The sequence below is a fragment of the Arsenicicoccus sp. oral taxon 190 genome (genome assembly GCF_001189535.1).
Taxonomy (GTDB): Bacteria; Actinomycetota; Actinomycetes; order Actinomycetales; family Dermatophilaceae; genus Arsenicicoccus.
In genome coordinates this window covers 1399263-1456310 of record NZ_CP012070.1, presented here as the reverse complement: position 1 = coordinate 1456310, position 57048 = coordinate 1399263, and the positions used below count along the sequence as shown (strand labels likewise).

Genomic DNA, 57048 nt, shown 5'->3' with positions numbered 1-57048 from the left:
GACGTGGGCGCCGAGGAAGGTCGTCTCCTCCACGCCCGCCTCGACGGCCAGCCGCAGCGCGCGGACCTCGTCCTCCACGGTCAGGCCGTATCCGGACTTCACCTCGACGGTGGTCGTGCCCTGGGCGCGCATCTCGGCGAGCCGGTAGATCAGCAGGTCCAGCAGCTCGTCGTCGGACGCGGCGCGGGTGGCGGCGACGGACACGGCGATCCCGCCGCCGTCGTAGGGCTGCCCGGTCATCCGCGCGGCGAACTCCGCGCCCCGGTCGCCCGCGAACATCAGATGGGCGTGGGAGTCCACGAATCCCGGCACCACGCATCGTCCTTCGACGGACAGCACGTGGTCGGCGGCAGGCGCCTGCGCCGCCGGCCCGACCCAGGCGACGCTGCCTCGCTGCGGCACCGCCTCGCCCTCGATCATCCGGTATGCCGACACCCCCGGCTCGGGCAGGTCGGTCACGACGATCGCCGCGTCGTGCAGGATCCCCAGCGCGGACTCGTCCCCCAGCGTGGGGTCGCAGGTGACGAGCTCGCCGATGTCGGTGACGAGGACGGAGGTCATGCCTCCTCCAGCAGGGAGTCCAGGGCGGTGCGCAGCATCAGCGCGACCGAGCCGAGCCGGTGCCGGCCGCCCTCGACGACGGGGCGGCCGCCCACGACGACGGTGTCGACGTCACCGGCGGTGGCGGCGAAGACGACCTGGGCGGGCTTGGCGCCGACGGTGCGGACGCTGTCGAGCCGGACCGTGCACAGGTCGGCGAGGGCGCCGACCTCGAGGCGTCCGCCGTCGTCCCACCCGAGGGCGGCGTAGCCGTTGCGGGCGCCGAAGGCGGCCAGCTCGCCGGGGTCGAAGCGACCCCGCTCGTTGGTCATCAGCCGCTCGTGCATCTCCAGGGAGCGCAGCTCGGCCCAGGGGTCGATGGAGACGTGCTGGTCGGTGCCGATGGACAGCGGCGCGCCGGCGCGGTGCAGGTCGTGGGCGGGGCCGATGCCGTCGGCGAGGTCCCGCTCGGTCAGGGGGCAGAAGCAGGCCCCGGTCCGGGTCTCGCCGAGCAGCCGGATGTCGTCGTCGGTCAGGTGGGTGGCGTGCACGGCGGTGGTCGTCGGGCCGAGGACCCCCTCCTCGTGCAGCAGCTGGGTGGGGGTCCGGCCGTAGCAGGCCACGGTGGCGGCGTTCTCGGCGAGCTGCTCGGACAGGTGGACGTGCAGCGGCACGGGGGCGCGGTGGACGCCGCAGCCCGAGCCGGCTGCCTGCGCGACCACCCCCAGCTGGTCGCGGGGCACGGCGCGCACGGAGTGGATCGCGGCGCCGACCCGGAACTCCGGGCCCTCGCGCAGCTGGCTCACGCGGGAGGCCCAGGCCTCGGCCGACCCGTCGTCGAACCTGCGCTGCGCCGGGTCGAGCGGCAGGTAGCCGGACCCGTCGAGGCCGCCGGTCAGGTAGCAGGTGTCGAGCAGCGTCAGCCGGACCCCGGCGTCGGCGGCGGCCTGCCTCAGCGCGTGACCCATCTCGTTGGGATCGGCATACGGCCGACCATCCGCCTGGTGGTGCACGTAGTGGAACTCGCCGACGGCCGTGAAGCCCGCGAGCGCCATCTCGGCGAAGGTGGCGCGGGCCAGGTCGAGGTAGGTGTCGGGCTGCAGCCGCGTCATCAGGGCGTACATCCGCTCGCGCCAGGTCCAGAAGTCGCCGTTGCCCGCGTGGGTGCGCCCGCGCAACCCCCGGTGGAAGGCGTGGGAGTGGGTGTTGGCCATCCCCGGGAAGGTGACCCCGTGGAGCTTGACGTCGTGCGGTCGCGGGTGGGTGCGCACGTCGATCGCCTTGATGCGGTCACCCGCGACGGCGATCCGCACCCCGCTGGTGATCCCGCCCGGCAGCTGGGCGTGCTCGGCCCAGTAGGTGGTCATCGTGACCCTTCCCCTCGTCGTGCCGACTCCTTCGTCGGGGACGGCGCCCCCACACTAACCCCGTGCCAGCTCGCGCACGACGGCGACGAGCGCGTCGACGCCGGCGTGGCAGTCCGCGACGGAGGCGTGCTCGTCGGGGGCGTGCGACACCCCGGTGGGGTTGCGCACGAAGAGCATCGCCGTGGGCACCCCTGCGTTGCTGAGGATCCCGGCGTCGTGCCCCGCGCCGGTGCCGAGCAGCGGCGCGTCGTCCAGCAGCCGGGACAGCCGCGCGGCCAGGTCCGCGTCGAAGCTCGTCTGCGGGGTCCAGGACTCGCACACCGGCTCCGCCGCCGGCCGTATGCCGCACTCCCGCGCCACCGCCTCGACCACACCGTGCACGTCCTCCGCGTCTGGGCCGCGGGCGTCGAGCCAGGCCGTGACCTGCGAGGGGATGGCGTTGACGCCCCCGGGGACGACGCGGGTCCGGCCGATGGTGGCGACGCAGCCGCGGTCGGCCGCCGCGGACCGGGCGGTGAGGATCGCGGCGGCGAGCCGCAGCATCGGGTCGTCGCGGTCCTCCAGCCGGGTGGTGCCGGCGTGGTTGGCCTGGCCGACCAGGTCCAGGCGCCACCGCCCGTGCGGCCAGATGGCGGTGCCGACGGCCACGGGGCGGTCGAGGTCGGCCAGCCCGCGCCCCTGCTCGACGTGCAGCTCGACGAAGGTCCCGACCCGCCGCAGCGTGTCGGGGTCCGGCCCGACCGTCGCGGGGTCGCGCCCCGCGGCCCGCAGCGCCTCGGCCATGGTCACGCCGTCCTGGTCGCGCAGCCCGAGGGCCCGCTCGGGGGTCATCGCGCCCGTGACGACGCGCGAGCCGATGCAGGCCACGCCGAACCTCGCACCCTCCTCGTCCGCGAAGCTCACCACCCCGACCGGCACCGTGGGCTGCACCCCGGTCGCCCGCAGCGCGTCCAGGGCCGCGAGGGCCGAGACGACGCCGAGGGGTCCGTCATACGCGCCGCCGTCGGGCACGGAGTCCAGGTGCGAGCCGATGACCACGCCGGGTCTCTGCGCGTCGGGGTCGCCCCACCAGGCCCACTGGTTGCCGAACCGGTCCTCGGTCAGGTCGAGCCCGCGGCGCGCGCACTCCCCGGCGAACCACTCCCGCAGCGTCGCGTCCTCCCGGGTCCACGCGAACCGGTTGTAGCCCCCCGACCTGCCGTCCCGCCCGACCGGCGCCAGCTCGGACCACATCCGGTCGAAGCCCAGCTGGCCCTGCCGGCTCTGCTGGTCGCCTCCGCCTTGCTGCTGCGACGTCGTCGTCATGCTCCCCAACCTACGCCGGGCGTCGATGACAGGTGTCACGCCAGAGCCCTGAGAGGTCCCGGATCCGAGACGCTCGCGGCGGCGGGAGGCTGAGGGCATGACAGCACCTGCGATCGAGATCCGCGGCCTGCGCAAGACCTTCCCCGTCAAGGGTGGGAGCGTCACGGCCGTCGACGGCCTGGACCTGACGGTGGAGCCGGGCGAGATCGTGGCCTTCCTCGGCCCCAACGGCGCCGGCAAGACCACCACCTTGGACATGGTCCTCGGGCTCACCACCCCGACGGCCGGGACGGTCAGGACGTATGGCGAGGACCCCCGCCGCGCCGTCGCCGACGGTCGAGTCTCCGCGGTGCTGCAGTCCGGCGGCCTGCTCGACGACCTGACGGTGGGCGAGACGGTCCGGCTGATCGCCTCGACCTACCGCCGGCACCAGCCGGTCGAGTCCGTGCTGCAGCAGGCCGGGATCACGCGGCTGCGCGACCGCCGCGTGCTCAAGTGCTCCGGCGGGGAGCAGCAGCGGCTGCGGTTCGCGCTGGCCCTGCTGCCCTCCCCCGACCTGCTGATCCTGGACGAGCCCACCGCGGGGATGGACGTCACCGCCCGGCAGGAGTTCTGGGCCACCATGCACGCCGACGCCGAGGTGGGACGCACAGTCGTCTTCGCGACGCACTACCTCGAGGAGGCCGAGGACTTCGCCCGGCGGATCTTCCTTGTCGCCGGGGGCAGGGTCGTCGCCGACGGCACCACCGCCGAGCTGCGGGCCCGCTCCTCCGCCCGGCTGGTCAGCGCCGACATCGACGAGAGCCGGGTCGCCGCGGTGCAGGACCTGGTGGGGCGGATCCTCGGCGTCCAGCACGTCGGGACGACGGGGACGTCGCGGACCGGCATACGGCTCGTGGCGCGGTGCACGGACTCCGACGAGGTGGCCCGGGCGCTGCTGACCGAGGGCGCCACCGAGCTGGAGGTCTCCCGGGGCTCGCTCGACCAGACCTTCCTCGACCTCACCCGCCAGGCCGAGGCCACCACGACCACCGGCACCCAGACAGCCGGCACCACGACCGCCGGCGACCCCGCCGCACCCGACCCCCGCGCCGCCGAGGAGGCCCTGCGATGAACCTCACCTACTACCGCCTCGAGCTGCGGCGCGAGCTGCGCGACCACGTCGGGCTGTTCTTCATCGTGGCCCTGCCGGCCTTCATGTTCGTCGTCTTCGGCGCCACCCAGAGCTACGGCAAGGCGGACGCCGGGCACGGCAACGTGGCCGCGCACATCATGATCTCGATGGCCGTCTACGGCGCGGTCACCGCCACCTGCGGCATCGGTGCGACCGCCGCGGTCGAGAAGATGCTCGGCTGGGGCCGTCAGCTCGGGCTCACCCCGCTGCGCGACTCCGGCTACGTGCTGGTCAAGGTCGCGGACGCGATCACCATCGCGCTGCTGCCGGTGGCCCTGATCTTCACGATCGGGGCGTTCACCGGGGCCCGCGCCGAGGCGCACGTGTGGTGGCAGTCCGGGCTGCTCGCGGTGCTCGGGGCGCTGCTCTTCTCGCTCTACGGGCTGGTCTTCGGGCTCGGGCTGCGCTCCCGGTCGGCCGCCAGCGCGGCCAGCGGCTCGGTGGTGATCCTGGCCTTCCTGGGCTCGATGTTCATGCCGCTGTCCGGCACGATGCTGCAGATCGGGCGGTTGACCCCGCTCTACGGCATCGTCCAGCTCGCGCGCTACCCGCTCACCGACGGCGCGGTCCTCACCAACGACGGGCTCGTCACCGAACCCCTCTGGATCCCCCTCGCTAATGTGGTGGCATGGCTGGTCATCCTGGGGACGCTGGCGACCTGGCTGGTGCGCCGCAGCCGCGGCCGCCAGTGACCGAGACCGGCGGCGCCCACCCGGTGCTGAGCAACCCCTGGCAGCACTACGGCTGGATGACCGCCGCGATCTGGCTCGTCTTCCTGGTCTACCCGGTGCTGTCCGTGCTGGGCAGCGGCAAGCCCCTGCTCGCCAAGGCCGTGACCGTGGGCATCGTCCTCGGGTTCGCCGTGATCTACGTCGCCGCCATGAACCGCTGCTGGATCTTCGGGCGGTCCCAGCGCCTGGACCGCACCGCGCTCGCGTGGTTCGGGGTGCTGGTGGCGCTCACCCTGGCCACGGTGCCCGTCATCGGCCTCGACGCGCTGGGGCTGACCCCCTACCTGACCAGCTTCGCCGTGTTCACGTTCCCGTGGCGGGGCGTGTGGGCCGTCGTCGCCGCCGCCGTCGCGAGCGTCCTCGGCGCGCCGCTGGCGCTCGGGCGGCTGTCGGAGTGGGGGTCCTTCCTGATCATCCTGGTGATCGTCCTGGTCTCCACCACGCTCACCCGCGTCGCCACCAGCAAGGACATCGAGTACACCGCCGCCAAGGACGCGCTGCGGATCGCCCAGGAGCGCGAACGCGTCGCCCGCGACGTGCACGACGTCCTCGGCCACTCGCTGACCGTCGTGTCGGTCAAGGCGGAGCTCGCCGAGCGCCTCCTCGACGTCGACGTGGACCGCGCCCGGGCCGAGCTCACCGAGATCCGCGCCCTCACCCGCACGGCGCTCGCGGAGATCCGGGAGACCGTCGGCGGCCTGCGCATCGCCTCCCTCGCCGACGAGATCGACGGCGCCCGTATGGCGCTCGCCGGGGCCGGCATCGACGCCGAGCTGCCCGAGGACCTCGGCGTCGTCGACCCCCGCCACCGCACCGTGGTGGCGTGGGTGCTGCGGGAGGCGGTGACCAACGTGGTGCGGCACTCCGGGGCGCGGCGCTGCGTGGTCCGGCTGTCGGCCGCGGGTCTCGACGTGCAGGACGACGGGCGAGGGCTGCGAGGACGCAAGGAGGGCAACGGGATCCGCGGGCTGCGCGAACGCCTCGCCGGCGCCGGGGGCACGCTCGTGCTCGGCGCGGGGCTCGACGGGCGGGGCACGAGGCTGCAGGCCGTGCTGGACGCGGACGGCGTGCCGCCCGGGGGCGGGCCGGAGCGGGAGGGGGCGTCGGCGTGGAGCGGTGCGTCCGGGGCTGGTACGTCCGGGGCTGGTGCGGCGGGGGCCGGTGCGGCCGGGGCTGGTGCGGCCGGGGCCGGGACCTCAGGTGGCGCCTCGGCGAAGGCCGGTGCGTCCGGGGCCGGTGCGGCCGGGGCCTCAGGTGGCGACGGGCGGGACGTGGCGGGACGGGGGCGGGCGGCATACGGACGGGCGCACCCGGTCCCGGACCCGCTCCGGACGGCGCGGGGAGAGGGGGGACGATGGGGATGATCCGGCTGCTGCTCGCCGACGACCAGGCGATGGTGCGCGGCGCGGTCGCGGCGCTGCTGGACCTGGAGCCCGACCTGCAGGTCGTCGCCCAGGTCGGCCGCGGCGACGAGGTGCTCGACGCCGTCCGGCAGGCTGCTCCCGACGTGTGCCTGCTGGACATCGAGATGCCGGGGGCGGACGGGATCGAGGTCACCCGCCGGCTCGCGCGCGAGGCGCCGGGCGTGCGGTCGCTCGTGGTGACGACGTTCGGCCGGCCGGGGTATGTGCGGCGCGCTCTCGAGGCCGGCGCATCCGGATTCGTGGTGAAGGACGCGCCGGCGGCCGAGCTCGCCGACGCGGTGCGGCGGGTGCACGCCGGGCTGCGGGTCGTGGACCCGGCGCTGGCCACGGAGTCGCTCTTCGGCGGGGCGTCGCCGCTGACCGCCCGCGAGGAGCAGGTGCTGCGGCTCGCCCTCGAGGGCCACCGCGCGCCGGCGATCGGGGCGACGTTGTTCCTGTCGGCGGGGACGGTGCGCAACCACCTGTCCTCCGCCATCACCAAGACGGGCACGACCTCAGCCGTCGAAGCGGCTCGCGAGGCACAGTCCCGCGGCTGGCTCTGAGCCGCCCGGATCGGGGCCCTTCCGGGGGTAGGGCCCAAGGTCTTGTTGATCCTTACCTCAACCTACGCTTGCCCTTGCCAGTCGGCTGTCGCGCACGGAAGGACCCGTGGATGCTACGTCGAATCGATCGGGAGCCTATTGCTGTGGTTCACCCAGGCGCGCCCCCTGCTCGAGCTCGGCGGCGAGACCTCCACCTGTCGCGGCTCGGGCGAGAGCGCGCCCCAGCAATGGTGCCTGCTTGAACAGATTGTGACCGGCCACGAACAGAACGGGACCCGCCTCCCACGCGGCCACGCCGTCCTCGCTCCATGGGAGGTCGGTCACCCAGCAGTGAAGGAAGTCGCGCGGCTCTGGGTGGAGACCGGGCAGCGCCCGTGTCACGTATTCGCGCGCGCGTTCGTCCAGCGATCGAATCGCTGCAGGGTCGATGAACGTTCCGTCGTCGCGGACGCCGACGGTTTCGCTGAGTCCGACCGAATAACTGCTGTTGCCCGGTAGCGGCGTCGCGTACACGCCGACTTCGCCGAAGACGCCGCTGCTGTCCTGCAGGCACGCGACTCGTGCCGGGGCGGCGGCTTTCACGGCGAAGGTCAGCCGGACGTGTGCGGCAAGGCGAACCGGCAGCGACAGGCCGACGCTGCGGGCCAGGCGGGCGGTTTCGCGGCCGGCGCACACGACCACCTTGGAGTAGACAGCCCGGTCGGTGACGCTGCGCACCTCGACCGTCCCATCGGCGCGGGGATCGATGGAGATGACCTCTGCGGTGGTGACGGCATCTGCGAGGGCACCCGCGAGTGCCGTGATCGCGGTGCGGGTGCGGATCGCGCCGCCCGACTCGTCGAGCACCGCTGGCCCCGAGTACCCAGCGAGCAGCGGCATTCGCTGGGCGAGCTCGGCCGCGTCGATCTCGCGTGCTTCCACGCCGCCGACCTGTTCGAGCACCCGCAGCCGCGCCAGGGCGCTGTCGCCGATCGCCACGACACCGTCTGATGAGACCAGCTCGACGTCGAAGTGTTCGGCCCACTCATCCCATACGCCGCGGCTTTCGCGCGCGAGCAACGAGTCGCGGGTCGTCGTGGGCATGCCGGAAGATCCGCGACTCGCCTGCGGACTGACCCGTTCCGGGCAGACCGGCCTCGTACAAGCGCACCGGCACGCCCTGCTCCCGCAGCGCGTACGCCGTCGACAGACCGACGATCCCGCCCCCGATCACTGCTACCTCGGGTGAACGCGTCGGGGCAACGTCGTCGTCAGTTCCTGCCATCGCGGTTCCTCGATCTGTTAGGGATGTGCGATAGGCCGCAGAGAAGGGGCCGCTGCCACGACGTCAGCGGGCTGCGTCAGCCCGAAGTCACCGCGTGCAGCGACCCCTCCTGTCTGGGCCAGTACTCCCGGTCTGTGGTGTCAGGCGGGGAGTTTGGAGCCCAGTACGTCGAGCTTCTCGATCGTCGGTTCGGAGAACAACGTGCCGGTCTGCTCGCCGAGAGCCACCGCAACAGGGCCGGACAAGTGGGCGTCACGTCCGGCATCATCGGGGAACACGTCGAAGATCCCGAACGAGGTCGGCCCGAGGCGGATCGCGAACCATGCGGTGGTCGCCTGCTCGTCCTCGACAAGCGCGCGGCCGCTGTCAAGGAACTGCTTCACGTCGTCCTCCTTGCCGGGCAACGCGTCAAACCTGACCAGCAATCCCTTGGTCACACTCATGACTTCTCCTCTTCCATTGTCGTGGTGCCCGCGAGTTGGGACACTATTGCCTCGGAGAACGCCGGCAGGTCCTCCGGCGAGCGGCTGGTGATGAGATTCATGTCGATCACCACGTCCTGGTTGACGACGTCGGCGCCGGCGTTGCGCAGGTCGGTGCGAATGCTCGGGTACGACGTCAGGGTGCGACCCGCGGCCACGCCGGCCTCGATCAACGTCCACGGCCCGTGACAGATCGCCGCCACCGGCTTGCCGCTCTCGACGAAGTCGCGGACGAAGGAAACGGCGCCCTCGTCGACCCGGAGCTGGTCGGGGTTCACCGTGCCGCCGGGTAGCAGCAGGGCGTCGTAGTCGCCCACCGAGGCGTCGGCGACCAGCCCGTCGACTGTGAACGTGCCCGCTTCATCCAGGTCGTTTTTACGGGCCTTGATCTCGCCGTCGTGAATCGAGAGGATCTCGGTCTGAGCGCCCGCGCGGTCCAGTACTTCTCGGGGTTGCTCGAGCTCAACGCGTTCGACGCCGTCGGCAGCGAGGATCGCGACCCTCTTGCCCTGAAGATCTGCTGCCGTATCAGTTTGCCTCCTTTCCGTTTCACATGCCGGGCTTGATGACGACCTTGGTCCAACCCTTGGACCTGGAGTCGAAGTTCCTGTAGGCGTCGGCAGCCTGATCCAGCGAGATCTCGTGGGAGACGATCCAGGACGGCTTCGCCTTGTCAGCCGCGATGAGGTCTCGCAGCCGGCGGTTGTACCTCTTGACCGGGCACTGACCGTTGCCCATGGTCTGTCCCTTGAACCAGTGGGTACCGAAGTCGATGGCCGCCTTGCCCTGCTTGGCCAACTCGCCCTTGGCCCCCGGGTCCTCGGGGACGAACACGCCGACGGTGCCGATCCCTCCGGTGAACCGGACCGAGTTGATGAGCATGTTCAAGGTGGCAGCCGGGTCTTCGTTGCCCTCAGGGTCGTGGGCCTGGTAGCCGACACACTCGCAGCCACGGTCGGCTCCGAGCCCCATGGTCTCGTCCAGCACAGCCTGCACGGGGTCGACCTTCGAGTCGTCGATGGCGATCGCTCCGATCTGCTCGGCCAGCGCGAGCCGGTCGGGGTGGCGATCGACCACCATCACCTTCGCGGCGCCCTTGATCGTCGCGGACAGGGCGGCCATCAGTCCCACGGGGCCGGCCCCGGCGATCACGACGCTGTCGCCCGGGATCACGCCGGCCATCTCGGTGGCGTGGTAGCCGGTGGGGAAGATGTCGGAGAGCATGACGTAGTCGTTCTCCTTGTCCTGCGCGTCTTCACCCAGGCGCAGGGCGTTGTGGTCGCCGAAGGGCACCCGGAGCAGTTCTGCCTGCCCGCCGCCGTATGGGCCCATTTCGGCGAAACCGTAGGCCGCACCGGCGGCCGACGGGTCAGGTTGCGTCGTCAGGCAGTAGTTCGTGAGCCCGCGCTCGCAGTTCTTGCAGAACCCGCACGAGATGTTGAAGGGCAGCACGACCCGGTCGCCCACCTTGATCTTCTCTACTCCCTTGCCGATCTCCACCACCTCTCCCATGTTTTCGTGGCCGAACGTCCGGCCCTTCTCGAAGGAGGTCCGCCCCTCGTACATGTGCAGGTCCGAGCCGCAGATGTTGGTCGTTGTGATCTTGACCAGCACATCGGTGGGCCGCTCGATCTCGGCGTCCGGGACGTCCGTGACCGCGACATCTTTGGGCCCCTGATAGACGACAGCCTTCATGGCGAATCTCCAATCGTTGTGTCGGTGGCTCCGACCAGTCCACACTCGTTGCCGACCACCAGGAAGTCATGGGCGCACCAGGCCAAAGTCCCGGGGCATGATTTGGTTCGAGTGCACAACTCCCCGCGGGTGGGTGCACTGGGCAAGGGGTACGATGAGCGCGACGCTGCCCCCGAGAGTTGATGAGGACCGATGAGCTCTCACGGACCCGGACTGGATCCCGGGATACATCCGTGCTGCATGCACCGAGGCGTCACCGCTCAGCGCGACGACCTGTGGGGTCCCTACGGCACAGGGGGATCCGGGGCGGGCCGGCCAGGGATCAGGAGATGACCGTCTGCGAGCCCGTCACAACCGGAGCCGTTGTGTCAACCGGCGAGCTGGATCTGCGGCGTGCCCTCACCGGCCTCGATGGGCTGCTGGTGATGTCCATGGCGATGATGCAGCGTCACGACGTGGACGAGGTCATCAACGTCCTGAAGCGTGAGGTCGAGTCGGTGACCGGCTGCCAGTTGGTTCACGTCACCTTCCAGCGGGACTGGGAGTGGATCACCCTGCCCCCGGGGAGCCAACGAAGCCGGCGGAACCGAGCCCCTCAACCGGTGAACGGGTATTCGTGCAGGACAACGGCGACTCCTGGACGTCGACGACGGCTGTGGCGGTCTTGAACGGCGCCCCGGGCCAACTGGTCCTTCGCAGCTTCGCCCGGCCCGACCCCGAACAACTGTTCGTCATCGAACGGTTGGGCGACCTCCTCGGGACGGCGCTCGCGGACGCGCAGGTGCACGAGCGCCACCGCCGACGCGCCCACGAACTCGATGCAGCCAATAACGAGATGGCGCGCACCGTCGCGGCGCTTCAGCACCGTGAGGGGGTGCTTGAGGAGTTCGCCCGACTATCCACGACCGGGACTGAGCTCGACGTGGCCACCTCACTCAGCCGGCTCACTGGCTCCGCTGTCGTGCTGCGGGACAGATTCGGGCACGAGACGACCCGGATCACGGTTACCAGCCGGTATCAACCGCTCCTCGAGCGAACCTCGCTCGAGGAGGTCATCGGCGGACGCCCCGAACTCGGCACGATCGAGTTGGAGGTGCCACCGGACAAAGACCGAGCCGACGCATCATTCGCTCTGCGGTACGCGGGCGTCGCACTGGGACTGCTGAGGGCGAAGGCCGCAGCGATGAATGAACTGGAGAACCGACTGAGTCGAGACCTCCTCGACGACCTTCTTGGAGGGCTCCCGGCCGACGTTGCCGTGGACCGGGCATCCGCTCAGGGCCACGACCTTGGCGTTCCGCACGACCTGATCGTGTGCGCGTGGTCCTCCGAGCGGGGTCACCGCGGGCACGACCGCGACGTCGATCACCTCCGGATGGCCATGGCTCGTCAGCGACTGCCCTGCTTGGTCATCCGGAACCGGGGACTGGTCGTCGCCCTCGCCCATCGAGGTGTCGACATGGCCCGCTTGTTCAACGACTTGTCGCGCGCCTACGGGGACACCGACGGTGTGATCGCCAAGGGGGAGCCGGCCACCTCGCCGGAACAGATCCCACGTGCGTATGAGCAAGCCCAACGAGCACTGAGGGCTCGTCAGCAGTCCCACAATCCGTATGGCTTTATCGCCTACGCCGACTTGGGAGTAGACCGGCTGCTCGCCCTCGACGGCAACGCTGAGGAAGTCGAGCGCCTCATCAGGGACTGGCTCGGCGACCTATTGAGCTACGACCGTCGCCACGGCACCCAGCTCGTCCCCACGCTAGCGGCCTACCTTGACCACGGGGGCAAGTACGCCGACGCGTCATCGACGCTCACCATCCACCGCAACACACTGCGCTACCGAATCAGCCGCATCACCGAGATCTCAGGCCACGACCTCACCGACGTCGAGGCACAACTCAACCTGCACCTGGCGACACGCGCGTGGCGACTGCGCCGTGCCTCCGTCGGCGAGCCCCTGCAAAACACCGTCCGGTGAGGTAGTCCCAAACCGTAGTTCGAGAGTCTGCGCGGCGATGGCACTGGACGATCAGGAGTCGTCGACCGGGCCGATTGCCGGGTGGTGCCAGAGTTCCCAGCTGGTGTGCAGCAAGCAGACGAGGTTAGCCCGGCGAGCGCCGACACAGCAGGCGCCACCACCGCGACCGGGATCAACGAAGCAGCCCCCACTGCGGCCACCAGGCGACCGGTGGCGAGCTGGTGGTGGTCGCGCCATCGGTAGGCGACGTCGCCGACGTAGAACATCGCGACGCCACCAGCAAGGGCGACCACCGGCAACAAGGGGAGTGGTTCCCCCGGTGCCGCGACTGCTTCGTGCACCCCGAGAGCGAAGAACACCACCCCGGCCACGAGCGGCAGATGCAGGTAGGTGTAGGAGTCGCGCGCGAGCCTTGACCGCTCCCGATCAGTGGTGCCGCGCAGCCGTCGTTCGGCACCGCCGCGCAGATGACCGAAGTAGGACCACCACAGACCGGCCGCGATCAGCACGGCGAGGAGGACGGCCGTCACAACACTCGGGCGCGGAAGAGCGGCTTCGGCGCCAGCGCCTACCCCGACGATCGCCTCACCCAGCGCGATGATGATGATCAGCCCGTGCCGCTCCACGAAGTAGCAGGTGTCACGCTCCCACCGGTGGTCCGACCAGGACAGGCCCCGACAGATCCATCACCGCGGCCACGATCCACAGCAACTCTCGTTCTGGCGTGTCGAAGAACGGCGGGTTCAAGCGGTTAGGGAAACACCTGCCTGTGATGGAGGTGTGTGATGAGGCCTCGGAAGCACCAGGGCGAGAGCCTGCGCGTCCTCGAGCACGGAGGTGGGCATCTGATGGCCGAACACCCCCCGGTGCGGGTGCGCGAGGCTCGCCAAGGTCGCGCGCGTCACCCCCAGCTCGCGAGCGCGCCGCCCCGTGAACCACGGGACAGCCTGCAGCTCCTGCGGAAGGCCTCGTTGCCGTCTCCTGAGCCCATCCTGGGCTACCGCAAACGAAGCCTCCGGCTTTATCCACAGCCCAGCTCGGCTGATCGTGGTTGTCCACAGGCAAAAGCACCCACGCCGTATGCCGCGAGCCGGGTCGCCGCCGTGCGGGGCCGGCGCGAGACCGACCACAACCACACCCCCGGGACACGTTGTGGTCGTCTACGGGCGCCATACCGACCACAACCACACCCCCGAGGCACCCCGTGGTCGCCCCGGGGGCTGGCCTCACGCGTCCAGCACGCCCTCCGGATAGACGGTGCGCTCCGGCGCGCGCCGCTGCGCCCGCGCCAGCGGGTAGTAGATGGCCGCCGTCACCAGCAGCCCGACGATCCACGAGATGTCGGCGCCGCCGAGCGCCTCGGTGGCGGGCCCGGTGTAGAGCGTCTGCGCGAGGAAGGGCACCTGCACGACGATCCCGAAGAGGTAGACGCCGAGCGCCATCGCGTTGACCGAGCCGTAGCGGCCGGCGGGGTCGTAGAGGGCGGGGATGTCCACGCGTTCGCGCGAGACCAGGTAGTAGTCGACGAGGTTGATGGCGCTCCACGGCGTGAAGACCATGAGCAGCAGCAGCACGAAGTTCTTGAAGTTGGCGAGGAAGTCGGCGCTCGCCAGCAGCGCCACGAGCACCGACACGGCGATGAACCCCGAGATGTAGAGCGCCCGCGCCAGCGTCGACACGCGAGCGGCGCGGCGGAAGGCCGACATGGTGGTGAGCATCGTCATCGAACCGCCATACGCGTTGAGGCAGTTGACGGTGAGCTTGCCGACCACGATGACCAGGTAGAACACGATGGCGATGGCGCCGCCGCCGGCCAGCTCACCGACGGCGCCGACCTGATTGGCGAGGAATCCCTTGCCGGTCGCGGCGGGCAGCGACGCGATGAGCGCCCCGAGCGTCATGGACCACTGGGACCCGATCACGCTGCCGGCCAGGGTCGCCCAGAAGGTCCGGCGCTCGGGGGTGCCGATGGGCAGGTAGCGCGAGTAGTCCGCGACGTAGGGCCCGTAGGTCAACTGCCACCCGGCGCCCAGCGAGACGGCCAGCAGGAAGGTGGCGAGCTCGAACGGCTTGCGCCCCAGCAGGGCCGGGATGTCGTATGCCGTGAACAACCGCACCGCGAGGTAGCTCCACGCGATGATGCCGACGACCGTCCCCACGCGACCGAGGGCGTGGATCCACCGGTAGCCGACGATGGCCACCACGGCGGACAGGACGCCGAAGACCACGATGCCGACGGTCGGGGTGTCCAGGCCCAGCGCGCGCGAGACCGCTTGTCCGGCAAGGACGGTCCCGGTGGAGGCGAACCCGAGGTACATCAGCACGACCAGCACCAGCGGGACCACCGCCCCGATGACCCCGAACTGCGCCCGGCTCGAGATCATCTGCGGCAGACCGAGCCTGGGGCCCTGGGCGCTGTGCAGGGCCATGACGACGCCGCCGAGGAGGTTGCCCACGAGGGTGCCGATGATCGCCCACAGCGCGTCGGCGCCGAAGACGACCGCCAGCGCGCCGTCGACGACAGCGGTGATCTGCATGTTGGCGCCGAACCAGAGGGTGAGCTGGTTGACGGGCGAGCCGTGGCGCTCGCTGACCGGGACGACGTCGATGCTGCGCCGCTCGATCCGACTGGTCTGTGTCATGGGCGCCATGATGGAGCCGGCGGCACCGCGTCGCCATACCGGGGGCCGCATGGACCCCCGGTCGTTACTCAGTCTTCACGCATCGGGATGCGCACCGAGCGCTCCTCGGCGACCTCCTCGGCCCGGTCGTAGCCCGCGTCGACGTGCCGGATGACGCCCATGCCGGGGTCGTTGCTGAGGACGCGCGCGAGCTTCTGCGACGCCAGGGCGGTCCCGTCGGCCACCGACACCTGACCGGCGTGGATCGACCGGCCGATGCCGACGCCGCCGCCGTGGTGGATGGACACCCAGGAGGCGCCGGAGGCGGTGTTGACGAGGGCGTTGAGCAGCGGCCAGTCGGCGATCGCGTCGGACCCGTCGGCCATCGCCTCGGTCTCGCGGTAGGGGGAGGCGACGGAGCCGCAGTCGAGGTGGTCGCGGCCGATGACGATGGGCGCCGACACCTCCCCGCAAGACACCATCTCGTTGAACCGCAACCCCGCCCGGTCCCTCTCGCCATACCCGAGCCAGCAGATGCGTGCCGGCAGCCCCTCGAAGTGGACCTTGTCGCGGGCGCCGCGGATCCACCGGTGCAGCCGGTCGTCGTCGGGGAAGAGGTCGAGCACGGCCTGGTCGGTGGCGTAGATGTCGGCCGGGTCCCCGGACAGCGCGGCCCAGCGGAACGGCCCCTTGCCCTCGCAGAAGAGCGGCCGGATGTACTTCGGCACGAATCCCTCGACGTCGAAGGCGCGCTGGTAGCCGCCCTGCCGCGCCTCGTCGCGGATGGAGTTGCCGTAGTCGAAGACCTCCATGCCGCGGTCCTGGAAGCCGACCATCGCCTCGACGTGCCGGGCCATGGACTCCTGGGCGCGGTCGGTGAACTCCTCGGGCTTCTTGGCGGCGTAGTCGGCCCACTCGTCGACGGTGACGCCGATCGGCAGGTAGGAGAGCGGGTCGTGCGCGGAGGTCTGGTCCGTGACGATGTCGATGTCGACCTCGCGGCGCAGCAGCTCGGGGAAGACCTCGGCGGCGTTGCCGACCACGCCCACGGACAGGGCCCGCCGCTCGGCCTTGGCCGCGAGCGCCTGCTCGACGGCGTCGTCGAGGTCGTCCGCGACGACGTCGAGGTAGCCGTGGTCGACCCGGCGCCGCAGCCGGCTCTCGTCGACGTCGACGATGAGGACCGCGCCGCCGTTGAGCGTCACCGCGAGGGGCTGGGCGCCGCCCATGCCGCCACAGCCGCCGGTCAGGGTCAGCGTCCCGGCGAGGGTGCCGCCGAACTTCCGCTCCCCGATCGCCGCGAAGCACTCGTAGGTCCCCTGCAGGATCCCCTGCGTCCCGATGTAGATCCACGACCCGGCCGTCATCTGGCCGTACATCGTGAGGCCCAGCTGCTCCAGCCGCCGGAACTCCGGCCACGTGGCCCAGTCGCCGACGAGGTTCGAGTTGGCGATCAGCACGCGCGGCGCCCACTCGTGGGTCTGCATGACCCCCACCGGCCGCCCGCTCTGGACCAGCATCGTCTCGTCCTCGCGCAACCCCTGCAGGGTGCGCACCATGGCGTCGAAGCTGCGCCAGTCCCGCGCCGCCCGACCGGTCCCGCCGTAGACCACCAGGTCGTCAGGGCGCTCGGCGACCTCCGGGTCGAGGTTGTTCATGAGCATCCGCAGCGGGGCCTCGGTCTGCCAGCTCCGCGCCGACAGGGTCGTGCCGCGCGGTGCGCGGACGGGGCGAGCACCTTCCATGGCTACCTCCATCGGGTCCAGGGCCGTATGCCGTCAGCCCGCGTCACCGCCCGGCCACATCACCGTGCGGGTCCCCCCATCGAACCGCGCCGGCGTCGTGGCGGCCAGCCCCGGCAGACCCCCAACTGTCCCGGATCCGAGACCCACCTCACCCAACCCATCCACTCACCCGCGATCGTGGCCCCCGCAGCCTGCCCCACCCACTCACCCACTCACCCACTCACCCACGATCGTGGTCTCTTTGCGCGCCCCAGCGACACAAACCGACCACGTTGGCGGGAGAACGCCGGGAACGTCAGTCCTGCTTCACCGGACCGACTCCTCGGCGCTCCGGGCCTCGCTCGTCCCTCGCTCGGGTCCTCGCGCCGTCGTCGTCAGTCCTGCTTCACCGGACCGACTCCTCGGCGCTCCGGGCCTCGCTCGTCCCTCGCTCGGGTCCTCGCGCCGTCGTCGTCAGTCCTCGACCCACCCGAAACCGCGGGCCATCGTCCCCAGCCGACCCCGCAGGTGCAGCACCTGCGCCGCCGTCAGCGTGGGCTCGGCGCGCAGCAGCAGCTCGGTCACCGTGGCCTCGAACTCGCGCGGCGACAGCACGTCGACCTCCCCCTCGGGGCGGTCCTCCCGACCCGGCAGCGGCTCCGCGACCCGCACCCGACCCGGGGCGCGACGGTCTTCGCTGTCGTCGCCGAGCGCCCGCACCTCCGAGGCCTTGGGACCCTTGGGACCCTCCTCGGGGACATACTCGACGATCACGCCCGGCCGCACCTGCGCCCGGTCGCCCACGATGTCGTTGACGTGCAGGAACACGTCGGGGCCGTCGTCCATCGGAGCGATGAAGCCGTAGCCCTTGACCGCGTCGAACGACAGCACCTCACCCTGGATCACATCCGCCATGTGACGCACCTTACCCCCCGGCCCGTGGCGCAGGTCCAGGGGCGAGCCGTCGGCGCCGGCTCGGGCCGGACGCCGCTAGGTTGGGGCCGTGGAGCTCCGCATCGCCCAGCTCGCCAACTTCGTCGGCCCGACCTCGGGCGGGATGAAGGTCGCCATCGACCAGCTGGGCAGCGGGTACGTCGCCGCGGGGGCCAGGCGCCTGCTCGTCATACCGGGCTCGACGCACGACTGGATCGAGACCGAGCTGGGATATGTGGTGACGGTCGCGGCGCGGCCGGTCAGCGGTGGGTACCGGATGATCCTCGACCCGCGGCCGGTGCTGCGGGCTCTGGAGGCGTTCGAGCCGACGTCGCTGGAGGTGTCCGACAAGTCCACGCTGCTCCCGGTGACGATGGCGGCCCGGCGCCGCGGGATCCCGACGGTGCTCTTCTCCCACGAACGCCTCGACGCGATGCTGTCGATGCGCATCGGCCTGCAGCGCGAGCTGCGCCACCCGGTGCGGATGTTCAACGGCGCGCTCGCCCGCGTCTTCGACCACGTCGTGGTGACCTCCGACTACGCGGCGGGCGAGTTCAGCGGGCTGGCGTCGGTGGACCGGGCCCGGCTGCACCAGGTGCCGCTCGGCGTGGACCTGCAGACCTTCCGGCCGCCGCCGACCCCACCGCCGCCATCCCCCACGCTGCGGCTGGTCCACGCCGGTCGCCTCTCCCGCGAGAAGGACCCGCACCTGGCCGTCCGCACCGCCGTGGCCCTGCACCGTCGTGGCGTCCCGGTGCGCCTGGACGTGTATGGCGAGGGCCCCCACCGCCCCGAGCTGGAGGCGATCGCGGCCGGGAGCCCGGTCGTCTTCCACGGGCACGTGGCCGGGCGCGGGGCGTTGGCCCGGCGGCTCGGCGAGGCCGACGTGGCCCTGAGCGTGTGCTCGGGGGAGACCTTCGGGCTGGCGGTACTCGAGGCCCTGGCCTGCGGCACCCCGGTCGTCACCGCCGACCGGGGCGGCGCCCGGGAGCTGGTCGACGAGGCGTCGGGAGCGTGGGGACGCGCCGACGAACCGGAGTCCCTGGCGCACGCGGTGCTGCGGGTGGCGGAGCGCCCCGCGGCCGAGCGGCGGGCGGCGGCCCGGGCCCGCGCCGAGCATTATCCCTGGTCGCGGACCGTGTCGGCGATGCTCTCGCTGCACCGCACCCTCGCCGCCTCGCCCGCCGCCCCCTCACCCTCTTCCCGCCCTTTTCGCCCCTCTCCCCCTTCCCTCTCTTCTCGTTGAGAGGCGACAGAGCGGGGTCATCCGCGGGTCATGACCCCGATCTGTCGCCTCTCAACGACGGGGGCGGGAGGCTCGACGTCGGCGGCGGCGGCGGCGGGCGAGGCCGGCTCGAGCGGCGTGGCCGGCGAGGACACCTCGCGCGTGTGCAGCAGCAGCGGCACCGCCACGGCCAGGACCATCGCGGTGGTCAGGACGATCGCCGGGACCATGCCTTCGAGGGAGGAGTCGAGCGGGGCGCTGATCCCGGCGACGACGCTGACGGCCAGCAGCACCCGGGTGGCCCGCACCCCGAGGGGCAGCGCGGCGACGAAGGGCACCACCCACAGGGCGTACCACGCGTGCACCACCGGCCCGAGCAGCAGCGTGGCCAGCATGATCACGGCGACGGCGCGCAGCGCGGCCGGCCGGTCGCCGGTGCGTCCCCCCAGCGCGAGCACCCCGGCGACGAGGACGGCGAGCGCCATACCGAGGGTGCGGGCCGTGGTGAGCGCCGACGCCCACAGCTCGGGCAGACCGACGTGGTTGACGACCCACCCGACGGCGCGCCCGGCGGTCGTCGACACCGAGAACGGCGTCAGCACCTCCCCGGGCACCGCCAGCGCCGAGACCCACCCGATGCCCAGGTGGTAGGGCAGGCCGCACAGCACCAGGGTGGCCAGGCTCTTCCCCGCCACGGCCGCCACGCGCCGCAGCCGGTCCTGCAGCGAGACCGCCGCGCCCAGGCTGACCAGCACCACCCCGACGCAGACCAGCCCGCCCGGCACCTTGACCGCGGCGGCAAGCCCCCCGAGCACGGCGCCCCAGCCCCAGCTGCCCCGGCCCGCGAGCGCCAGCCCCGCCGCCGCGAAGCCGGCCAGCAGCACGTCGTTGTGGAGCCCGCCGACGCCGTGGGCGACCATGAGCGGGCTGGCGGTGACCAGCGCGGTGACGCGACCGGCGTCGAGCCGGCACCACCGCGCGAGCTCGGGGAGCGCCCAGACCAGGAGGGCGAGGCCGAGCAGCGACGCCAGCCGCTCCAGGACGATCGCGACCGCCGGGTCGCGCGTCAGCGTGGTCGCGACGGCGCCCCAGACGAGCGGGACCGGGCCGTATGGCGTGATCGTGTCCATCCACCGGGGGTCGACCCGCTCGCTCCACGCCCCCGCCAGGGTCACCGGGGCATAGTCGTATGGCGTCAGCAGCCGTCTCGTGAGCTCACCCTGCGCCACGTAGCTGAAGCCGTCGCGGCTGAAGAGCGGCGGGGCCACCGTCAGCGGGATCGCCCAGGCCCACGTGGCGCGGCGGGCGAGGGCGAGGGAGGCGGACGGCATACGGCCGCGGGACCAGCGGGTGGAGGTGCGGACCAGGGAGAGCCAGGCCCAGGCCAGCAGGCCCAGCCCGACCACCTGGACCGCGAGGCCGAGCATGCGACCCGGCATGGTGGCGCCGACGGCGGCGAGCGGTTCGACGAGGTCCGCGACCACGGACCGCGGCAGCGGCGTCGTCACGAAACCACCCGCGAGGACCAGGAGCGCCCCGAGGACGCCGCGAAGGATCACCGTCCCGACGGTAGGCACGGCGGCCGCTGGTGCGCTGAACCCCGCGTGACGCGTCGGCGAACGCAGGGCGTCCACCGGTGGTCGGCTCGCCGGTCGCCCGGCTGAGACCAGCGGGCCGGTCGCCCGGCTCAGCGCAGCGGGCCGGTCACCTGCTCCACCGCGGCCAGCAGCCGCCCGGAGGCGAGCGCGTCGTGGGCGAGCGCGATGTCCGGCGCGAGGAACCGGTCGACCCCCGGCCCCTCCCAGCCGGCGTCGCGCAGCACCTGGATGGCGGCGCCGGTGGCCGCTGCCGGCTGCAGCGGGGCGCGCAGCGCGATGCCGCGGGCGGCCGTGAGCACCTCGATGGCCAGCACGCGCGTGAGGGCGTCGACCGAGCGGCGCAGCTTGCGGGCGGCGGACCAGCCCATCGAGACGTGGTCCTCCTGCATCGCGCTGGACGGGATGGAGTCGACGGACGCGGGGACGGCGAGGCGCTTCATCTCGGAGACGATCGCGGCCTGGGTGTACTGCGCGATCATGTGGCCGCTGTCGACGCCGGGGTCGTCCGCGAGGAAGGGGTTGAGCCCGTGGTTGCGCGCCTTGTCGAGGAGCCGGTCGGTGCGGCGCTCACTCATCGAGGCTACGTCGGCCGCCACGATCGCGAGGAAGTCGAGGACGTAGGCGACCGGCGCGCCGTGGAAGTTGCCGTTGGACTCGACGCGACCGTCCAGCGTCACGACGGGGTTGTCGACGGCCGCGGCCAGCTCGCGCGTCGCCACCAGCGTGGCGTGGGCGACGGTGTCGCGCGCTCCGCCGGCGACCTGGGGTGCGCACCGCAGCGAGTAGGCGTCCTGCACGCGCGTGCACGCCTCGGTGCGGTGGCTCTCGCGGATCGGGCTGCCCGCCAGGATGGTTCGCAGGTTGTAGGCCGAATCCCCCTGGCCCGGGTGAGGCCTCAGCTCGTGCAGGTCCGCGGCGAAGACGTTGTCCGTGCCGAGCAGGCCCTCGACGCTCATGGCGGCGCTGAGGTCCGCGACCTTCAGCAGCGCAGTGAGATCCGTGATGGCCAGGACGAGCATGCCGAGCATGCCGTCGGTGCCGTTGATGAGCGCCAGACCTTCCTTCTCCTCCAACGCGATCGGCGTGAGCCCGGCGTCGCGCAGTGCCTCACCGGCGTCGGCGAGCTCGCCGGAGGGCAGCCGCACCGGACCCTCCCCCATCAGCGCCAGCGCGCAGTGCGCCAGGGGCGCGAGATCGCCTGAGCAGCCGAGGGATCCGTACTCGTGGACCACCGGCGTGATGCCGGCGTTGAGCAGGTCGACGTAGGCCTGCGCGGTCGAGACCTTCACGCCCGTGCGGCCGGTCGCGAGGGTGGACAGGCGCAGCAGCATCAGCGCGCGCACGACCTCGCGCTCCACCTCGGGGCCGGACCCGGCGGCGTGCGAGCGCACGAGCGAGCGCTGCAGCTGGGCGCGCAGGTCGGTGGGGATGTGCCGCGTCGCGAGCGCCCCGAACCCCGTCGACACCCCGTAGTGCGGGATCGTGTCGGTCGCCAGCCCCTCGATCACGGCGCGACTGCGGGCGATCTCATCGATCGAGTCCTGGGTCAGGGCGACCGGGGCGTCGTGCCGCGCCACGGCGACGACGTCGTCGAAGGACAGCGGCCCGCGGCCGACCTGGACGGGAGTGCGCTCAGCAGTCATGCCGCTCATTGTGCGAGCCTGCGCCCACCCTCGGGCAGCCCCCGGCCCCCGGCTTCTGTCCCGGATCCGAGACAGGCAGGGCGGGGTGCGAGAGGTCCCGTTCGTCGGGGCGGGCGGTTCGGCATACGGTCGGGACGGACAGACCCAGCCGTATGACGAGAGGCCCGCCATGACCACCACCGCCCCTGCCCCGGTCACCCGCTACTACGAGCTCGTCGACGCCGGCGACGTCGAAGGCCTGGTCGGGCTCTTCACCGAGGACGCGACCTACGAGCGGCCGGGCTACGAGCCGATGCGCGGGCACGCCGGGCTGACCGCGTTCTACTCCGGCGAGCGGATCATCGAGTCCGGGGCGCACACCCTGACCCACGCCGTCGTCGACGGTGACGAGGTGGCGGTGCAGGGGAGGTTCGAGGGTCGGGCGCGCGACGGGCGGGCGTTGGAGCTGCGGTTCGCCGACTTCTTCCGTCTCGACGGCGAACGGATCTCCTACCGCACCACGTACTTCTACGCCCCGCTCGCCTGACGGCGGGCGGGCGGCATACGACTGATCCACGAACACGTCTGCAGCACAGGGAGATCCGATGCGCGTCGTCACCACTCGCGACGAGCTGGCCCGCGCCCGAGGCGATCTCGGGACCGTGGGGTTCGTCCCGACCATGGGATACCTGCACGACGGGCACCTCTCGCTCGTGCGAGCAGCCAGGCGCGCCAACGACTCCGTGGTGGTCTCGATCTTCGTCAACCCCACGCAGTTCGACCCCGGTGAGGACCTCGACAGCTATCCACGCGACCTCGACCGCGACCTCGCGATGCTTGAGGCCGAGGGCGTGGACCTGGTCTGGACACCCCGCGTCGAGGACGTCTATCCCCCGGGCTCGTCCACCCGCGTGACCGTCGGCGGCGTCACCGACGTCCTCGAAGGCGCCCGCCGCCCAGGGCACTTCGACGGCGTCGCGACCGTGTGCACGATCCTGTTCCGCGCGGTCCGGCCCACCCGGGCCTACTTCGGGCAGAAGGACGCCCAGCAGACCGTCGTCATCCGCCGCCTCGTCCGTGACCTGGCGCTCGGCCTCGAGGTGTGCGTCGAGCCGATCCGCCGCGAGCCCGACGGCCTGGCGATGAGCTCGCGCAACACCTATCTCTCGACGGCCGAGCGCGCCGTCGCACCCGTCCTGCACCGCGCCCTGCTCGCCGCCCAGGAGGCGTATGCCGCCGGCCACCGCCAGGCCTCGGACCTGCTCGAGGCCGCGCACGCGGTGCTCGCGACCGAGCCCGCAGTGGCGGTGGAGTACGTCAGCCTCGCCGACCCGGACACCCTGGCCGAGCTCGACGAGGTCGACCCCGGTCGCGGGCCCCTGGTGTCGCTGGCCGCCCGCCTCGGCCGGACGCGCCTGATCGACAGCCTCGTGCTGGCTCCCACCGCCGCAGATCTGAGGGACAGCAGCAGATCTTCGGGACAGAACCCGAAGATCTGCGACCCACGCGAGCCGGCTCCGGCTGACGCCGACTTGGGCTGACGCCGGCTCGGCCTGATGCCGGCTCGGGCTGTCGCCGGCTCGACCCGACGACACCCGCCAAGATGGGGTCATGTCCCGCAGCGCCTCCCCCGCCGTGAGCCAGGCGGTCGCGATCCTGCGCCACCTCTCGCGCCACCCCGAGCCGGTGCCCGCGGCCGCCGTCGCCCGCGACCTCGGGCTGCCCCGCTCCACGGCATACAAGCTGTTGTCCCTGCTGGCCGACGAGGGGCTGGTGACGCACCTGCCGGAGGAGCGCCGCTACGGGCTCGGGGTCGGGGTGTTCGAGCTGGGCAGCGCCTACTCCCGGCAGGCCGGGCTGGCGCGGGTGTCGCGTCCCGTGCTCACGCGGCTCGTCGACGAGACGACCCACAACGTGCACCTGGCGGTGCTGCACGGCCGCGACGTGCTCTACGTCCTCGAGGAGCGCGCGCCCGGGCGGCCCATGCTGGTCACAGACGTCGGCGTCCGCCTGCCCTCCCAGCTCACCGCCTCCGGGCTCGCCATGCTGGCCGCGCTCCCCGCCGCCCAGGTGCGCGCGCTCTTCCCGGACCGGGCGGCGTTCGTGACGCGGCTGGGCACAGGCCCGCACTCCCTGACGGCCCTGCGCTCGGAGCTCGCGGCGGTGCGCGCGCGGGGCTTCGCGCTCGAGGACGGCACCGTGACAGAGGGCCTCGCGAGCGTCGCGGCGGCGGTGGTGGACCACGGCGGCCACCCGGTAGCATCCGTCGCGATCACCTATCCACGACAGGTGGAGGCCTCCGTCGAGCGCTTGGCGGACGCCGCGCGTCGAGCTGCGCAGGAGCTCACCCGCCGCCTCGGCGGACATCGCAAGGAGCATCCATGACCGGCACGATCCAGGGCAGCGGCGTGACCGCCGTCGTCCTCTGCGGCGGCACCTCCGTCCGCATGGGCGGGACCGACAAGACGTCCGCCCAGCTCGGCGGGACCACCGTCCTCGACCTCCTCCTGGACCACCTGCCGCAGGAGTGGACCGTCGTCTGCGTCGGGACCGAGCGCCCGACCTCGCGGCCCGTGACCTGGACCCGCGAGGACCCGCCCCTCGGCGGACCCGCCGCCGGCATCGCCACCGGCGCCGCGCTCTCGGAGAACCCGGTCACCGTCGTCGTCGCCGGGGACCAGCCGTTCGCCGGCGACGCGGCGCAGCCTCTCGTGCAGGCGCTCGCCGCGGCGGGGCCCGGCGTCCAGGCCGTCGCCCTGATCGACGACACCGGCCGGCTGCAGCCCCTCCTCGCGGCCTACGACACCCTCTCGCTGCGGTCGACCTTCCCGCCCGGGACGAGCGACGTGTCCGTGCACCGCACCGTGGCCACCCTGCGCATGGACGGCATCACGCCCCCCTCCACGCACGTCCTGCTCGACGTCGACACCCCGCAGGACCTGGACGCCGCCCGCGCCTACCACCTGGGCTGAGCGAGACCGGTCCACGCCGCCCTCGGGAGGCCGCAGCCGCGCGGCCGGGACCGGGGGCTGCACGCGGCGGCGCGGACGGCATACGGTGAAGGGATGAAGGCCATCACCCTGCCGTCGTTCGGCGGCCCCGAGGTCCTGACCGTCTCCGAGGTCCCCACCCCCGGCATCCGCGCCGACGAGGTGCTCGTCCGGGTCGTCGCCGCCGGCGTCAACCGCGCCGACCTGCTGCAACGCCAGGGCCACTACGCGCCGCCGGCCGGCGAGTCCGAGATCCCGGGCCTCGAGGTCAGCGGCATCGTCGTGCAGGTCGGCAGCCGCGTCGAGGGGTGGCGCGAGGGCGACGAGGTCTGCGCCCTCCTCGCCGGCGGTGGGTATGCCGAGCACGTCGCCGTCCCCGCCGGTCAGCTGCTGCCCGTCCCTGCCGGGGTGAGCCTCGTCGACGCCGCCGCGCTGCCCGAGGTCGCGTGCACCGTGTGGTCCAACCTCGTCATGACCGCGGGGCTCCGCAGCGGCGACACCCTGCTCGTGCACGGCGGGTCGAGCGGCATCGGGACCATGGCGACGCAGATCGCCCGGAGCCGGGGCGTGCGGGTGGCCGTCACCGCCGGCTCCGCGGCCAAGCTCGAGCGGTGCCGGGAGCTGGGGGCCTCGATCCTGATCGACTACAAGGAGCAGGACTTCGTCGAGGAGCTGCGGCGGGCCACCGAGGGGCACGGCGCGGACGTGATCCTGGACAACATGGGCGCGAAGTACCTGCCCCGCAACGTCGCCGCCCTCGCCACCGGGGGTCGCCTCGTCATCATCGGCATGCAGGGCGGCGTCAAGGGCGAGCTCGACATCGCGACGCTGCTGCGCAAGCGGGCGAGCGTCACGGCGACCTCGCTGCGGGCCCGCCCCCGCGACGAGAAAGCCGCCATCGTGGCCGCGGTGCGCGAGCACGTCTGGCCGCTGGTCGAGTCGGGGCAGGTGCGGCCGGTGGTGCACGGGCGGTTCCCGGCGCGCGAGGTCCGGCGGGCGCACGAGGAGCTCGACAAGGGCACCCACATCGGCAAGGTGCTGCTGACCGTCTGAGGCCGGGCGACCCCGAGGCGGGCCGAGCGAGACGTCGGCGCTCGGCCCTCGGCGCTGCGCCCGGCGGTTCGGGTGGGTTCGGCCGCCGTCATCGGTGGTGGAACCCACCCGGTGACCTCGACCTCGACGTCCGCGACCCGACGCGCCGGGGCCGTACCCGCCGGGCCACATCCGCCGGGCCATACCCGCCGGGCCATACCCGCCGGGGGCAGGTAAACCAGCCTGGTGAACGAAGGCCGGTCGATGCCCGGGCCGCCGGCGGGTCAGAGCTGGGGGGAGAGGAAGGCCGACAGGGCGGCGGCATACATCGCGGGGTCCTCGGCGCCCATCAGCTCGCGGGCCGAGTGCATCGACAGCATCGGCGCCCCGAAGTCGATCGTCGACACCCCGAGCTGGGCCGCCGTCATCGGGCCGATGGTCGAGCCGCACGGCATGTCCCCGCGCGCCGCGAACTCCTGCATCGGCACCCCCGCCTGGTCGCACGCCAGCCGGAACCAGCCGGCCGACACCGCGTCCGTGGCGTAGCGGCCCTTGACGTTGACCTTGAGCACCGGGCCGCCGTTGAGGGCGACCTGGTGGTTGGGCTCGTGCTTCTCGGGATAGCTGGGGTGCGTGGCGTGCGCCATGTCGCCGGAGGCGACGACCGTCGCGGCGAGCGCCCGCTGGTAGTCGTCCCGGTCGCCGCCGAGCGATCGCGTGATGCGCTCCATGATCTGCGGCAGCATCGAGGAGAACCCCCCTCGCTCGGTCATAGAGCCGATCTCCTCGTGGTCGAAGAGCACCAGCACCTGCACGTATGGCGTCGCCGGCCCGTCGCCGTCCACCGCGTCGACGAACGCCCGGGTCCCGCAGTAGCTGGTGCCGAGGTTGTCCAGGCGGGGCGCGGCCAGCAGGGAGTCGTCGTGCCCGAGCAGGGTCGACGGGGTGAGGTCGTGGGTCATGAGGTCCCACGCGAGGACGTCGTCGACGTCGCAGCCGACCTCGCGGGACATGAACTCCCGCATCGCCGGCGCGGACCCGCCATACCCCCACACGGGGACGACGTGGGTCTGCGGGTTGAGGGTGAGGCTGTCGTTGGCGCCGCGGTCCAGGTGGATGGCCAGCTGCGGCACGCGCAGGGTCGGGGTGTCGACGAGCACGAGGTGGGTCTCGACGCCGGCGCGTCCACGCACGGACACGCGGCCGGACAGTCCCAGGTCGCGATCGAGCCAGGAGTTGAGCAGGGGGCCGCCATACACCTCGCAGGCGAGCTGGTCCCAGCCGTAACGGTGCAGGTCAGGGTTGGGACGGATGCGCAGGTTGGGCGAGTCGGTGTGGGCCCCCACCACGCGGAAGGGGGTGGTCGCCCCGTCCGCGTGCTCGGTGGACCAGGCGGCCAGAGAGCCGGCGCGGATGGTGTAGAAGCGCCCGGCCTGCTGCGGCCAGGCGTCGCCCTCGGCGAGCTCGATGAACCCGGCGGCGTCGAGCATCGCGCCGGCCGACTGCACCGCGTGGAAGGGAGACGGGGAGGAGTCGATGAACTGGCACAGCCCGCGGGCCTCGACCTCGGGGTCGAACGAGTGGCTCATGCGGCCAGTATGCCGTCAGCCCTCGTCCGGCCCGACGACGGCGCGCATGAGGGCTACCCTGGCGGGACAGGAGGCGTCATGACCAAGAGGATCGTCGTCACTCGGACTCAGCGTGACGCTGCCCGTTGGTTGACGACACGCGCGGCCGCTCAGGGACGCACCGTCCGGTCGTCCACACGGCTCATCGCCGAGGCGGAGCCCTCGTCGCGACCGACGTCGGGCGCGCGCTCGGCCACCAGCGGGACGACGTCGGCGATCGAGTCGACGACCCGCGTGGGGCGGTAGGGAAACAGCTCCACCTGGTGCGGGCGCGTGGACCCGGTCAGCACGAGGATGGTGCGCAGCCCCGCCTCGAGCCCGGACACGACGTCGGTGTCCATGCGGTCGCCGATCATGACGGTGTGCTCGGAGTGCGCCTCGATCCGGTTGAGGGCGGTGCGCATCATGAGCGGGTTGGGCTTGCCGACGTAGTAGGGCTTGCGCCCGGTGGCGGCGGTGATCAGCGCGGCGACCGACCCCGTGGCCGGCAGCGTGCCCTCCACCGACGGCCCGCTCACGTCGGGGTTGGTGGCGATGAAGCGCGCGCCGCCCTCGACCAGCCGGATCGCGCGCGTGATGGCCTCGAAGGAGTAGGTCCGCGTCTCCCCCAGCACCACGTAGTCGGGGTCGCGCTGGGTCATCGTGTAGCCCGCCTCGTAGAGCGCGGTGGTCAACCCCGCCTCCCCGATGACGTAGGCCGACCCCCCGGGCCGCTGCTCGGCCAGGAAGCTCGCGGTCGCGAGCGCCGAGGTCCAGATGCAGTCCTCGGGGACGTCGATCCCGCTGGCCAGCAGCCGCGCCCGCAGGTCGCGCGGGGTGTAGATCGAGTTGTTGGTCAGCACCTGGAAGCGCAGCCCGCGCTCCTGCAGCGCCGCGAGGAACTCGGCGGCGCCGGGGATCGCGTGCTCCTCGTGGACCAGCACCCCGTCCATGTCGGTGAGCCAGGACTCGATGTGGGCGTGGGTCGTCATACGGCCAGTATGGCGACCCGCCCGCGCGCGGCGCTCGGCCCGACCACGACGACCGGGCCACGACGCCCGAGCCTCGACGACCGAGCCTCGACGAGCGGGTGGAGCCGGGGGGGTTGACGGCCGGCGACATACTCGGTATACCTGTCCCTGCCAGGCGACATACCGAGTATGTCGGTCGGCGGCCGGCCGGTCACCAGGGGGATGACCGGCCGGCCCCACCTCGACAGGAGACGCGATGACCGTCCTCGAGCTCGATCACGTCCACCGCACCCACGGCACCGGCGACACCGCCGTCCATGCCCTGCAGGGGGTGACCCTGACGATCGAGGCCGGCGAGCTGGTGGCCGTCATGGGCCCCTCCGGGTCGGGCAAGTCGACGCTGCTCAACCTTGCCGGTGCGCTCGACCGACCGACGACCGGGCGCGTCGTCATCGAGGGCGTGGACATCACGGTCCTGCGCCCGGACGCCCTGGCCCGCCTGCGCCGGCGCAGCGTCGGCTTCGTCTTCCAGGACTTCAACCTCATCTCGTCGCTCACTGCCGCCGAGAACGTCGCGCTCCCGCTCGAGCTCGACGGCGCCCGCCCCCGCACCGCCCGGCGGCAGGCCCACGCGGCGCTGGAGGAGGTCGGCATCCGGGACCTGGCCGACCGCTACCCCGACCAGATGTCCGGCGGACAGCAGCAGCGCGTCGCGATCTGCCGCGCGCTCGTCGGCGACCGCCGGCTGGTCCTCGCCGACGAGCCCACGGGCGCCCTGGACTCGGTGACCGGCGAGGCCATCCTGGAGATCCTGCGGCGCCGCTGCGACCAGGGCGCGGCCGGCCTGCTCGTCACCCACGAGGCCCGGCACGCGGCGTGGGCGGACCGGGTCGTCTTCCTCCGCGACGGCATCATCGTCGACACCACGGGCACCCCCGAGCGGGCCGAGTCGCTGCTCGGGGCCGAGGCGTGAGGGGCCGGGCCATGACCGCCACCCTCACCCCCACCAGGGGCAGCAACGCCGCCGGCGGTGGCCCCCGCCGCGACCCCGAGCAGGCCTCCCGGCGAGACGAGTGGCTCGCCGGCTGGCGCGTGGCCCTGCGCCTCGCCGCCCGCGACGCGTGGACCCACCCGGGCCGCAGCGCCCTCGTGCTGGTGATGATCGCCCTCCCGGTCCTGCTCATGGTGGCTGCGCTGACGGTCTACGCCACCAAGGACCTCGACGACCGCGAGGCGGAGCAGGTGCACTTCGGGGCCGGGCAGGGCGTCGTCACCACCGTCACCTCCGAGGCGCTGGAGCCCGACCCCCGGGGGCAGACGGGCTACAGCTGCGGTGGGCCGGGACCCTGCGCTCGCCAGCCGGCCACGCCCCTGCCCGGCCTGCCCGCACCGGCGGCCGTCGAGGCCGCCCGCAGCGCCGACCTCGAGACCGCCGTCGGTCGCCTCCTCGGCGCCCACCTGGTCACGGTCGCGAGCTACACGACCCAGGTCCGCGTCGGCGAGGAGACCCGCCCCGTGCAGACCCTCGCGATCGACGGCCGCGAGCCCGTCACCCGCGGCAAGGCCGACCTGGTGAGCGGCCGCTGGCCGGCCTCGGCCGACGAGGTCGTGGTCACCGAGGCCGGCCTGGCCAAGGGCCTGCCCGCGACCGGCACGATCACCGTGACCGAGCAGGCCACGGACGCCCCGCAGCAGGGGGGCCGCGAGCGCGTCCTGCAGGTCGTGGGGGTCGGCGTCGGGCGTCTCTACGACCCTCCCGCCGAGGCCGAGCTGATCCGGCTGCCCGACCGCACCGGCACCGGGTGGCAGGGGGCGCTCGTCGACCGCGCGACCCCCCTCACCTGGGCGGAGGTGCAGGCGGCGAGCAGGCACGGCGTCGCCCTCACGTCGCGGCAGGTCCTGCGCGACCCGCCACCGGTCACGGACGGCATCGGTCGGGGCGCCACCGGCTCGGGCGCCTCCGGCACCCAGACCCTCACGCTGGTCGCGCTCCTCGCGGCCGCCCTGCTCGTCGAGTCGACCCTGCTCGCCGGGCCGGCCTTCGCGGTCATCGCGCAGCGGCAACGACGCACCCTCGCCCTCGCGGCCGCCAACGGCGCGACCCGCGCCCAGCTGCGACGCACCGTCCTCGGCCAGGCCGTGGTGCTGGGCGGGGTGTCCTCCGCCGTGGCGGCGGTGCTGGGCGTCGCGGCGGGCGCCGTCGGGGTGTGGGGCTACCGACGGTGGTCCCCGACGGCCCTGTTCGGACCCTTCGACGTGCCGTGGGCCGCCGTCGCGATCGTGGTCGGGTGCGCCGTCGTCGCGGCCGTCGTCGCGGCCCTGCTGCCGGCGCGCGGGCTCGCCCAGCTCGACGTCGTGTCCGCGCTGCGCGGCCAGGTCGCGCCACGGCGGATGCGGCGCTCGGTGCCGGTCGTCGGGCTGGTCCTGGCGGCGGCCGGCGCGGTCGGCGTCTTCGCGGTCGTGGCCTACCTCTGGGCCCACCCCGGCGCCGAGACCTGGATCGCCATCCTGCTCATCCTGACCGTCGTCGCCCTCGTCGTGGGCGCCCTGATGGCCGTGCCGGCCATCGTGGCCCTCGTCGGCCGCCTCGGCGGGCACCTCCCCGTCGCGGCCCGTATGGCGACCCGCGACGCCGCCCGCCAGCGTGGTCGGGCGACGCCGACGGTGGCGGCCATCATGGCCGGGAGCATCCTGCTCGGGGCGATGACGATCGGCTTCGCGTCCGTCGCGGAGCGACAGCGGCTGGACTACCGGCCCCACGCCCCTGACGGCTGGCTGTGGTCCCATGTGGCCGACCGCGCGACCCCGGACCTGATCCGCGCCGCGATCCCCGGTGCCGTCGTCCACGCCGAGGCCCGGGCCGAGGGGCCGGACTCCGCGCCGGTCGACGCGCCACCGACGTGGCGTCCCCCGGCGATCAGCCGCGCGCTCGTCGCCACCGTCCCCGGCTGCAGCCCGACCGACCTGCTCGGCGGCGACCGGGTCGACGCGTGCCCGTCGCTCGGCATCGGCTTCTGGGGCCCCGGGGGGCAGGTCCTCGCCCTCGACGACGCCGCCCTGCGCGACCTCGTGCAGGTCACGGCCGAGCAGCGGTCCGTCCTGGACCGCGGTGGCGTCCTCGTCTCGGACGCCCGACTGGCCACCACGGGCACGATCACCTGGGTCACGGGCGGCCTCAAGGAGGCCGAAGGGCCCACCGCCGGAGCCTGGGTGGGCGACAGCGCCCGACGTCAGACGCCCGTGTCGGCCCTGACCCACGAGCAGTCGGGACGTCTCGGGGTGGAGGCGTTCTCCGGCAGGGGGGTGATGACCACCGCCGGCGTCCAGGGCCTCGGAGCCGTCGTGCGCCAGGGGGCCCTCGTGGCTCACGGACCCGGTGGCGAGGCCGTCACGCAGGAGCAGCGCGACGCGGTCGTCAAGGCCATGGTCGGCACAGTCATGCCGGAGGCCTCGATGTTCGACGGGGCCCTCGAGGTGGAGCGGGGCTACACCGACCAGTACGCCAAGCTCGCCTGGCTCATGCTCGGCACCGTCACCCTGCTGATCCTCGTCGCCACCACCACCGCCACCGCCCTGTCCATGGGTGAGGCGCAGCGCGACCTCGACACCCTCGCGGCCATCGGGTCCACCGGGCGTCTGCGCCGTGGCATCGCCGCGGCCCAGGCCGCCACGCTGGCCCTCATCGGGACCGCCCTCGGCCTCGCCGTCGGGGCCGCCCCCGGCATCGCCTTCTCCCGCGAGGCCACGCGCGGTGCCGTGCCGGGCGGGACCGAGCCCGTCACCACGCTGGTGCTCCCCTGGGGCGTGTGGGCGGTGGCGGTTCTCGCCATACCGGCGCTGGCCGCGTTGCTCGCCGCGCTCGTGGTGCGCAGCAACCCCGTCCTGACGCGCAGGACCACCTGACCACCCGCCCACCTCACCCGGGAGAGACTGGAGACCTCATGTCGATCCGCCAAGGGCTGCTCGCCCTCCTCGCCGACCAGCCCATGTATGGCGCCCAGCTGCGCGCCGAGTTCGAGGCCCGCACCGGCGGCACGTGGCCGCTCAACGTGGGGCAGGTCTACCAGACCCTCGCCCGCCTCGACCGCGACGGCCTGGTGGTCGAGCTGGGCGACGACGACGAGGGGCGCACGACCTACGGCCTCACCGACGCGGGACGCGCCGAGGTCGAGCGGTGGTGGGCCGAGCCCGTGGACCGCGAGTCCACGCCCCGCAACGAGCTGGCCATCAAGCTGGCCCTGGCGGTCACCGTGCCCGGCGTCGACGTCACCCGCATCGTGCAGGCCCAGCGCACCGCGACCATGCGTCAGCTGCGCGACCTCACCCGCCTCAAGGCGTCGACGACCGGCGACCCGGATCGCACCCAGCTGGCCTGGCTGCTGGTCGTGGAGAACCTCATCTTCGGCGCGGAGTCGGAGGTGCGCTGGCTCGACCACGTCGAGGCGCGGGTCGCTCGCGCCGCCCGGCGGTCGCAGCACACCGGCGCCGATCCTGGATGCCGGCCGGACGTCCAGGCCCTCGCCCCGGTGCACGAATCATCCCGAAAATAGTCATTTCGGGCGGTTCCGGGACACCCGGATGGCATATTGGATGGGGTGGCAGCCACAACGGGCTGCCCGCCACCTCTCGCCAGGGGGAGCCATGTCCCGCACCATCCGTCTGATCGCCGCCACCACGCTGGCGGCCGCCACCGTCGCCACCCCCGCCGCCGCGCACGCCCGGCTCGCCGGACCGTCGGCGCTGGCCCCCAGGGCGGCCGCCGCGTCGGGCTTCACCCCCGTCCGCACCACGTCGTATGCCGCCACCAGCCTCGCCGCCACCGCCCGCGACGGGGTCGTGGTCGTCGGCATCCGCCGCAGCGCCCCGGGAGCCGCCGGCCCGGTCGTGGTCGAGAAGCAGCGCAACGGCCGCTGGACCACCCAGGCCCTCCCCGGCGTCACCGCCACCGGCGCCCAGGTGGTCAGCGCCACCGACAAGCAGCATTGAGGTTTTCTCACCAGCGGCCTCGAGTCATGGTGGCAATGACGAGGGCGGCGGCGACGATCGCGCCGATGCGGGCTGGGTCGAGGGTGATGTGCCGTAGGGCTCGGTAGTGCTTGAGGATGGCGTTGGCGCGTTCGGCCGGGGCCCGCAGGGCGCGCAGCAGTCGGTTCGTGGTGCGGGTGCCGCGGTCGAGGTTGTGGCCCTTGATCGGGGTGTGGATCCCGATCCCAGCGCCGGCGTAGCCCTTGTCCGCCAACGTGGGAAGGCCTTTCGCGGCGGCGGGGTACAGCAGGGGGAAGGCGTGGGTGCGGGCAGTGGTGATGTCGTGGGTGGACCCTGGCTCGACCGGGCTGGTCCAGATCGGGAATCCGGTGTGGTCGGTGAGGACCTGGACGTTCCCGCCGTGCGCGTGGTGCTTGCCCGAGTACCAGATGTGGTACCCCTTCACAGCGCCGTTCCCGCTGGTCGAGCGGGCAGAGCACCGGTTGGTGCGGATGAGGGTGCCGTCCAGGCAGACGAACGGCGCGGCGGTGTCGAGCTGGCCGGCAAGGACGTCTTCCAAGGTGGGGGCGCGGTCGGCGACGACGTCGATGGCCTCGTGCAGGTACCGGTACGCCGTCGCTTGGGACAGGCCGTGGTCGGCGGCGAGGCGGTGAACAGGGGTGGCGTTGATCAGCCAGCGCAGGAACAACACGGCTTGCGTCCAGCACGTCGCGGCCCGCTGCCAGGGGCGCGCGTCGTGGACCGTGCGGTGATGCTGGAGCCACGCCGACACGCGGCGCACGACGACGAGGGGAACGGGCAGGGTGGCACGATAGGACAGCACGCGGGGCTCGGTTCGGGCGAGGGGACAGAGGTGAAACCGAGCCTGGTCACCGGGCCCTGCCTGCGCCTATCCGACACGCCGTCCCCGCAGGTCACAGCCCTGCGGCACCGTCGAACCGCCAAGCCTGGTGAGAAATCCTCATTGCGCCATTCCTGCACATCAGTACCTGGATCGCTTAGGGTGTATCGATGACTGACACGACCGCGAGTCGCGTATTTCGGCGCACATGCCAAGTGGCCGCCGTAGCGGGAAGCAATCGCCTCGAAGAGGTGCTCGATTGGCTCGTTCCGGTTATGGTCTACTACTACCCGGAGCGCCGATGGAGCAGTGCTGACGACTGGTTCGAGGCAATTCAAGAGTCATTTGACATCGAACTGAGTCTTCATGACATAAGCGAGTGTCTCGCAAGACTGGTCCAAACAGGACATCTGATTCGAGATTCCTATCGAGACGAATACCGACTGAGTAAGTCTGCCAGCGAAGATACGGAGCGCCGGCTTGTTGCAGCCGACAACATCGAAAAAGATGTCTCGGCTCGCTGGATAGCTTCCATCTCGGGTGCGATCCCAGACAGTGGGAACGCTTGGGCGATCTTGCTCCAATACGCCGCGGCGGTATTTCGCGCTCATGGGTTGGACGCCGTCAACCTTCTCGGGGGCGAAGTCGAGAATGGCGGATCGGTCGAGCCAAGTAGGTCATCGGTGCTTGACGGGATCTTCGATGAGTTCGGCGTGGAAGATTCTGAGCGAGTTGCATATTCCGCGGCGATTGCCAGCTTCTTTTCGTCAGGCGACCCGGATGCGTTGAAATATATTACGCAACTGGCGGACAGCACCTTTAATCTCATGGCTTTGTCCGTCGATGAAGACATTCGGACCGAATTGAAATCAAGGCTGCCGAAGCTCAAGATCTTCCTTGACACGAACATACTTTTCTCGCTTTTGGGCACGCATGACACTCCGCTGGCCGCCGCCAGCGTCGATCTGTTTCGTGTGATTGACCAGAACAAGTTGCCGTTCAGCCTGTACTGTCACGCTAAGACTGTGCGCGAACTGGACAATTCCATCGAGGCCGCCACCAGTCGATTGACTGGCCGAACCTGGTCCCGAGCAGTGTCCAGCGCCCTAGTCAAGTTGCCTTGGCAGGCGACTCGCATATCCGGTATTGAGATGCGATTCCATCAGCTGAACTCCAATCAGCCGATCTCGCCGTCCGCGTTCTGTGCGCGGTTCCAATCGCCGCTGGCGCTTCTCGCTGAGTTTGGCATCGAGGTCTTCAGAGAACCTGAGGCGCTAGACAACTCCGAGCGGATGACATTGAGGGCGACGATTACTGAGGACTACAAGGAGTACTTGAAGAAGAGCCCCCGTCGGCGGAGTTCGCGATATGAGACGTACGAACATGACGCAATCTTGTGGATGATCGCAAAGGAGAATCAGCTTCCGACGCGAAAGAAGGGAACTCTCTATTCTGGATCCTTTGTACTCTCAAGCGACTATCTGTTCTGGCGATTCGACAAGACCGTGCTTCGCAGGGAATATGGGACGCGTCCCGTCGTTGTGCTTCCAGACGCCTTCCTTCAGGCGCTCCGGCCATTTGTCGGGGTTGCGCACCGGTTTGACGATGCTGCGTTTGCCAGACTATTCGCGACGGCTGAACTACGAGGGACGAACGGTAAGAACTATGCAGATACGGTACAGCGGGTTTCGAGCTACCTTGCGAGCTTCTCCGACCTGCAAGAAGAGACCGCGCTGCGTATCTTGACGGATTCGATTCTGATGGAGCGAATAGGACGCTACGAGGAATCCGCTCCTGAGTTTCAGGGCGCGATCGAGCGTGCTATCTTCGCGCATAACGAGGAGTTGGTGCGGCAGCGGGACGAACTTCTCGACGAACGGCGTGACCAACTGGATCTCGCGCGGCGGGCTTTGGCGGCTACTGATAATGCAGAAAATGGCGAGTTGGTTACTTTGCTGTCGAGTTTGGTCCAGGGGCTTGGACAGCAAGCAGGCAATCCTGGGATGACCATAATTCAAGGAGGACAACAAGTGACGAATTACCAAGGCGGCTACTTCGAGAACAACGATAGTCAGGTTCTGGCTCAAGGTCCGGGAGCACAAGCAACGGGCAATACGGTGAACCAGCACAGGGTGAGCATCGATGCGACCGATCCGGCGTTGGCTGCCGAACTCGGACGTGTGAAGCTTGCGCTCGTGCAGATGGCCAGTAGTTCGGCGGACTTTGAATCTGTATTAGGCGTACAAGGCGCGATCGAAGCTATCGAAGCTGGAAAGGACGAGTCATCTGTGGTCGCGAGTCTCAAGAGGGCAGGCGGAAAGGCGCTTGAGATTGCCGTGGAACTCGGCACGAAAGTTGCTGCAAAGGCGATTCAGGCCAGTCTCGGTATGTGAGGGTGAGCGGCGCGGCCCGCAGCGAAGCGAGGACACGCGCCGCTGGCCGGCGCTTGCGCCGGCCCTTGACTGAGGATTTCTCACCAGGCTTGGCGGTTCGACGGTGCCGCAGGGCTGTGACCTGCGGGGACGGCGTGTCGGATAGGCGCAGGCAGGGCCCGGTGACCAGGCTCGGTTTCACCTCTGTCCCCTCGCCCGAACCGAGCCCCGCGTGCTGTCCTATCGTGCCACCCTGCCCGTTCCCCTCGTCGTCGTGCGCCGCGTGTCGGCGTGGCTCCAGCATCACCGCACGGTCCACGACGCGCGCCCCTGGCAGCGGGCCGCGACGTGCTGGACGCAAGCCGTGTTGTTCCTGCGCTGGCTGATCAACGCCACCCCTGTTCACCGCCTCGCCGCCGACCACGGCCTGTCCCAAGCGACGGCGTACCGGTACCTGCACGAGGCCATCGACGTCGTCGCCGACCGCGCCCCCACCTTGGAAGACGTCCTTGCCGGCCAGCTCGACACCGCCGCGCCGTTCGTCTGCCTGGACGGCACCCTCATCCGCACCAACCGGTGCTCTGCCCGCTCGACCAGCGGGAACGGCGCTGTGAAGGGGTACGACATCTGGTACTCGGGCAAGCACCACGCGCACGGCGGGAACGTCCAGGTCCTCACCGACCACACCGGATTCCCGATCTGGACCAGCCCGGTCGAGCCAGGGTCCACCCACGACATCACCACTGCCCGCACCCACGCCTTCCCCCTGCTGTACCCCGCCGCCGCGAAAGGCCTTCCCACGTTGGCGGACAAGGGCTACGCCGGCGCTGGGATCGGGATCCACACCCCGATCAAGGGCCACAACCTCGACCGCGGCACCCGCACCACGAACCGACTGCTGCGCGCCCTGCGGGCCCCGGCCGAACGCGCCAACGCCATCCTCAAGCACTACCGAGCCCTACGGCACATCACCCTCGACCCAGCCCGCATCGGCGCGATCGTCGCCGCCGCCCTCGTCATTGCCACCATGACTCGAGGCCGCTGGTGAGAAAGCCTCAGTGGATCCTCACGACCGGCGCGACGCCGACCCTGTGGCGCAGCCAGGGCAACCACTACGTCCAGGTCCCCCAGCCCGCGATGCCCGCGGGCACCTTGCAGTGGGACCCCTGGGCGCTCGCGGCCGACGGCGGCACGGTGGTCCTGTGGGGGTCGTCGTTCGGCCCGACCCGTGGGTCGCAGGCGACCTCGGCTCGTCTGGCGGGCGGCCGGTGGAGCGTGACGCCCTTCTCGACCGACCCCCGCGGCCAGAGCCGGCCCGGCGTCCCGCCGCTGGTGGGCCTGGCTCAGGGCCGGTTCGTCGCGACCGTGGGGTTCCCGGGCGGCCACGTGTGGTCCACGGCATACGACCTGACCGCCGCTCCCCCGCGGCTGCTCGGTGCCACGCACGTCGCCTACCCGACCGGCGAGGAGTGGCGGACCAACGACTGGGTGGTGCGCTCGGCCGCCGACATCACCACCTGGGGCTCGCAGCGCATGTGGACGGACGCGACCTTCACGCGGCAGTCGCTGCGGGGCCTGTGCAAGCGGCTCGTCAACGGCACCACGGGCACCTGCCCCGCGCCGGAGTGGGTCGTGAGCGCAGCCACGGCCCTGCCGGACGGGCGCCAGGTCATCGGGGGCGAGGACACGGTGCCGTGGCGCCACGAGGACGGCAGCACCGGACCCGTGGTGCAGGGCGGGTTCGCGGTCGTCACCGGCCAGTCGACGCCGGTGCCCGTGGCGGGCGACCCCGGCGACGCGGTGGTGGACCTCGCGGCCCGGTCGACGGTCACGTGGGCGATCACCCGCACCGGCACGACCACGACGATCCAGCGGGCGCTGCTGCCGGCGGCGAGCAAGGCCCGGGTCGTGGGACCGCGCCGCTGACCTCCTTCCCTCTGCCGAGATCGTAAGGGTCTGGTCCACCACACGTGCACCAGACCCTCACGATCGTGGTCGGGCGGTGACAGTCAGACGTTGACCGGGTCGCTGGCGAGGTGCGCGAGCGCGGGACACGTCGGCGCGACGCGGACCTCGGCCCAGGGCAGCTGGCTCGACTCCACCAGCGCCTCCCCCAGCAGGTCCACGAGCTCGGGGTGGCGGGTGCGCACCGACGCCGCCATCGTCAGGTGACGCAGCTCGACGCGCGCCGGGCCGACCACCCCCGCGACGAAGCCGACGAGGACGCCGTCCATGGCGAGCGTCACGAGCCGGAACCCCTCCTCGGCGGCGCAGGTCTCGAGCCAGGAGCCGGCGGAGCGGTCCCCCGGGGCGACCCCGAACGGCACCCGCGCCCCCACCAGCTCCAGCTGCTGGAGCTCGTCGGTGATGTGCAGGGCCTCGTGGTCGGGGTAGAGCGTCAGGCTCAGGCCAGGTCGGCTGGTGGGCAGGGACTGGGTGTTCATGGATCGACCTCCCGGTGAAGGAAACCCGAGGGTCACCGGGGACGCCGCCGCCGACGGGCCAGGCCTGCCAGGCGGGGTGACCCCGCCTTCCCTCGAGGCGATGGACACGGGCGCACCGCGGATGCGGTGCACTGGCAGGTCTTCGGACTCGTGGGCGACGAGCCTTGCGGCTCACCGCGGCTTGCGCCGCGGTCTCCTTCACCGTCGCTTCCCAGGTGGTCGGACCCAGTGCGTATGACGATGTCGTTCCCACTCACCGCTGCGGGGCAGTCCCGGACTCGCACCGGGTTCCCTCTTGCCCCTCCCGCCGAGGCGGGAGGACCAGCACCGCCAACCTAGCCGATCCCGGTCGACCGCCCCGCAGCGACGAGCGCCATACGCCTCAGATCGTGACGCGCTCCGCCTCGGCGAGCTTGTCGGCGATGACCTCGGCGATCGCGAGCGACGCGGTGGCCGCGGGCGAGGGCGCGTTGAGGACGTGCAGCACGCGCGGGTGCTCGTGCAGGAAGTCGAAGTCCTCGACGAGCGTGCCGTCCGGACGCATCGCCTGGGCGCGGACCCCGGCGCCGGCGCGGACGACGTCCTCGACCTGCACCTCGGGCATCATCTTCTGCGTCGCCTTGACGAAGGCCTCCTTGGAGAAGGAGCGCTGCACCTCGCCGATGGAGTACTTCCAGTACTTCTGCGCGAGCCGCCAGATCCCCGGGAAGGCCGCGAGCTGCACCATGTCGCGCGGGTTGATCTGGGTCCACGAGTAGCCCTCGCGGGCCAGCGCGATCACGGCGTTGGGGCCGAGGTGGACGTGACCGTCGATGCCGCGCGTCGCGTGCACCCCGAGGAAGGGGAAGCGCGGGTCGGGCACCGGGTAGATGAGCGCGTTGCACAGGTAGGACTTCTCGGGCGTCAGCTCGTAGTACTCGCCACGGAAACCGACGATGCGGGTCTGCGGCTGCGCCCCCATCGCGCGCGCCACCAGGTCGGCGTTGAGGCCGCCGCAGGTCACGACCTGCTTGGCGACGATCGTGCCCTGGGTGGTCTCGACGGTGACGTCGTTCAGGCCCGGACGCCCCGACACGAGCGCGGTGCCGGTGCGGATCTCGCCGCCGGCGGCGCGGATGTCGTCGGCGTAGCTCTGGCACACGACCTTGTAGTCGACGACGCCGGTCACCTTGACCTGCAGCGCGGCCACGCCCTCGGCGTGCGGCTCGACCTCGCGGAACTCCTCGCGGGTCATCCACTGCGTCGGGACGTCGTTGGCCTCGCAGCGACGCTGGATCTCCTTCATCTTCTCGACCTCGTCGGCGTTGGTCGCCACGACGAGCTTGCCGTCGATCCGGTGCGGGATCCCCTTGTCCTTGAGGTACTCCACCAGGCGCACCCGCCCGTCGAAGCACAGCCGGGCCTTGTAGGACCCCGGCTTGTAGTAGACACCGGCGTGGATCACCCCGGAGTTGTTGCCGGTCTGGTGGCGGGCGATGTCGTCTTCCTTGTCGATGACGACGACGTGGGCGCCCGGCTTGCGGAGCTGGAGGGCGCGGGCCGTCGCGAGCCCGACGATGCCCCCACCGACGACGAGGACGTCAGCCTCGGTCTTCATGAATTCCCCTTTCGACGCCTCTAGTCTGGCCCGGTGAGCCCCGCGACGAGGACCGAGTCCCCAGAGTCGTCCCGAGGTGTCCGGTTTGCCTCATCCCGTCGCCAACCATGGTCACGCTGGGTTTATCTCGTATGCCGCAGTGTGGCCGCCGTCCTCGCCGTCGCCGCCCTGACGCTCACCGCCTCGCTGGTCGGCGTGGCCGTGACGAGCGTCTGGCCCACCGAGGTCTCGACCAGCTCGTACGCCGCCACGGTGCGCCTGTCGGCCGAGCCCGACCAGCTGTCCACGCTGCACGCGCCGACCCTCTTCGGCGACCTCGACCTGCGTTTCGACGGGGTGGTGCCCGCCCCGGGGATCAACGCCGTCGCACAGGTCTCCGACCGGATCACCACGGTCCTCGCCACCAAGGACCTGTCCGTCGGTGCGCTCAAGCCGACCCCCGCCGAGCTCGACCAGGTCACCTCGACCGTCGTGTCCCACGTCGGCGGCAAGTTCGCGCTCGGCGTGCTCGTCACCTGCCTCCTGGTGGCCTTCGCCATCCGGCACTGGCGCTCGCGCGACGCGGCGCTGCGGCCGTGGCGGCGGGCGGTCGTCATACCGGCTCTGGCAGCCGTACTCGCGCTCGGCGGGACGGCCGGCGCGGCGTGGACCACCTTCCAGCCCGGCCGGCTCGAGGCCGTGGGGACCAACGGGCTGCTCGGCTACGTGCGCTCCAACACCCGGATCCTCGCCGACGTGGAGGCCCGCTCGGAGCAGGCGTCCCCCTACGTCAAGAACATGCTGGCGCTGTCCGCGGCGCTGCAGGACAAGTTCGTCCCGGCCGAGCTGGCGACGCCGGCCTCCGTCAAGGTGCTCCTCGTCTCGGACATCCACGGCGCCAACGCCTATCCGCTGATGCGGCAGATCATCCAGACCGAGGGCATCACCGCCGTCGTCGACACCGGCGACCTCATCAACTTCGGGCGGGTCGAGGAGGCCGAGGCGGGCGGGCTGTTCACGGGGATCCGCTCGCTCGGGGTGCCCTACCTCTTCGTGCGCGGCAACCACGACGCCACCTCCCCCACCGACGAGGCCCTGCTGCAGCGGATGGCGCAGGTCCCCGGGGTCGTGGTGCTGCAGCCCGCGCCGCGCCGCTACACGATCGCGACGGTCGGCGGGCTGCGAGTCGGCGGCTTCAACGACCCGCGGTGGTTCGGCGACGACGGGGGCGGCGGGGCGACCTCGCAGGTGCCGGCCGCCGAGGCGTTCACCGAGGCCATGGACCAGCTGCGCGCCGGGACGGCCGTGGTGTCCACGCCCTCCTCGACCAGCGGCGCCACCGCCACCCCCAGCGGCGGCACCCCGGCGCCGACCACCCCCGGCACCAAGAGCCCCACGCCGACGCCGTCGCAGTCCGCCCTCGCCGCGGACTCCCGCCGGGGCCTGGACCTGCTCGTCACCCACGAGCCGTATGCCGCCGACCGGGTCGGCGACGCCGGCATCCGCCTCAACGGTCACATGCACTCCGCCGGGCTGCAGGGCAACCGCATCCAGGTGGGGACCTTCACCGGCGGTGGGGTCGTGTCGCACTACATCCAGGACAAGCAGGGTGGGGAGCTGTCGGGCCAGCCCTACGCCTTCGACATCCTCAGCTTCGGCGCGGACTGCCGGCTGCAGACGTTGACGCGCTACAGCTACCGCGACCTGCTCGAGGGACGCCCGGTCTACGACGACGTGCGCGCCATCAACGGCGCCGCCATCCAGGCCCCGGCACCGTCACCCGGCCGGGCCTGCCGCGCCGACGCCCCGGTCACGCTGCAGGACGTGCGTGCCGCGTCCCCCGACGAACCCGCCGCGACGAGCACGCCCTGAGCTGCGCCCCCTGGGCGGTCTCGCGGCACAGCGCGAGGCCGGCCGGCGGCCGGCTCGCATGCACAACGACGCGTCTCTGCAGGTGGGTCGCGCCTGGAGGGGCGTTGTGCATGCGAGTTCGGCGAGACGTGGGCGGGTCAGAGCTGGTCAGAGCTGGTCAGGGCTGGTCAGGGCTGGTCAGGGCGCCGGCACGACCCAGCGCTGCTGGTAGGGCTCCAGGGTGAAGTCCCACCACAGGTCGTCCCCGGTGATCGCGTCACGCAGCCCCGACAGCGGCCCGAACCGGTCGAACCCGTGCAGCGACACGTGCCGGGGCGCGTCGGTGAGGTTGGCGAGCGCCAGGCAGTGCCCCCGCGGGCCGGTGCGCAGCAGCGCGAAGACGTCGTCCCCGCCCAGGTCGAGGGCCTCGACGGGGGTCTGGGCATGCAGCTGCGGCAGCCCCTGACGGGCGCGGACCAGCTGCTGCAGCCCCTCGAAGACTCGCGCCTCCACGGCCGTCGGGTCGTGCCTCCGCTCGGCCGCCAGCCAGTCCATCGCGGGCCGGTGCACCCACCGGTTGTCCTCGGCGCGCGCCGGGTCCGCCAGGTACGACCGGTCGTTGAGCATCCCCAGCTCGTCGCCCATGTAGATCAGCGGGACGCCTCCGTGCACCAGGACCAGCCCGTGCAGCAGCAGGATCCGCCGTATGGCGAGCCCCACCGCCTCCCCGTCACCGCGCTGCCTCGCCCGCTCGAGCCCGGCCAGCGAGGCGAGGGTGCCGGAGATGCGGCGGTCGCGGGTGACGGGGTTCTCCTGGAAGACCTCGCCCTCGGCCCACGACCCGGGGTGCGCCCCGGAGTAGAAGTCGGACAGGAAGGAGCGGTGGGCGAAGCCGTCCAGGCCCACGGCGGCGGCGTTGGCGTCGGTGACGGCCCAGCCGATGTCGTCGTGGAGCCGGCTGTAGGTGAGCCACGCGACGCTCGGCGGGATCGGGGGCATCGACCGCAGCGTGTGGGTGAGGAGCCGGGCGTCCCCCTCGGCGAGCGCCGACCACAGCCCCACCATGTAGACGTTGTGGTAGGCGAGCTCGCACTCCCGGCCGGTCGCGGCGCCCTGCCCGAGGTAGGGGACCAGGTCCTCCGGGGAGACGATGGCCTCGGCGAGCAGCACCACCCCGGGCATCGCGAGCCGCGTGAACGCCCGGAAGGCCTGCAGGATCAGGTGCGCCTCCGGCTGGTTCTGGCAGGTGGTGCCGAGCCGCTTCCACATGAACGCGACGGCGTCGAGGCGCACGACCTCGACCCCGGCGTTGCCGAGGTGGCAGATGACGTCGAGCATCTCCTCGAGCACGCGCGGGTTGGTGTAGTCGAGGTCCCACTGGTAGTCGTTGAAGGTCGTCCACACCCACGCGTCGGCCTCGGGCACCCAGGTGAAGCTGCCGGGCGCGAAGTCGGGGAAGACCTCGGGCAGCGACTGCTCCCACTGGTCGGGCATCGTCCGGTCGGGGTAGAAGAAGTAGTAGTCCCGGTAGGCCAGGTCCTCGGCCGTCTCGCCGGCGACCGCCCGCCGCGCCCACTCGTGCTCGCGGGCGGTGTGGTTGCAGACGAGGTCCACGACCAGGGAGATCCCCCGGCCGCGCAGCGTGGTCGCGAGGTCCCGCAGCTCCGCCATGGACCCCAGCCGGGGGTCGGTCTCGCGGTAGTCCACGACGGCGTAGCCACCGTCGTTGGGTCCCTCCCGGGGTGCGAGCACCGGCATCAGGTGCAGGTAGGTCACGCCCTGCTCGGCGAGGTAGTCGAGCCGGGACGGCAGCGTCGCGAAGGACCCGCTGAACCGGTCGGTGTAGCAGACGTAACCGACCATGTCGTGGCGCTGGAACCAGTCGGGCTGGGAGAGCCGCCGCTGGTCCAGGACCCGCAGGTCCTCGGCGCGGTCCAGGTAGGCGCGGGCCACGACCGTCACGAGCCGGTCCAGGACGACGGGCAGGTCCTCGCGATCGGCATACAGCTCGGTGACCGGCCGGGCCAGGTCCGGCCACAGGGTGTGCAGCCTGGCCTCGAAGGTGGCCTGCGCGAAGCCGTCGAGCTCGGCCCACCCGGGCAGCGAGCGGTAGGAGCGGGGGACCGCGGGCCAGTGCGAGGGTGCCGACATGCGCACCATGGTGGCATCGAGGACCCGGGCGCGTGCATCGGTGTTTGCCGTCAGGGATGATGGACCCGTGAGTGCGACGGAGCATCAGGAGATCGAGCGCAAGTATGCCGTCGACGCCGGGGCGGTGCTGCCGTCCCTCGTCACGCTGCCCGGGGTGGACGACGTCTCGCGGCGGGGCCCGGACGAGCTGGACGCCGTCTACCTCGACACCGACGACCTGGCGCTCGCGCGGGCCCGGATCACGCTGCGCCGCCGCACCGGCGGCAAGGACGCCGGCTGGCACCTGAAGCTCCCCGCCAAGAAGGACGTGCGTCGCGAGCTGCACGCCCCGCTCGAGGACCACGACGTCGACCTCGCGGACCTGCAGGTCCCGGCCGAGCTGCTGCCCCACGTGCTGGCGCACACCCGGGGCCGCGCGCTCACGCCGGTGGTGCGGCTCACGAACCGCCGCACCACCACCGAGCTGCGGTCCGGCGGCGAGGAGCACAGGTTCCTCGCGGAGGTGGCCTGCGACGAGGTCACCGCGACCCCGCTGCGCGAGGGCGTGGAGCCGTCGTCCTGGAGCGAGTGGGAGGTCGAGCTCGTCGACGGCCCGGTGCCGCTGCTCGACGCCGTCGAGCGCCTGCTGACGTGCGCCGGCGCCCGCCCCGCCCAGGGCCCGTCCAAGCTCGTGCGCGCCCTCGGCCCGCTCGCCCCCCAGCCGCCCGCGATCCACGCCGTCCCCGCCAAGCCCACCGCCGGGCAGGTGATGATGGCGGCCCTGCAGACCACCGTCGAGCGCCTCAAGGCCGAGGACGCCGGGGCGCGCCTGTCCGCCCCCGACGCGGTGCACCAGATGCGGGTCGCGACGCGGCGGCTGCGGACGCTGTTGTCGACATACGGCCCGCTCCTGGACGAGGAGCTGACCACCCACCTGCGTGCCGAGCTCAAGGTGCTGGCCGACACCCTCGGCGGCGTCCGCGACGCCGAGGTGATGCGCGACCGGCTGCTCGCGCTCGTGGAGTCCCAGCCCTCCCAGTCGGTCCTGGGCCCGGTGGCCGGGCGCATCGACACCGAGCTGACCAAGGACTACGACCGCGCCCACGCGCGGCTGGTCCGGGGCCTGGAGCACGAGCGCTACTACGCCCTGCTCGACGAGCTGGACGCGCTGGTCGCCAGCCCGCCCCTGACCCCGCTCGCCGACGAGCGCGCCACGCTGGTCGTCCCCCGGCTCCTCGGCCGCGACTGGCGACGGATGCGCCGCGCGGTCCGGCACGCCTCGGCCGCCGACGACCCGGCGCGTGCCGAGACCGCCCTGCACGAGGTCCGCAAGGGCGCCAAGCGACTGCGCTACGCCGCGGAATCCACGACCGTCGTGCTCGGGATCCGCGGCAAGCAGCTCGCCAAGCGCAGTGCCGACCTGTCCGACATCCTCGGCGAGCACCAGGACAGCGTCATCACCCAGGAGGCGCTGCGGGACCTGGGGCTGCGCGCGCAGCGCCACGGCGAGCCGTCCTACACCTACGGCCGGCTCGAGGGGCTCGAGGAGTCCACCCGGGGCGACCTGTCCGGGAAGGCCTACCGCAAGGCCCTCGGACGCGTCGGCAAGCGTCGCCTCAAGGGCTGGAAGCAGGTCTGAGCGTGCTCGCAGGAGCGGTGCTCCTCGGGCTCCTCATCGGCGTCGTCATGGGCGCCCTCGGCGGCGGCGGCGCGATCCTGCTGGTCCCGGTGCTCGTCTACCTCCTGCACCTGCCACCGCTCGCCGCCACCACGACCTCGCTGGTCGTCGTCGGGGTGTCCTCCCTGGTCTCGGCCTGGTCGGCCGGTCGCCGCGGCCTCGTCGACGGTCGTATGGCGGGCGCCTTCGTGATCGCCGGGGTGCTGGGCTCCGCCGTCGGCACCCGCGCCTCGCATCTTGTGCCGCAGGACGTGCTCATGGGGATGTTCGGGGTGCTGCTGCTCGTCGTGGCGGGGCTGATGCTCCGGCGCGCCCGCTCGCCGCAGGAGCCCGACGCCGGCTCGCCGCAGGAGCCCGGCGCCGGCTCGCCGCAGGAGCCCGACGCCGGCCCGCCGCAGGAGCCCGGCGCCGACCCGCGGGAGGTCGTGACCGGTCTGCGGGCGCGGGGCCCGCGCTGGGGGCGGCTCGTCGCGGCGGCCACGGGCGTGGGGCTGCTGACGGGGTTCTTCGGGGTCGGCGGGGGTTTCGCGATCGTGCCGGCGCTGACCCTGCTGCTGGACGTGCCGATCTCCCTCGCCGTCGGGACGTCCCTGCTGGTCATCGCCGGCAACTCGGTCACCTCGCTGGTGTGGCGGCTGGACACGCTGGGCCGGCTCGACGCGCCGCTGACGACCGCGCTGACCGTGGCGATGGTGGTCGGCGGGCTGCTCGGGGGCCGGGTCGGTCGGCGGACGTCGGCGGCGCGGCTGCAGCGGGCCTTCGGGGCGCTGCTGGTGGTCGTCGCCGGGTTCACGCTGCTGGAGAGCTGGCGCTGAGGGAGTCTCGCCGCCCCACCCCCCGTCTCGCCCTGCCTCCCCCGTCTCGCCCTGCGTCCCCCGTCTCGACCTGCAATCCCCGTCTCCGGCTGCAGCCCCAGACGGAGACTGGCCGCCGAAACCGGGAACGGCCACCGAGACCGGTGGCGGCAGCCGAGACCGGGAACGGCCCCTCGCCCTCCGTCCCCGTCTTGACCAGCCTCCCCCGTCTCCCCTTCCATCCCCCGTCTTGACCTGCAGTCCCCGTCTCCGGCTGCAGCCCCAGACGGAAACTGGCCACCCAGACCGGGAACGGCCACCAAGACCGGGAGCGGCAGCCGAGACCGGGAACGGCCACCGAGACCGGGAGCGGCCCCTCGCCCTCCGTCCCCCGTCTTGACCAGCCTCCCCCGTCTCCCCTTCCATCCCCCGTCTTGACCTGCAGTCCCCGTCTCCGGCTGCAGCCCCAGACGGAAACTGGCCACCGAGACCGGGAACGGCCACCAAGACCGCAACCGGCCCCTCGCCCTCCGTCCCCCGTCTGGACCTCCATCCCCCGTCTCGCCCTCCATCCCCCGTCTGGACCTCCATCCCCCGTCTCCCCTTCCATCCCCCGTCTTGCCCTGCAGTCCCCGTCTCCGGCTGCAGCCCCAGACGGAGACTGGCCACCGAGACCGGAAACGGCGGCCGAGACCGGGAGCGGCCGCGGGCCATCCGCCTGGCCGCGATTGCCGACTCGCCGGGGTTGCTGATCGGTCTCCCCGTGTAGACGCCGACTCGCCGACGTTGGAGATCGTGGTCGTGCGGCCTGACGTGTCGGCCGGCGCTGAGGGCGGTCGACCCGGGCCGCCCCGCCCGAACCGGCGTGCGCGCCACCTGATAGGACTGGGACATCACCGGCTCGACGAGGAGAGACCATGTCGCAGCACCGCCGCACCGTGACCATCGCCGCCCCCGCCGCAAGTACCTGGGCCTACCTGAGCGACCCGCGCAACCTGCCCGACTTCATGCCGCGCATGCGGCGCGTCGAGCCACGGCCGGACGGGACCGTCCAGGTGACCGCCGTGGTCACCCCGGACGGCACGCGCGAGCTCGAGGTGCAGGGCACCGCCTGGCTGCGCGTCGAGGAGGACGCCCGGGCGATGGAGTGGGGCTCCGAGCGACACAGCTACCACGGCAGCCTCACCGTCACCGGCGACGACCCGTCGGAGCTCGAGATCACGCTCAGCACAGAGCATGGCGACCCCGCCACCATCGACCTCGGGCTGGACCAGGCGCTCTCGGCGATCGCCGCCCGGATCGAGGCCCGCACCGCCTGACCAGCCAGCCGCTCAGGTCTGGCCCAGCCGCTCAGGTCCAGCCAGCCGCCCAGGTCCGGCCCGTCGCTCAGTCCGGCGCGCCCTCGGCCGACAGCTCCCCGGCTGCGCCGCGCGCCTGGGTCTCCCGTGCCTCCTCGGTCGGCGGCAGCGGCAGGTTGACCGCGCGCAGCGTGGCGTTGGCGAAGGCGACGATCGGGACCGCGAAGAGCGCCCCCGCCACCCCCGCGATCGAGGTCCCCGCCAGCACCGAGAGGGCCACGCCGAGGGGGTGGACCTCGACGTTGCGGCTCATGATCAGCGGCTGCAGGAGGTGGGCCTCCAGCTGCACCAGCACGACGATGGTGATGGCGACCACGAGGGCCGCCCCGGGGCCGTGCTCGATGAGGCTGACGGCGATGCAGAAGCAACCGGTGACCGTCATACCGATCAGGGGGATGAAGGAGCCCACGAAGATCAGCACGGACAGGGCGACCGCCATCGGCACGTCGAGCACGTGCAGCACGACGTAGATGGTCGTGGCGTGCAGCGTCGCGATGATGGTGACGCCGCGCATGTAGCCACCGAGGGTGTGCCAGCCGACCCGGCCGACCTGGTCGACCCGGCGCCGCGAGCCCGAGGGCAGCAGCCCGATCACCCAGCGCCAGATGACCTCGCCGTCGCGCAGCAGGAAGAAGGTGCTGAGGAGCAGCAGCAGCCCCCCGGCGACGACCTCCGACAGCGTGGAGACGGTGGTGATGGCGCCCGAGAGCAGGGTGCCCTGGTTCTTGGAGACGGTGTCGGAGGCCTCCTGGAGGTACTTCTCGACCTGCTTGTCGCTCATGTGCAGCGGACCGGCCCGCAGCCACTGCGCCGTCTGGTCGATGAACTGCGAGAACTGCTGCGCCATCCGCGGCCAGTTGGCCGTGATCTGCATGACCACGAAGGTCACGATCGCGCCGATCACGACGATGCCGAGCAGCAGCGCGAGGAAGGCCGCCAGCGAGTGCGGGACCCGCGCGCCGTGGTGCAGCCGGCGCTGCACCGGCGAGAGCACCGCGGTGAGCAGCAGCGCCACGACGAAGGGGATCGTCACGATGGGGGCCGCCGCGAGCCCCCGCGCGACGAGGTAGACCGCCGCGACGATCAGGATGAGGCGCCAGCTCCAGGCGGCCGCCACCCGCACCGCGGTGGGGATCGGGTTGGCGTCGTCGTCGGAGCGCTCCGGCACCGTCACGTGCACGGTCGGCGCGACCGCCTGGGTGCCCCACTGCGACGGCGGCGGCGCGTCGAGCCGGGCCCGCACGGTCCGGGTGACCGAGCCGAGCGCGCCTCGCAGCCGCCCCGGGTCACCAGGGTCGGCGGCCGCGTCCCCACGGCCCCCCGGCGGCGTCGCGTCGTCCTGATCCATGTCGGTCCTCTCGTCCCCCGGCGCTGTCACGCGAGTCATTGTGCCGGGTCCTCCCGGATGCTCCCTGCGGGTCCGCTCAGAACCTCCCGGCGCGCCGCAGCGGCGCCGGTCGGCCGTCCGGGTCGTGCACCCAGCGGTAGACCAGCCGCGCCCAGGCCCGCGTCACCGGCCCCTGCTCCACCGGCGCCAGCCGGCGCAGCCGCCCGGGGGGTCGCTCCCCCACCTCGCCCCCGGCGTGCCACTCGTCGAGGCGGCGGGCGCAGGCGGCATACGCCGCGAACGTCCCCTCGGCGGTGAGGCAGTCGGCCATCACGTCGGCCAGCTCCGCGTCGCTCGGGTCCGGTGACAGCTCCCGGCCCAGGTGCTCCGCCGCGAGGCGCAGCCGCAGGCGACGGGCGTAGGCGCTGTGGTCGCCGCCCTCGTCGTCCCACACCACCGCGGACAGCTCGGAGTCGTGGGTCCACGAGCGGCGGTTGAAGTTGTCCGAGCCGATCGTGGCCCAGCGGTCGTCCATCACGCAGACCTTGGCGTGGACGTAGACCGGCGTGCCGGCAGAGTTCTCCAGCCCGTATGCCGCCACCCGGTCGCCGCCGGCCCGCGTGATGAGGTCCAGCGCCTTGTGCCGGCCGTAGAGCTGCGGGATCCGCGACAGTGGGCTGCTCTGGTCGGGCATCTGGGGCAGCACCGCGATGACGTGCAGGTCCGGGCTGGTGGACAGGGTCTCCACGAACTGCTCGGCGACGTCGGCGGACCAGAGGTACTGGTCCTCGATGTAGATGAGGTGGTCCGCCCGCTCCAGCGCCTTGGAGTAGCCGCGCGCCACGCTGCGCTCGCCACCCCGGGCGAAGGGGTAGTCGCGGCCGTGCCGCAGGTCGGGGTAGGTCCGCAGCAGCTGGACGTGATGGGTGGAGCCGGGCACCGGTGGCGGGGGCGGCGCCTGGGCCGGCAGCGGGTCGGGCCTGGTGTCGTCGCCGCGCATCCGGTCGGCGGTCATCCGGATCGGGCTCCGGGACAAGGGGGTCGGGTCGGTCCAGCGCTCCCGGAAGACGGTCTCCACGTCGTGCACCACCGGCCCCTGCAGCCGCACCTGGGCATCGTGCCAGGGCGGGCTGTCGCCGAAGTCCTCCGCCATCGCCTGGGCCTGCGGGTCCCCGCCGTGGTCCGCGTCGTCGCGCCGGGAGTGGCACAGGTCGATGCCGCCGACGTAGGCGACGTCCCGCGTGGGGTCGTCGCGGTGGCGGATCACGACGAGCTTCTGGTGGTGGGAGCCGCCGGTGCGCACCCGCATGTCGAGCAGCACCTCGGCGCCGGCGCTCTGCAGCTGCTCGCCGAAGCGGCGGTTCTCGGTGCCGGAGAAGGACAGCTTGTCCCAGTGGGAGCGCCACACCAGGCCCCGGACGTCGACGCCGCGGCGGGCGGCCCGGGCGAGCACCGCCGCCACCTCGGAGTTGGGGTCCCCCGCGACGAACCTCTCGTCGGGGTCGCCACGCCAGTCGGTGAACCACACCAGGTCACCCGGGCCGGTCGCCTCGATGCGCTCGTAGAGCTCGGCGAAGTAGGTCGCGCCGTGGATCAGCGGGGTCGCCCGGTCCCCGTCGCTCCACGCCTGGTCCCCCGGGTGCCGGTCGTCGATCGTGGTGCGCGGGTTGGCCCGGTCGGCCTTGGTGATCAACCATTCTCGGATCGGCATGACCCCCATACTGGCGCGTATGCCGCCCGCCCGTCACCCGTTGGCGGCGATCAGCGCCACCGCGAGGGCACACCCGACCAGGCCGGCCACCTGGGTGCGGGAGGCGCGCTCGGCGAGGACGAGCATCGCCAGGAGCACGGTGAACGCCGGGTAGAGCGACGCCACGACCGGCACCACGGTGAGCCCGCCGCCCGCCGCCCCCGCCAGGAAGTAGGTCAGCGACCCCAGCGAGCCCGTCACCCCCACCACCCACGCGGGAAGCGCGGCGCGGACGCTGCCCGCGGGCCGCGCGCGGGCGACGAGCAGCCACATCGCCGCCAGCGACACCAGCTGGCAGACCGCGACGGGCCACGAGCCCGAGCCGGACCCTGCTCGGGCCAGCGCGATGAAGAACACCGCGAAGCCGACCCCCGCGAGCAGGCCGTCGCGCACCCCGGCGTGGGGGTCGGGGCGGTGGGCGGGCGGCATACGTGGCTGGTCAGGATCGACGAGGTGGGCCTCGCCGGGGACCGAGCCCGGCTCGCTCTCGCCCGCGGCGACGGCCCACACGGCGGGCAGGGCGAGGAGGATGCCGACGAGGCCGAGGGCGGTGGGGCGCTCGCCAAGGGCGACCCCGAGGAGCACCGGGAGCCCGGCCGCGCAGACCGCCGAGAGCGGGCCGGCGACGTGCATGGCGCCGCGGGCCAGGCCCCGCATGAGCATCAGCGTGCCGGAGCAGTGCCCGGTCGCGGCGACGGCACCCCACAGCACCGCGGTCTGGGTGAGCGGCTGACGCTGGGCCAGCGCCACGGCCGTGATGCCGACCGCGGAGAACGTCTGGGCCACGGCGGCGACCAGCAGGAAGTGGCGCCGCCGCGACTGGACCCCCGACAGGAAGTCCGAGACGCCGTAGAGGACGGCCGAGACGAGGGCGTAGGCGATGGCGACCACGGCCCCAGAACCTACCTGAGGTGGTCAGACGCGGAAGGGGACGCCCGTCATCTCCTCGCACAGCTGCCACAGCTGCGCCGCCTTGCGCCGGTCGTGGGAGGCGGCGGTCGACCCCACGGTCCGCGGGTGACCCTGCGCCTCCATGAAGCCGTCCGGCCCCACGAAGGACCCGCCCGGCAGGTCGTCGACCGTCGCGGCGTAGAGCTCCGGCAGCGCACCGTCCGCCGCCGACTGCGCCACCGAGCGCACCTTGTTGGTGCGCACCATCGCCCGGTCCAGCCAGCCGCTGCCGGTGCGTCCCTGCAGGTTGGTGTCGGAGTAGCCCGGGTGCGCCGCCATCGACCGCAGCGGGGACCGCGCCCCCGTCAGCCGCCGCTGCAGCTCGTAGGCCAGCATCAGGTCGGCCAGCTTGCTCTGGCCATAGGCGATCCAGGGGTTGTAGCGCCGCCGCTCGAAGCTGGGGTCGGCCAGGTCGATGCGCCCGATCCGGTGCATCAGCGACGACAGCCACACGACCCGGTCGGTCAGCCGCGGCAGCAGCTGCGCGGTCAGCGCGAAGTGCCCGAGCACGTTGGTGCCCAGCTGCATCTCGAAGCCGTCCTCGGTGCGCGAGAACGGCACCGCCATCACCCCGGCGTTGTTGATCAGCGTCTCGATGCGCCAGTCGGCCACGCCCTCCGCGAAGTCCCGCACCGACGCGAGCGAGGCCAGGTCCAGCCGGCGCACCTCGGCGCCGCCCGTCCCGCTCAGGTCCAGCGACGCCCGCGCCGCCTCGCCCTTGGCGGTGTCGCGGCAGGCCATGACGACATACGCGCCCTTGGCGACCAGCGCGCGGGTCGTCTCCAGACCCAGCCCCGAGTTGGCGCCGGTGACGACGAAGACCCGGCCGGTCTGGTCAGGGATGTCCGTGGAGGTCCAGGTGCTCATGGGTCCAGTCTGCGCCATCCGGATGACCTCCCACCGACCTCGCGACGAACTCCTCGCGGCCTGCCGGTCACATCAGATCGCCATCGCCCCGCGGGCGACCTCCTTGACGTAGCCGCCGAGCGACACCTGCCCGGCGTCGTCGATGTCGAGCAGGATCATGGAGGGACGCTCGATCTCGCGGCCCTGGTAGACGCGGTAGGTCTGGTCGCGGACGTCGCGGGACACCAGCACCTCCCCGAGGCGGCCGGCGCCGGACGCGGTGGCCGCGACCTCGAGGACACCGCCGAGCGGGCCGTAGAACATGCGCGACTCCACGTCGCCGTCCTCACGGAAGGCCCACACGTAGATCTGCGGCTCCACGTGCAGGAGCATGGCGTACTGGTGCAGCAGCCGCGCGTCGATCAAGGCGTCGTGGACGTCCTCGGCGGTGGCGAGCTGCAGCACGATCGTCGAGCGCGTGAAGGTGACCTTGACGGTGGGGTCGACGATGGCGGGCATCTTGCGCCCCACCAGGCCGGCGAGGAATCGCTTCTCGGTGTGGATGGGCTCGATCACGGACGTGCGGCCGAGCATCGTCCAGTGGTCGCCGGAGTCGATCACCTGGATGCGCTGCTTCTTGCCGACCAGGGTGATGTCGCCCTCGCCGCCGTGCATGTCCCGGACGACCTGGGCCGTGGCCATCGAGGCGCTCCCCGCGAAGCCGGACGCCCCCTCGGGCTGGTAGAAGCGGACCGTGGGGTTGCCGTCGGCGTCCTTGCCGGTGATGAACGAGCACTCGCACCCGAGCTGACGGGCGGTCTGCCTCATGGTCTCCTCGTCGAGACCGGAGGCGTCCGTGAACACCGCCACGGCGTTGCCGGAGAAGAGGTCCTCCTGCGTGGTGAACACGTTGAGAATGCGGTAGTCGGAAGGCATGGCCTCAGGGTATAGGCCCGCCGTGGACCCGTCCTGAGGAGCGTCGGGACGGGGCCGTGTGACGGTGGTCGCATCCCCGGTGAGGGTCTGTCGGCGCGGTGGTCCACAATCGGAGGTATGACAGACCAGCGCAGCTCTGCAGCCCCCGCCCCTGCCGACGACCAGCTCGTCGGCCCGGCCGCCGTGGCCGCCATCGTCGACGAGGCGGTCGAGGTCGCCCGCCGATGGGAGCGCAACACGGCCGAGGGCGCGACCCGGTCGGAGCGCGCCACGTCCGAGCAGCTGGGGGCGCTGCTGCGCGACGACACCGGCCTGGACCTGGCGGTCACCTTCGTCGACGAGGTGGCCCGCCCCGAGGACCCGTATGTCGCCGCCAAGGTGCTGTCGTCCCTGCGCGCCGGGGACGCGGGGTCCTTCCTCGGGCCGGTCGACCGCTCGCTGCTGGGGCTGGGCGCGGCGGTGGCGCCGATCGCGCCGCCGGTCGTGGTGCCGATCGCCCGCAAGCGGCTGCGGCAGATCGTGGGCCACCTCGTGGCCGACGCGAAGGACCCGGGGCTGGCCAAGCACCTCGCCAAGGCCCGCGCCGAGGGGTTCCAGCTCAACGTCAACCTGCTGGGCGAGGCCGTCCTCGGCGAGCAGGAGGCGGCGAGCCGCACCGAGCGCACCCGCGCCATCCTGGCCCGCCCGGACGTCGACTACGTCTCGATCAAGGTGTCCTCGCTGGTCAGCCAGATCTCGACGTGGGACACCGACGGCACCGTGGAGCGGGTCGTGGAGCGCCTGCGACCGCTCTACCGCACGGCGGCGCAGAAGTCCCCCAAGGCCTTCGTCAACCTCGACATGGAGGAGTACAAGGACCTCGACCTGACCATGGCGGTCTTCGAGCGGATCCTGCGCGAGGAGGAGTTCCACGACCTCGAGGCGGGGATCGTTTTGCAGGCCTACCTCCCCGATGCGCTGCCCGCGCTGGACCGGCTGCTGGCCTTCGCCCGCGAGCGCCACGAGGCCGGCCACGCCGGCATCAAGATCCGCGTCGTCAAGGGGGCCAACCTCGCGATGGAGCGCGCCGAGGCGGAGGTGCACGGCTGGGCGCAGGCGCCCTACCCGACCAAGGAGGACGTCGACGCCAACTACCTGTCCTTCGTGGAGCGGGCGCTGCGGCCCGACGCGGCGGCGGTGATGCGCCTCGGCGTCGCGTCCCACAACCTCTTCGACACCGCCGTCGCCTACCTGCTCGCCCGGCAGCGCGGCACCCTGGACGCCCTCGACGTGGAGATGCTGCAGGGGATGGCCCCGAGCCAGGCGCGCGCGGTCAAGGCCGACGTCGGGTCGGTGCTCCTCTACACCCCCATCGTGGCCAGCGCCGACTTCGACGTGGCCGTCAGCTACCTCATCCGTCGCCTGGAGGAGAACGCCCAGCGGCAGAACTTCCTGCACGCGATGTTCTCCTCCCACGCCGAGGCGATGGCCGACCAGGAGCGCAGGTTCCGCGAGTCGGTCGCCGCGATGGCGCACACGCCGGTCGGGGCCCGGCGCTCGTCCGCGCGACCCGCGATCGGCGAGCTCTTCGACAACACCCCCGACTCCGACCCGTCGCTGCCCGCCACCCGCGAGTGGGCGCGGCAGGCCCTCGCCGCCGACCCGCACACCTGCACCTCCCCCCGGCTGGGGACCGTCGAGGAGGTCGACGAGGTGGTGGCCCGCGCGGTCGCGGCGGCCCCGCAGTGGGGCGGGCGGTCGGCATACGAGCGGGCGCAGGTGCTGCGCGAGGCGGCCCGGCAGCTCGAGTCGCGCCGGGGCGAGCTCATCACCGTGATGGCCGCCGAGGGCGGCAAGACCGTGGCCGAGGCCGACCCGGAGGTGAGCGAGGCCGTCGACTTCGCGCGCTACTACGCCGACCGGGCGCTCGAGCTGGAGCTCGACGCGAGCGCCCAGTCGGACGGCTCCCGCTTCACTCCCGACCGGGTGGTGCTGGTGACCCCGCCGTGGAACTTCCCCGTGGCCATCCCGATCGGCGGGGTGCTCGCCGCACTCGCCGCAGGGTCCGCGGTGATCATCAAGCCGGCCCACCCGACGCCCGGCTGCGTCGAGGTCGGCGTCGAGGCGCTGTGGGAGGCCGGCGTCCCCCGCGACGTGCTGCAGGTGGTCCGCACCGGCGAGCGCGAGGCGGGGCGGGCCCTGGTGTCGCACCGCGACGTCGACACCGTGGTGCTGACCGGCGCGTCGGAGACCGCCCACATGTTCTCGGGCTGGCGGGCCGAGCACGAGGCGGGACCCCGGGTCTACGGCGAGACGTCGGGCAAGAACGCCCTCGTCGTGACGCCGGCCGCCGACCTGGACCTCGCCGCCGCCGACCTGATGCGCAGCGCCTTCGGGCACGCCG

The 57048-nt window shown here is 72.2% G+C and carries 46 protein-coding genes, 2 pseudogenes and 1 riboswitch (2 of these 49 running past the window's edge); of the genes and pseudogenes, 23 read left to right on the top strand and 25 right to left on the bottom strand.

The window, feature by feature from the left end; all coding sequences use genetic code 11:
* The 3 genes in view from hutI to ADJ73_RS06845 are tightly spaced (at most 54 nt apart) and all read right to left on the bottom strand, a layout consistent with a single transcriptional unit that may run on beyond the window.
* On the bottom strand, positions 1-561 hold the 5' portion of the coding sequence (gene hutI / locus ADJ73_RS06855; RefSeq protein ID WP_050347652.1) for an imidazolonepropionase. 684 nt of this gene lie to the left of the window's left edge; 561 of the gene's 1245 nt are visible here — the first part of the coding sequence; it begins with the start codon at positions 559-561; its stop codon lies beyond the left edge, outside the window.
* Complete coding sequence (locus ADJ73_RS06850) at positions 558-1907, bottom strand: formimidoylglutamate deiminase (protein ID WP_050347651.1); 1350 nt, start codon at positions 1905-1907, stop codon at positions 558-560. The genes hutI and ADJ73_RS06850 overlap by 4 nt, the downstream gene beginning before the upstream one ends.
* 54 nt (positions 1908-1961) lie before the next feature.
* Positions 1962-3140, bottom strand: coding sequence for an allantoate amidohydrolase (locus tag ADJ73_RS06845; RefSeq protein ID WP_050349292.1), 1179 nt, complete (start codon positions 3138-3140; stop codon positions 1962-1964).
* A gap of 169 nt (positions 3141-3309) precedes the next feature.
* Between ADJ73_RS06845 and ADJ73_RS06840 the strand changes: the two genes are divergently transcribed.
* The 4 genes from ADJ73_RS06840 to ADJ73_RS06825 are packed head-to-tail and all read left to right on the top strand — an operon-like array spanning position 3310 to position 7083.
* The gene (locus tag ADJ73_RS06840) at positions 3310-4326 is read left to right on the top strand and encodes an ABC transporter ATP-binding protein (RefSeq protein ID WP_082176796.1); all 1017 of its coding nucleotides are present in this window, start codon (positions 3310-3312) and stop codon (positions 4324-4326) included.
* Entirely contained in the window at positions 4323-5078 is a 756-nt protein-coding gene (locus tag ADJ73_RS06835; RefSeq protein ID WP_050347650.1) for an ABC transporter permease, read from the top strand. Before ADJ73_RS06840 ends, ADJ73_RS06835 begins: the two co-directional genes overlap by 4 nt.
* Positions 5075-6481, top strand: coding sequence for a sensor histidine kinase (locus ADJ73_RS06830; RefSeq protein WP_216593684.1), 1407 nt, complete (start codon positions 5075-5077; stop codon positions 6479-6481). The genes ADJ73_RS06835 and ADJ73_RS06830 overlap by 4 nt, the downstream gene beginning before the upstream one ends.
* Positions 6478-7083 (top strand): response regulator transcription factor, encoded by a 606-nt coding sequence (locus ADJ73_RS06825; RefSeq protein WP_216593683.1) that lies wholly within the window; start codon positions 6478-6480, stop codon positions 7081-7083. The genes ADJ73_RS06830 and ADJ73_RS06825 overlap by 4 nt, the downstream gene beginning before the upstream one ends.
* Positions 7084-7218: 135 nt before the next feature.
* Here the strand turns inward: ADJ73_RS06825 and ADJ73_RS06820 are convergent.
* The 5 genes and pseudogenes from ADJ73_RS06820 to ADJ73_RS16915 all read right to left on the bottom strand — a co-directional run bounded on the left by ADJ73_RS06820 (position 7219) and on the right by ADJ73_RS16915 (position 11045).
* Positions 7219-8347 (bottom strand): annotated as a pseudogene (locus ADJ73_RS06820) (NAD(P)/FAD-dependent oxidoreductase).
* A gap of 140 nt (positions 8348-8487) precedes the next feature.
* Positions 8488-8790, bottom strand: coding sequence for a putative quinol monooxygenase (locus ADJ73_RS06815; RefSeq protein WP_050347648.1), 303 nt, complete (start codon positions 8788-8790; stop codon positions 8488-8490).
* Positions 8787-9323, bottom strand: coding sequence for a type 1 glutamine amidotransferase domain-containing protein (locus ADJ73_RS06810; protein ID WP_050347647.1), 537 nt, complete (start codon positions 9321-9323; stop codon positions 8787-8789). Before ADJ73_RS06810 ends, ADJ73_RS06815 begins: the two co-directional genes overlap by 4 nt.
* Before the next feature lie 55 nt (positions 9324-9378).
* Positions 9379-10524 (bottom strand): glutathione-independent formaldehyde dehydrogenase, encoded by a 1146-nt coding sequence (locus ADJ73_RS06805; protein WP_050347646.1) that lies wholly within the window; start codon positions 10522-10524, stop codon positions 9379-9381.
* Between the two features lie 368 nt (positions 10525-10892).
* Positions 10893-11045 carry a hypothetical protein gene (locus ADJ73_RS16915; RefSeq protein WP_156188151.1) on the bottom strand — a complete coding sequence of 51 codons (153 nt, stop codon included), beginning with the start codon at positions 11043-11045 and terminating at the stop codon, positions 10893-10895.
* Between the two features lie 95 nt (positions 11046-11140).
* On the opposite strand from ADJ73_RS16915, the gene ADJ73_RS06795 reads away from it, so the two are divergent.
* Positions 11141-12502, top strand: a complete 1362-nt coding sequence (locus tag ADJ73_RS06795; protein WP_156188150.1) for a PucR family transcriptional regulator — start codon at positions 11141-11143, stop codon at positions 12500-12502.
* Between the two features lie 182 nt (positions 12503-12684).
* Here ADJ73_RS06795 and ADJ73_RS17820 read toward each other — a convergent pair.
* From ADJ73_RS17820 to ADJ73_RS06780, 4 genes and pseudogenes are all read right to left on the bottom strand, one after another.
* A pseudogene (locus tag ADJ73_RS17820) lies at positions 12685-13128 on the bottom strand (low temperature requirement protein A); the annotation flags it as partial.
* 600 nt (positions 13129-13728) lie between these two features.
* On the bottom strand, positions 13729-15144 hold the full coding sequence (locus tag ADJ73_RS06790; protein ID WP_050347643.1) for a purine-cytosine permease family protein: 1416 nt from the start codon (positions 15142-15144) through the stop codon (positions 13729-13731).
* Between the two features lie 68 nt (positions 15145-15212).
* Entirely contained in the window at positions 15213-16868 is a 1656-nt protein-coding gene (gene hutU, locus ADJ73_RS06785) for a urocanate hydratase (RefSeq protein WP_050347642.1), read from the bottom strand.
* Positions 16869-17321: 453 nt separating this feature from the next.
* Positions 17322-17762, bottom strand: coding sequence for a cold-shock protein (locus ADJ73_RS06780; RefSeq protein ID WP_050347641.1), 441 nt, complete (start codon positions 17760-17762; stop codon positions 17322-17324).
* Between the two features lie 88 nt (positions 17763-17850).
* Between ADJ73_RS06780 and ADJ73_RS06775 the strand changes: the two genes are divergently transcribed.
* Positions 17851-19026 carry a glycosyltransferase gene (locus ADJ73_RS06775; RefSeq protein ID WP_216593682.1) on the top strand — a complete coding sequence of 392 codons (1176 nt, stop codon included), beginning with the start codon at positions 17851-17853 and terminating at the stop codon, positions 19024-19026.
* A 17-nt stretch (positions 19027-19043) separates the two neighbouring features.
* On the opposite strand, the gene mptB is transcribed toward ADJ73_RS06775, so the two are convergent.
* Positions 19044-20564 carry a polyprenol phosphomannose-dependent alpha 1,6 mannosyltransferase MptB gene (gene mptB, locus ADJ73_RS06770; protein ID WP_050347640.1) on the bottom strand — a complete coding sequence of 507 codons (1521 nt, stop codon included), beginning with the start codon at positions 20562-20564 and terminating at the stop codon, positions 19044-19046.
* Between the two features lie 128 nt (positions 20565-20692).
* Entirely contained in the window at positions 20693-22246 is a 1554-nt protein-coding gene (hutH, locus tag ADJ73_RS06765) for a histidine ammonia-lyase (protein ID WP_441293944.1), read from the bottom strand.
* Between the two features lie 169 nt (positions 22247-22415).
* On the opposite strand from hutH, the gene ADJ73_RS06760 reads away from it, so the two are divergent.
* From ADJ73_RS06760 to ADJ73_RS06740, 5 genes are all read left to right on the top strand, one after another.
* Positions 22416-22772: a nuclear transport factor 2 family protein gene (locus ADJ73_RS06760; protein ID WP_050347638.1), complete on the top strand. Its 357-nt coding sequence runs from the start codon at positions 22416-22418 to the stop codon at positions 22770-22772.
* A 58-nt stretch (positions 22773-22830) separates the two neighbouring features.
* On the top strand, positions 22831-23766 hold the full coding sequence (gene panC / locus ADJ73_RS06755; RefSeq protein WP_082176793.1) for a pantoate--beta-alanine ligase: 936 nt from the start codon (positions 22831-22833) through the stop codon (positions 23764-23766).
* 70 nt (positions 23767-23836) lie between these two features.
* Positions 23837-24610: an IclR family transcriptional regulator gene (locus ADJ73_RS06750; protein ID WP_050347637.1), complete on the top strand. Its 774-nt coding sequence runs from the start codon at positions 23837-23839 to the stop codon at positions 24608-24610.
* Positions 24607-25197, top strand: a complete 591-nt coding sequence (mobA, locus tag ADJ73_RS06745; RefSeq protein ID WP_050347636.1) for a molybdenum cofactor guanylyltransferase — start codon at positions 24607-24609, stop codon at positions 25195-25197. The genes ADJ73_RS06750 and mobA overlap by 4 nt, the downstream gene beginning before the upstream one ends.
* Before the next feature lie 93 nt (positions 25198-25290).
* Positions 25291-26268 carry an NAD(P)H-quinone oxidoreductase gene (locus ADJ73_RS06740; protein ID WP_050347635.1) on the top strand — a complete coding sequence of 326 codons (978 nt, stop codon included), beginning with the start codon at positions 25291-25293 and terminating at the stop codon, positions 26266-26268.
* Positions 26269-26531: 263 nt separating this feature from the next.
* Here ADJ73_RS06740 and ADJ73_RS06735 read toward each other — a convergent pair whose 3' ends face one another.
* Both ADJ73_RS06735 and ADJ73_RS06730 read right to left on the bottom strand, forming a co-directional pair.
* Positions 26532-27836, bottom strand: a complete 1305-nt coding sequence (locus ADJ73_RS06735; protein ID WP_050347634.1) for a M18 family aminopeptidase — start codon at positions 27834-27836, stop codon at positions 26532-26534.
* Positions 27837-27985: 149 nt separating this feature from the next.
* Positions 27986-28846, bottom strand: coding sequence for an HAD-IIA family hydrolase (locus ADJ73_RS06730; protein ID WP_050347633.1), 861 nt, complete (start codon positions 28844-28846; stop codon positions 27986-27988).
* Between the two features lie 235 nt (positions 28847-29081).
* Between ADJ73_RS06730 and ADJ73_RS06725 the strand changes: the two genes are divergently transcribed.
* From ADJ73_RS06725 to ADJ73_RS06710, 4 genes are all read left to right on the top strand, one after another.
* A complete protein-coding gene (locus tag ADJ73_RS06725) occupies positions 29082-29798 on the top strand; it encodes an ABC transporter ATP-binding protein (RefSeq protein WP_050347632.1) in 717 nt (238 codons plus the stop codon).
* Positions 29799-29809: 11 nt separating this feature from the next.
* Positions 29810-32728 carry an FtsX-like permease family protein gene (locus ADJ73_RS06720; RefSeq protein ID WP_050347631.1) on the top strand — a complete coding sequence of 973 codons (2919 nt, stop codon included), beginning with the start codon at positions 29810-29812 and terminating at the stop codon, positions 32726-32728.
* Between the two features lie 38 nt (positions 32729-32766).
* Positions 32767-33375 carry a PadR family transcriptional regulator gene (locus ADJ73_RS06715; protein ID WP_082176792.1) on the top strand — a complete coding sequence of 203 codons (609 nt, stop codon included), beginning with the start codon at positions 32767-32769 and terminating at the stop codon, positions 33373-33375.
* A gap of 91 nt (positions 33376-33466) precedes the next feature.
* A complete protein-coding gene (locus ADJ73_RS06710; protein WP_050347630.1) occupies positions 33467-33811 on the top strand; it encodes a hypothetical protein in 345 nt (114 codons plus the stop codon).
* A gap of 7 nt (positions 33812-33818) precedes the next feature.
* Here ADJ73_RS06710 and ADJ73_RS06705 read toward each other — a convergent pair whose 3' ends face one another.
* Positions 33819-34634 (bottom strand): transposase family protein, encoded by an 816-nt coding sequence (locus tag ADJ73_RS06705; protein WP_050347629.1) that lies wholly within the window; start codon positions 34632-34634, stop codon positions 33819-33821.
* 188 nt (positions 34635-34822) lie between these two features.
* Here ADJ73_RS06705 and ADJ73_RS06700 point away from each other — a divergent pair, with 188 nt between their 5' ends.
* The 3 genes from ADJ73_RS06700 to ADJ73_RS06690 all read left to right on the top strand — a co-directional run bounded on the left by ADJ73_RS06700 (position 34823) and on the right by ADJ73_RS06690 (position 38950).
* Positions 34823-37045: a hypothetical protein gene (locus tag ADJ73_RS06700; RefSeq protein ID WP_156188148.1), complete on the top strand. Its 2223-nt coding sequence runs from the start codon at positions 34823-34825 to the stop codon at positions 37043-37045.
* 211 nt (positions 37046-37256) lie between these two features.
* A complete protein-coding gene (locus ADJ73_RS06695; RefSeq protein ID WP_050347627.1) occupies positions 37257-38072 on the top strand; it encodes a transposase family protein in 816 nt (271 codons plus the stop codon).
* The gene (locus ADJ73_RS06690) at positions 38069-38950 is read left to right on the top strand and encodes a hypothetical protein (protein ID WP_050347626.1); all 882 of its coding nucleotides are present in this window, start codon (positions 38069-38071) and stop codon (positions 38948-38950) included. Before ADJ73_RS06695 ends, ADJ73_RS06690 begins: the two co-directional genes overlap by 4 nt.
* Before the next feature lie 83 nt (positions 38951-39033).
* On the opposite strand, the gene ADJ73_RS06685 is transcribed toward ADJ73_RS06690, so the two are convergent.
* The gene (locus ADJ73_RS06685) at positions 39034-39468 is read right to left on the bottom strand and encodes a hypothetical protein (protein WP_050347625.1); all 435 of its coding nucleotides are present in this window, start codon (positions 39466-39468) and stop codon (positions 39034-39036) included.
* Positions 39469-39584: 116 nt separating this feature from the next.
* Positions 39585-39809, bottom strand: a riboswitch (cobalamin riboswitch).
* A gap of 41 nt (positions 39810-39850) precedes the next feature.
* Positions 39851-41065: an L-2-hydroxyglutarate oxidase gene (gene lhgO / locus ADJ73_RS06680; protein ID WP_050347624.1), complete on the bottom strand. Its 1215-nt coding sequence runs from the start codon at positions 41063-41065 to the stop codon at positions 39851-39853.
* Positions 41066-41206: 141 nt separating this feature from the next.
* Here lhgO and ADJ73_RS06675 point away from each other — a divergent pair, with 141 nt between their 5' ends.
* Positions 41207-42916 carry a metallophosphoesterase family protein gene (locus ADJ73_RS06675; protein ID WP_050347623.1) on the top strand — a complete coding sequence of 570 codons (1710 nt, stop codon included), beginning with the start codon at positions 41207-41209 and terminating at the stop codon, positions 42914-42916.
* Positions 42917-43093: 177 nt separating this feature from the next.
* Here the strand turns inward: ADJ73_RS06675 and ADJ73_RS06670 are convergent, their stop codons facing one another.
* Positions 43094-45046 (bottom strand): amylosucrase, encoded by a 1953-nt coding sequence (locus ADJ73_RS06670; RefSeq protein WP_156188147.1) that lies wholly within the window; start codon positions 45044-45046, stop codon positions 43094-43096.
* 67 nt (positions 45047-45113) lie between these two features.
* Between ADJ73_RS06670 and ADJ73_RS06665 the strand changes: the two genes are divergently transcribed.
* The 3 genes from ADJ73_RS06665 (at position 45114) to ADJ73_RS06655 (ending at position 48816) form a co-directional block, all read left to right on the top strand.
* On the top strand, positions 45114-46664 hold the full coding sequence (locus ADJ73_RS06665; protein WP_050347621.1) for a CYTH and CHAD domain-containing protein: 1551 nt from the start codon (positions 45114-45116) through the stop codon (positions 46662-46664).
* A gap of 2 nt (positions 46665-46666) precedes the next feature.
* The gene (locus tag ADJ73_RS06660) at positions 46667-47518 is read left to right on the top strand and encodes a sulfite exporter TauE/SafE family protein (protein ID WP_253272685.1); all 852 of its coding nucleotides are present in this window, start codon (positions 46667-46669) and stop codon (positions 47516-47518) included.
* Between the two features lie 896 nt (positions 47519-48414).
* Positions 48415-48816: an SRPBCC family protein gene (locus ADJ73_RS06655; RefSeq protein WP_050347620.1), complete on the top strand. Its 402-nt coding sequence runs from the start codon at positions 48415-48417 to the stop codon at positions 48814-48816.
* A gap of 67 nt (positions 48817-48883) precedes the next feature.
* Here ADJ73_RS06655 and ADJ73_RS06650 read toward each other — a convergent pair whose 3' ends face one another.
* The 5 genes from ADJ73_RS06650 to ADJ73_RS06630 form a co-directional block, all read right to left on the bottom strand.
* On the bottom strand, positions 48884-50203 hold the full coding sequence (locus tag ADJ73_RS06650; RefSeq protein ID WP_050347619.1) for an AI-2E family transporter: 1320 nt from the start codon (positions 50201-50203) through the stop codon (positions 48884-48886).
* A 76-nt stretch (positions 50204-50279) separates the two neighbouring features.
* Positions 50280-51893 carry a phospholipase D family protein gene (locus ADJ73_RS06645; RefSeq protein ID WP_050349289.1) on the bottom strand — a complete coding sequence of 538 codons (1614 nt, stop codon included), beginning with the start codon at positions 51891-51893 and terminating at the stop codon, positions 50280-50282.
* A gap of 33 nt (positions 51894-51926) precedes the next feature.
* A complete protein-coding gene (locus ADJ73_RS06640; RefSeq protein WP_050347618.1) occupies positions 51927-52823 on the bottom strand; it encodes a DMT family transporter in 897 nt (298 codons plus the stop codon).
* A gap of 24 nt (positions 52824-52847) precedes the next feature.
* A complete protein-coding gene (locus ADJ73_RS06635; RefSeq protein WP_050347617.1) occupies positions 52848-53750 on the bottom strand; it encodes an oxidoreductase in 903 nt (300 codons plus the stop codon).
* A 72-nt stretch (positions 53751-53822) separates the two neighbouring features.
* Positions 53823-54665, bottom strand: a complete 843-nt coding sequence (locus ADJ73_RS06630; protein WP_050347616.1) for a PhzF family phenazine biosynthesis protein — start codon at positions 54663-54665, stop codon at positions 53823-53825.
* A 117-nt stretch (positions 54666-54782) separates the two neighbouring features.
* Here ADJ73_RS06630 and ADJ73_RS06625 point away from each other — a divergent pair, with 117 nt between their 5' ends.
* A protein-coding gene (locus ADJ73_RS06625) for a proline dehydrogenase family protein (RefSeq protein WP_050347615.1) crosses the window boundary here: on the top strand, positions 54783-57048 show its 5' portion. 1223 nt of this gene lie beyond the right edge of the window; 2266 of the gene's 3489 nt are visible here — the first part of the coding sequence; it begins with the start codon at positions 54783-54785; its stop codon lies beyond the right edge, outside the window.

What these genes read in the sequence shown, in the direction of transcription:
- ADJ73_RS06815 (WP_050347648.1), bottom strand. Translation starts at nt 8,790, where the DNA reads ATGAGTGTGACCAAGGGATTGCTGGTCAGGTTTGACGCGTTGCCCGGC.
- ADJ73_RS06845 (WP_050349292.1), bottom strand. Translation starts at nt 3,140, where the DNA reads ATGTGGTCCGAGCTGGCGCCGGTCGGGCGGGACGGCAGGTCGGGGGGC.
- ADJ73_RS06655 (WP_050347620.1), top strand. Translation starts at nt 48,415, where the DNA reads ATGTCGCAGCACCGCCGCACCGTGACCATCGCCGCCCCCGCCGCAAGT.
- ADJ73_RS06790 (WP_050347643.1), bottom strand. Translation starts at nt 15,144, where the DNA reads ATGACACAGACCAGTCGGATCGAGCGGCGCAGCATCGACGTCGTCCCG.
- panC (WP_082176793.1), top strand. Translation starts at nt 22,831, where the DNA reads ATGCGCGTCGTCACCACTCGCGACGAGCTGGCCCGCGCCCGAGGCGAT.
- hutU (WP_050347642.1), bottom strand. Translation starts at nt 16,868, where the DNA reads ATGGAAGGTGCTCGCCCCGTCCGCGCACCGCGCGGCACGACCCTGTCG.
- ADJ73_RS06645 (WP_050349289.1), bottom strand. Translation starts at nt 51,893, where the DNA reads ATGCCGATCCGAGAATGGTTGATCACCAAGGCCGACCGGGCCAACCCG.
- ADJ73_RS06720 (WP_050347631.1), top strand. Translation starts at nt 29,810, where the DNA reads ATGACCGCCACCCTCACCCCCACCAGGGGCAGCAACGCCGCCGGCGGT.
- ADJ73_RS06685 (WP_050347625.1), bottom strand. Translation starts at nt 39,468, where the DNA reads ATGAACACCCAGTCCCTGCCCACCAGCCGACCTGGCCTGAGCCTGACG.
- ADJ73_RS06710 (WP_050347630.1), top strand. Translation starts at nt 33,467, where the DNA reads ATGTCCCGCACCATCCGTCTGATCGCCGCCACCACGCTGGCGGCCGCC.
- hutH (WP_441293944.1), bottom strand. Translation starts at nt 22,246, where the DNA reads ATGACTGCTGAGCGCACTCCCGTCCAGGTCGGCCGCGGGCCGCTGTCC.
- ADJ73_RS06730 (WP_050347633.1), bottom strand. Translation starts at nt 28,846, where the DNA reads ATGACGACCCACGCCCACATCGAGTCCTGGCTCACCGACATGGACGGG.
- ADJ73_RS06825 (WP_216593683.1), top strand. Translation starts at nt 6,478, where the DNA reads ATGATCCGGCTGCTGCTCGCCGACGACCAGGCGATGGTGCGCGGCGCG.
- ADJ73_RS06735 (WP_050347634.1), bottom strand. Translation starts at nt 27,836, where the DNA reads ATGAGCCACTCGTTCGACCCCGAGGTCGAGGCCCGCGGGCTGTGCCAG.
- ADJ73_RS06780 (WP_050347641.1), bottom strand. Translation starts at nt 17,762, where the DNA reads ATGGCGGATGTGATCCAGGGTGAGGTGCTGTCGTTCGACGCGGTCAAG.
- ADJ73_RS06650 (WP_050347619.1), bottom strand. Translation starts at nt 50,203, where the DNA reads ATGGATCAGGACGACGCGACGCCGCCGGGGGGCCGTGGGGACGCGGCC.
- ADJ73_RS06630 (WP_050347616.1), bottom strand. Translation starts at nt 54,665, where the DNA reads ATGCCTTCCGACTACCGCATTCTCAACGTGTTCACCACGCAGGAGGAC.
- ADJ73_RS06700 (WP_156188148.1), top strand. Translation starts at nt 34,823, where the DNA reads ATGACTGACACGACCGCGAGTCGCGTATTTCGGCGCACATGCCAAGTG.
- ADJ73_RS06715 (WP_082176792.1), top strand. Translation starts at nt 32,767, where the DNA reads ATGTCGATCCGCCAAGGGCTGCTCGCCCTCCTCGCCGACCAGCCCATG.
- ADJ73_RS06835 (WP_050347650.1), top strand. Translation starts at nt 4,323, where the DNA reads ATGAACCTCACCTACTACCGCCTCGAGCTGCGGCGCGAGCTGCGCGAC.
- ADJ73_RS06850 (WP_050347651.1), bottom strand. Translation starts at nt 1,907, where the DNA reads ATGACCACCTACTGGGCCGAGCACGCCCAGCTGCCGGGCGGGATCACC.
- lhgO (WP_050347624.1), bottom strand. Translation starts at nt 41,065, where the DNA reads ATGAAGACCGAGGCTGACGTCCTCGTCGTCGGTGGGGGCATCGTCGGG.
- ADJ73_RS06750 (WP_050347637.1), top strand. Translation starts at nt 23,837, where the DNA reads ATGTCCCGCAGCGCCTCCCCCGCCGTGAGCCAGGCGGTCGCGATCCTG.
- ADJ73_RS06725 (WP_050347632.1), top strand. Translation starts at nt 29,082, where the DNA reads ATGACCGTCCTCGAGCTCGATCACGTCCACCGCACCCACGGCACCGGC.
- ADJ73_RS06760 (WP_050347638.1), top strand. Translation starts at nt 22,416, where the DNA reads ATGACCACCACCGCCCCTGCCCCGGTCACCCGCTACTACGAGCTCGTC.
- ADJ73_RS06805 (WP_050347646.1), bottom strand. Translation starts at nt 10,524, where the DNA reads ATGAAGGCTGTCGTCTATCAGGGGCCCAAAGATGTCGCGGTCACGGAC.
- mobA (WP_050347636.1), top strand. Translation starts at nt 24,607, where the DNA reads ATGACCGGCACGATCCAGGGCAGCGGCGTGACCGCCGTCGTCCTCTGC.
- ADJ73_RS06840 (WP_082176796.1), top strand. Translation starts at nt 3,310, where the DNA reads ATGACAGCACCTGCGATCGAGATCCGCGGCCTGCGCAAGACCTTCCCC.
- ADJ73_RS06635 (WP_050347617.1), bottom strand. Translation starts at nt 53,750, where the DNA reads ATGAGCACCTGGACCTCCACGGACATCCCTGACCAGACCGGCCGGGTC.
- ADJ73_RS06740 (WP_050347635.1), top strand. Translation starts at nt 25,291, where the DNA reads ATGAAGGCCATCACCCTGCCGTCGTTCGGCGGCCCCGAGGTCCTGACC.
- ADJ73_RS06670 (WP_156188147.1), bottom strand. Translation starts at nt 45,046, where the DNA reads ATGTCGGCACCCTCGCACTGGCCCGCGGTCCCCCGCTCCTACCGCTCG.